Below are 57,671 nucleotides of genomic sequence, written 5' to 3'. Positions count from 1 at the left end.
CGCGGCGATAGCTCTCGCCGTAGCAGTAAAAATCGGCGCCGTAAGGTTCTCCACCGGTGTAACCTGAGCCCGAAGCGTTGCCGCCACTGAAGTTTAAGGATGCGTTAACTATCATGTCGCCGCCATAAGTAACGAAATACGAATAACCCCAACCGCCGCCGTCGCCGCCTGTCGCGCCGCCGGCATTGCCGCCCTTAGCCTCAATAGTGCCGCTGACAATAACACTGCCGCCGTTAATGGGATCGACGCTAGAGTTTTCGTTATATCCGCCATAAAGATAGATATAATCATAATTTTGATCCTGGCCACCACCGGCACCGTTGCCGCCATTACCGTTATTGGCCCTTATGGTACCCTTGGAGTAAACGCTGCCCGTGTAGGCATAGATATAGATACCGTAGCTCTGGTAGCCGCTACCTGTCGCGTTGTCGCCTCCACTGGCATCAATAGTCCCGCTGTTGTAGAAATGTCTGCCTGCGTCGAACTCTACCCAGCCATAATTTTCACCGGATGTGGTGACGGTACCCGTCACGACGATATTGTTCGAATATGAGTTAGCATTATATAAATAGATGTAATTGTAACCCGCGCCTGTCTTGAGCGTGCCATCAATAACTATATCATTGTCAAATTCAAGGTATGCGCCGAGGTCACTCCCGCCATAATAATTATTATCCGCATTGATCGTCAGCGTTGCTCCCAACGGCACACTGAGACCTGAAACGGTGTAAGCCGCAGTTGGATTACCTGCACTTCCTGTGCCGTCGGCCTTGTAGAGGCTCCAGTCGCCGGAAATCATATAGAGGCCCGCGTAATTTGCCGGCACATCGGTAGCAAGAAGGATCTCCTCTGCTCCCGAGACCGTATATCCGTAGTCACCGAAATTGTAACTGCTCTCCGCTGGCATGGTGAAACTGGCGTCGGCGGAGCCGGATTTCAAAACCTTGATTGCGCCATCGGATTCAACGTAGAAAGAGCCGCCAGTACCGCCACTGCCGTTTGAACCAGTGCCGCCAATTGCGGTAACTCCCAAGTTAGTTCCGCCGCCGTTGTCATCGCTGCTGCTGCAAGCGCAAAGCATTGCAATACAGATCGTGATAATGATAAGTTTTATTGTCTTCATATTATTTCACCCCCCGTTTTACTGAGCGCTGAGCTTTCCTCTCCATAAGAGCCTGATGTCTCTTCTCCATCATCTGCGCCCGAATTGCACTACGTTCCTCGGGTGATTTCGCTATCTTCTCCTGTTGATGCAAGGCTTTTAGTTCTGTCCGCAACGTTCTGTCTGCTGCCTTACTGGCCCTCTCGGCCGGCGCCGCCATCGCGCCCTGAACTAGAAATAAACCTAGTGCGCAGGCTGCCATAATCCGGCACGTCACCCTGATTTTTCCGTCCATAGTTTCTTTTCCTCCTCATAATATTATTTTTATAACGATCTCTATAATTAGAATTTAAATTCCAACTTTATTAGTGACATGGTTGATTACTAGGCTTTACTCTGGCAATCGCCGCAGCGATTACATTGCTTATCCGTTCTTATGGAACAGAAATGTATGTAAAAATTCATTGCGCTTGCCAGGAAGGATCTTCCTTATTATGATGACAATGACCACTTTTTTTATCAAAAAAAATAAACATGCCTATGTGATAGCAAGAAGTTTGCCAATAGCCGAGGTAGAGTCAGAATATTGTATTAATCCATTAATAACGTGATGTTAAATTAAAAGTAAACAGCGTCAACATGGTTTGGAATGATTCGCTTTGCCTCAGTATTTGGTGGAGCCTCAATATTTTGAGGGATACGTTGAGGGGATGTGGTTAGTTCAGCCGGATGTTTGTCATCTGGCGTGAATTCTGTTTATAACGGATTGCAATGTTGTATATTCATTAAGATTGACGATTTATTTCTTTCAGGAAGTAAGCAATAAAAATCAGATTTCCGAATCGTAAGAATTATTTCTTATCTACTACTGTTCAGTAGTTGGCAGTTGTCAGAATTGAGAATTACCATTTGTAATCAGTTTTAGAGTTCAATTTACAACAATCGTATTTCTCATTCTTTGATAAAAAATTGGACTTCCTTAATAAAAGAATATGATGATGTATTTCCATCTTTTGTGCGAATCTTTACGATGTCAGCACTCATAAAGAGTATTTGTCCTTCAATAGCAGTCCCGTCATACAAAACAATTCCCTTTATTCCTTTATATTGCTGGTCTGCGACAATGGCAGGTTCTTGAGATGCCGCTGTGGGTTTCGGAGTGGTTTTCTCCTCTATTCCTTTATAGCGTTGGTCCGCGACAATGGCAGGTTCTTGAGATGCCGCTGTGGGTTTGGTCGTGGCTTCCTCTTCGCTTTTTCCCTTTTGAATAAGATAAAGAGGAATTTTGATTATCTGGTCGGGGTAGATCCAGTGAGGATTCTTTATCCAGGGGTTTTCTTTCCAGACCTTGGGCCATAGGAATGGATCATTCAATTCAGTCTGGGTGATATCCCAAAGGGTGTCCCCCTTGACAACTTTATGTCCCTTCATTTCCTGTGTCTCTGCAAAAATGATCGAAGGTAAAAGCAGAAATACTATGAGTGCATATATTATTATTTTGGTTTTCTGCATGATTGTTCTCCTTCATTATTTTTTACCATAATTCTAAAATAGCCGAGATGATTAAAACTGTCAAGATTATTGATAATTGGGTGTAGTGACAATGATTATCATTTGGTGCAAATTGTGTTTGTTACGGATTGAAAGGTTGTATGAATTGAGAAAATATCAAAAACAAGATTTCAGGAAGAAAGAAATAACTTTAGTTCAAATCCAGTATGGGGTGCTTAAAGTCGGAAGGTTAAAGTAAGTTATTCGATAAAAACAGGAATTTGCAAATATATTGGCGGAAGTGCATGGGAATCGAAAACTTGCAATCCGCTCTAAGTATTTGAATTAACATTATGCCTTTTTGTCTATCGGCACGCTATCGGCACGGAATGAATTATTATTTTTAAAGTTTTCATAAATAGCATTTTCGTTTTCATCGAAATCGTCGAACTTTTCCAGAATGTGGGCAACGTAACTATCAGTTGTGAGATGATGTACTTGAATTTCACCTCCAATATAGATCCGTTCTTCTTTAGGCTTGAGAGATTGGCTTCTTCTTTGATCATTCATCATTGTTTTAAAATCCTTGGGCAGTTCGTAAGGTTTTGGAATGTTGCATTCAGGTTTTACGATGAGTGCAAGAGAAGAGAGGGTTTCTGATTCAAAGTCATTTGTTGATCGATAAGCATATACATGTACTTCTTTAGTTTCCTCGGAGAATCCTAAATGGTAAATCGTAGATGTAACTGTATCAGGGATTGAAAATTCTTCTTTGTGCTCTTGCCAAATGAGCGAAAGGTTACTGGGTGTGTGATAATTTAAGTGATCAATTCCTCTTACAATCATCCTGTCGTTTATTTTAATGAACCATTTTCCGAGAAATCCAGCTACACCAGTGCCAGCGATGATTAGCCTAAGATGCGGCACAAAAAAAGCTTTGGTAGTAAACATGAAAGGTTCACCATCAGGTGAAGTGGCAAGCGTGTCTGTGGCAACCATAATTTGTGATTTATCAGTATAGAAGATAAGTGATGACATCCTAAATATCCTTACACAACATTATTTTAAACGACTAAATATTTATGTCTTGTTAATTATATTAGATTGAAGTGGCACTACATTATCCCGGTTCACAACTTCCCGTAAGTCAGTCATAGCATTATGAACATATTTTTCAGATGTTCTTATATCTCCATGCCGTGCTAAGTCCTTAACCTGAAATGCTGAAGCATTCTTTGACCAATCAGTAATAGTGCTATGCCGCGTTGCTTCGTATAACTTAAGTCCTTTTATGCCATACGAGGCCCACAAATCCCTTAGGTAGGATGGTTTATATCCCTTGCCTGTAGATAGATTAATAAAGAGGAAATCTGCACCGAAGCGCCCGGTAACATGTCTTTGTGCTATTTCAAAAGCACGTCTTGACAAAGGAATCCATTTCTTGTGTTTGCCTTTCGTTTTTTCAACAAGGCGATAGCCGGAATAGGTTCTTTGAATCAATGCTCGGGCACCAGGCAAATCAATGTCGCGGACCTGAAGAGCGCACCCCTCAGAAACTCTCAATCCTGTTTCACGAATAAAGAACATAATATCTTGATGCTCCGCCGGAAAGCGTTCAATAGTTGCAATTTGCTCTTCGTAGGAAATTGCTTTTTGTGTCTCGCCGGTCGTGATTTCAATATCCGGGAAAATAGGCAACCTTACCCGTTCCCATTTATTCAACCATTTAAAAAACGTTTTCAGACAGTCGACAAGGTTTTTGACGTACTTCTCAGATAATCCCGTAAAGCCGTTTACAAGCTCCTGCAAATGGGAAAGCTCAACTTCACGCACATCAAGCTCATAAAGCGGACCATAGTGATTTTTCTTATAGGATTGATACAGCTTCAGGGTCTCAAATGAAAAACGGCCAGCTTCGGCTTCGATGGTTTTCTGCTTTATCCAGACATCATATTTATTCTTGAATTTATTTTCAATGATAGCAGGTTGAAGCCAATCATTGATATTAAAAGAACGGTCTTTTATTTCTTTGTTGATTTGAGTTAATGCCTGAAAAGCCATTGAGAAGGAAAGGGCAATCCCGTTTTTATCATGGTAGATTCTAAGGCGTTTTCCTTTAACCGATATGCGAATAACACAGGCATCATAACCACATTTCGGGCAAACTCTTTCCCGCCTTGTCGTTCCGCAACGCTGACAGCTAATTGATCCCCGCGCAATAAGTTCAGCCATGATCTCACTTCCAAGACCTTTTTGAGATTGGCTTTGATTACTATATGATGAGCTAACTGTCAATGGATCAATCCTTTTTCAACGCTTCTTCGCTGGATACAGTTATGACTTAATCCTCTCTTGGTTTTCTCATTAATAAACGGGTCAAATCGCTTGTTTCGCCATTGGCTAAGTCGTTAAATCCTTTCATTGTGATTAATGCCTGTCCTGTGGGTAATCCTGTTAAATACCCGGCGCTTTCAAACGAATACCTCAGCCATTTATCAAACTCCCCATCATCAGTAGGTAGTTTGACTGTTTCGCCTATGGCTTTTCCGGCTACTTTGCCAAAACGCGCCGCGGGTGAAAACTGATAATCGTACTCACCAAAAACCGATGATGTTATGTCTCTGATTACGGGATAGCCGCCCATCCGGTATTGAAATGATTCCTTTGCAATCTTAATTGGTGTGGGCGCTTTGCGCTCTGTCATCATGTACTGAAGAATGGCCGGAGCGACCACGATCCACCACCAACTTTTCAATAGCTGGATTATGTTTTTATCCCCGTACTTAAATCTTGTCTGAGCTTCTGAAACCTGATTGTGCATTGACGAGAAGAAGGTATAGAACATTGTAACCATTTTCTTGAGTTCTCCGCCTCTCTGGATTGCCGCCATGTCTTTAGGCAGCGCATTGCCTTGACTCTCCCGTACCTTCATATCGGCATAGTTAATTGCTTGCGTCTCATCACCTTTGAATTTTTCAATTCCCTGAGTATAAGCGGCTTGCCATGTCGGATAAGCAACCGCCATATCCATGAGCGTGATTAACGAGAAATAAGCGTCCTTGAGTAATTGAGATCCTTTAAACTTCTCAAGGCCGAGCTTCCCGTAAGCGTCCCGTAATTCACGATCCCAGGACTGAGAACGGTTAGCCAATTCCGGAGATTTTGATTTGATTGTTTCAACCATGTCCTGACGGTGAGTATAAAAATCAACAAAACCTTTGACAAACTGATTATGCCCCACGGCTTCAATGGATTGCGTTGTACCGAGCCATTGAAACGCGGCAACGGAGAATTTCAGCGCCAGGGCAACCGAGGTTGTATTTTTGCGAATAGTCTTTAACGCTGATTCGGTCAGTGATAGCGGGTCGGTCTTAGGCTTTGCGATTTCCTGCAGCCATGGCATTAACTGTTTGTATGCGTCCGCCCCGCCTATGCCCTCCGGTGCACTTTCGATTGCCGCCCTGATGCGCGGATCACTGATTAATTTTTGAATGTCCCGAACGGCCTCTACATGACTGACATAATGATTTACGTCCGCAAGGTGTTTAAAAATAGCATCGAATGCAAGTTTAGGCGCGAGCCTTCCGCCTTTACGTTCAACAGTGAATCCACTTTCAGGCTTTGGTTTTGTATAAATTGTCTGGAAAAAGTCTCTATTATCAGCCTCAGCCGCGTTTTTATCGGCTATCCATGAAAGAGTGCGATCAAAAACCAAAGGATGATAACGGCCTTCAACCTTCTGCAGCTTGGCGCCGGTCATTTTCAGGTAAACATCGGACAGAGAAGGAAACATTTCGTCGTAAAGATTCCATACGTCTTTAACTAATTTCCATTCTTCCTCTGTCAATTTACTGATTACTGCTTTTATCTGGTCATCATTCCACTGTAAACCTTCACGCAAAGCGTTCAAATTTCCTTCATTGCCTGTATTCAGGGCAACAAGTATCATCTTTTCTTTGGTCAGTATTTGGGGAACGCCCTCTATTTTATATTTCTCGCGTGCCCACTTTCCCCCGCCCTTCTTTGTGAATGGTTCGAAGATAACTTGAAGCTTATTTGTTATATCTGTTAATCCAATAGCCTCTTTATTGTAAGCGTCCTGCAGTGGCTTGTATAGTGAAGTCCAGACCGGACCTAATTCTTCCCATTTATCCAAACGCCTGAAAATATATTCTGGCTTCACCAGTTCATTGAAATAAGCATTTTTCTTTTCCTTGAATTCTTGCCACGTTGATTTTTCCAAAAGCATTGTTTCTGTTTGCTCAGGAGAAATATTGACGCTGGGCCAGTTCTTTTGTATGGAATCAAGAATTGTCGAAACGGTGTTATTGTAGTCTCTGCCTTTTTGAGCCGCGATTAACTCATTTTTAAGTTTGCCCAAATGAGCCATCATCTTGACCTGATCGTAAATGTCTTTTAGTTGATCAAGATTTAACTCTTTCCAGTGCATGCGGCCGTAACGCTCAATCTTGCTCAACAGAGACTTGGGAATGCTTACATCCTCGCCCTCCTCCTCCATTCTATCCATAAACTCTCTTGTGGATTCGATTCGCTTGCGTGTTCTATCGCTCCGGGGATAAAGGTCGTAATCAGAAAGAAAGTCTTCAATGCGTTCTTTGTAGTCAACAGGAAGATTATCATCTTTCATTATTGATAATATGTCATCGTGAATATCTTTGGCCTCCTGCTTTGCCTGAAGCCGCGCTTTCTTCCTTTCCGCAATTTCCTTTTGCCTGATTTTTTCTTCAAGAGCGCCTTCAATATTCCCTTCTCTGAAGGCCTTGCGTGATGCCCGTTCAGCTTTTTTCATGGCTGCAGTAAGCGCGTCATATTCGGAAATCATTAATTCATCTACGCGGACCTGACCGGTTTCCTGACGGATAAATTTCTTCAATCCCTTTGCTGGTTTCGGAGCATTGCCTTTCAGCAATCGGGAAAGTATTTTTTCTTCTTCTTCCAATAACTTGATATGAAAATCTTCCAATTCGGCTTTAGAAATCAAATCACTGTAATACTTATCGAAAGATTCAGCCTGCTTTACGCCTTCGGCTTTTATGCCCTCCCAATCGAGAATAGAGTTTACAAGGTCATCATCGGTTTCAAATCCAAACTGATCCGCTACAACGTCCATTTCCAACGTGCCTTCATTGGCAATAAGGCCGGGACGTTTACGCATTAATTCTTTTACCGTGTCTTTATCGTAATAATTGGAAATTGCTTTTTTGCTGATCCCGCCCTTTTCTAGAATGTAATCCAATGCTTGACCAACAGGCGTAAGTCTTGCGGCTTCCTCACCTTGACGTTTTAAAGCGGCTTGTGCTTTTCGCTTCTGAAAATCTATTTTCTTTGAGATTATTTCAAAGGCTAGCTGTGCGGCTTTTTGACGGATAGCATCATAAGAGGGATTTTCCGTTAAATCACCGGCGGCTTTGTCCTGAACCGCCGCCATATTCAAAAGAGCGTTTATATTGTCCGCTTCTTCATTCTTGACAAATTCATTTTCCAGTGCTATATTATTCTTAACCCCTGCACCCTCATCGGGACGAGTACGCATAGGCTCGGTGAGCGTAGATTCGGAAGAGCCGTTAACCTCTCCGGATTCAACAGGGGGTTCGTTTTTCCAGCCCGTCAGCAACCACGTTTCTTTGTTTTCACGTTTATCAAGGTCATATGTTCTAACTAATCTCAACATGGAATTAGCGGCTTTTTCGCTTATTCCATTGTCAACCATATATTTAAAGACATCCTTCCCTGATTCCTTGGCTCTTTGTTTAAAAACTTCAAAGTCTTTTGCTAGACGATTATGAACCTCTAATATTTCACCTTCAAGAAGCCTTCTGGATACCTCCCCAGATTCATCTAATGTCTGCCTTGCAAAAAAATCAATATCCCTCACAATATCATTTATGCTTCTTTCTTGACCTTCAATCAATCCGGCAACGGGTTTTTTCGCTTGTGGTTTTTCGGCAGGAGTTTTTACCGTTTCCTCAAATGGAGAAATTTTAAAATAAGACTTTAATTTTTGCACCCAAGGCTTATCTCTATGAGTGACAATCTTTTCGGTAGGTATCTCAATGTCAATGCCGTTTTTAAGAGCCTCAACATAATCCTCGCGCGTCAAATTGGTATCTTTCAGAAGGTCAGATACTTCCGGGGAAATAACGTCTTCCCGCCCCAATCCGTGAAACTCCCTTATTTTCTCCGGGGAAATATAAACCTTGCTGGGCAGATTGTAAGCTTCCGTTACGTCCCGCATGAACTTGTTGACGAATTTACCGGATAAATCTTTAGCTCCTGCAGTTAAAACACCAGCACCGACAGCTTGCCAGGCCATATCAGAGAGCCAAAGAATATCTTTGACGCCCTCACTTGTATTTTCCGGCACAAGATCAGGCATTCCCTTGCCCGCTCCAAATTCGTAAGATTCGCCTTTTGCTTTAGACACGGCAAAGTTTTCTATTTCTGATAATCCGGCAAAAGTACCGAGGCCAAACAAAGTAGATAATGGTGAGGTCATTAATCCGACAGTCACCGGAGCAAGGGCAAGTTTTGTAAAGAAGTCTTTATTTTCCGGTTGAGTATATACGCCTTGTTTTTCTGCGTATTGGCGCATGACATTTTTATCAACTTTATTAATGGGGATTTTTAAATCACGCGCCACTTGATAAGCGTTCATTGCCTGAGCATTGGAAACATAAGGAGATTCTTCAAAGAGAAAACTTTTTACATCATCAAAAAATGATTTGCTGCTGTCAGCAGTTTTAATAACCGTCTCATTATCGGGCTGTTTTCTGTCCTTCAGGAGAAAAGAACTTCCGTCAGAGAAGAACATGCCTTCTTTTGTGGTGTAGGTTTTATCATCAATCTTGTTTTGGATTTGCGCCATTTCTTCAGGAGATAATTTAATATCGAAAGAAGGCATATTGCTTTGAGGCGCAAGAGATTGATTGATGCCCAGCGGGTCGTATTGCGGTTTTTCTTGATTTATTCCTAACGGATCGTACATTACATGGCCCTCATTTCTTCACGTAATATTTATAAAGATTCCCGGCACCGGCCAAAAGTGTAGTTCCGGCGCCTATCGCTCCGGCAGTCTTTATATTTTTCCCTTCCATTTTATAAAGATTTGCCGCACTTCTTTGTTTTGCAGCCTCAACATCTCCGCCGTAGCGAATAGCCAGAGCGTCCATAGCGCCTTGTTTTACGGTATCGTTCATCACCAGAAGCGGAGAACCTTCTTCAGAAGAAACACCTGATTTGCCGTATAGAGACCGTTGCGTTGCCAGCATCTTTCTGACTTCCTGATTGTGCATTTTGGCATCATAAGCGGCCTTGTCTTCAATCGCTTCAGCGTTTTGATTCGCAACCGCAGCATTGTAATTTGACATATCGCTTTGCTGCGAGGCAGTGATAAGAGTCCCGGCAACCGAGGCCACAATACCGGCTACTGCCAAGCCTGTTTCGAGTCCCATTTTTAAAACTCCTTTACATAGCTGATTGTTTTAGGTCTAAATCCTTCAAAAACAAGCATGTCATTCAAATAAGAATATGTTGGAGTATTGACATAAAGAGATATTTTCTGTTTTTGACATGTGGCAATCATAATATCCAAAAGGCGTTTCATTAAGCTTGCCCGGTCAAATCTACTTAGTTTATCGCTGGCATACCAAATAAACTCTGCTGCTTGCATGACATTAGGGTTATATAAGTGAGGTACGCATATAAAGCCGGAGATGCCCAGCACATCACCAGCTTTGTTCTTGGCTAGCAGTATCGGCAGCTTTCCATCTGCGTACTTCGTTAAAAGATTTCTTATGTGTTTTTTGTCGTATGGTTCGTTTGTTTCCAGGGCAAATTCGCAAATAAGCTTTGTAGCTTTTTCAATATCTGCCGCCTTCAAAGGTACAAAAGGTTCAATAAATTTTTCTCGCTTTTTTTTGCCTTGGTCTTTTTTCATGTTTTCTCCTTTCTCTTTTGTTTTTGTCTATGTTCCTCAAATATAAGGAAATATTTGTCCAGTTCAAATATAAAGGCAAAAGGCCTTCCACTCGTCCACCGTCTAACAACTAATGAATGATGCTTTTCCCATCGCTTTACCGTGCTTACAGAAACTCCGAGATACTGGGCAATTGCCCTCCATCCTTTAAGAGTACTTTGATCAAAAAGACTTTTCATTTAATGAACCCTTTTGAACTGTTTTGAACCGATTCCCCTACTAAATTATAAAAGCGTGTAAGTTCTGCATTGAATTTCATTTTAAAGGCGCCTGTGGGTCCGTTACGTTGTTTGGCAATGATGATTTCAGCAAATCCACGTTCTGGATTGTCTTTTGATTTGTTATAAACCTCATCACGATAGAGAAAGGCTATAACATCAGCATCTTGCTCGATCGCGCCGGATTCTCTTAAATCTGCAAGGCTGGGCCGCTTTTCTGTGCGGTTCTCAACGGCTCTATTTAACTGTGACAGGGCGACAACGGGAATCTGTAACTCTTTGGCCAGTGCCTTTAATGAACGGCTGATTTCGGCAATTTCTCTTTCTCTTGATTCGGCTTTGCCGGTGCCTGTCATCAACTGCAAATAATCAATCACGATCAGGCCAATGCCCTTTTCAATTTTCAAACGGCGGGCTTTTGCTTTTAATTGCATCGGGGTTAATGTTGACGAATCGTCTATAAATAGGGGCGCCGCGCCTATATGGTTGACAGCCTCTACAAGACGCGGCCAGTCTTTATCAAAGACAACGCCGCACCTTAGCCTCCTTGAATCAATCCCCGTCTTTGATGAAAAAATGCGCGTCATAAGTGATTCGCCGGACATTTCAAGGGAAAAGATAACTGCCGGGACGCCGGACAAAACAACATTCTCAATAATATTTACGCCAAGTGCTGTTTTTCCCATGCCCGGCCTTCCGGCGATAATGATAAGCTCTGAGTTATGAAAACCAGATGTCCAGTTATTCAGATCATTAAAGCCGGTGGATAAACCGGATATGATGTTTTTATTTTTGTGGTTTTCTTCGATTGCCTTAAAGGTTGCTTGGCATAGCGTCTTTGAATCCCGGACATCATTGCGCTTACTGTCAACGGTAATTCCCATTAATGCCCGTTGCGCTTCATCAAGAACAGATGCCGGTCCTTCACCATTTTCCGAATAGGCATTAATAGTCATCTCATCGGCTGCTGCGATAATAGCCCGTAAAACGGCCTTGTTTTTGACAATACGGGCATAATGCGCAATGTGCACACTTGTTGCTGTGCTGTCTAATAGTTCCGCGATATAGAGCTGGCCGCCAATCTTATCTAATTTGCCACGCATTCTCAGAAAATCTGACAAGATAATTGCGTCTACAGGTTTTCCCGAATTAGATAATTCACACAATGCGCTAAAGATGATTTTGTTTCGTTCACTATAGAAATCATCTGGGCCTATTATCGAAAGACAATTGTTTAAAGATTTGTTCTCAAAAAGTACCGCACCTAGGACAGCCTCTTCAGCTTCTGCATTATTCGGAGGTACTTTGTTTACAATCTCTTTCATGCTCGCGCCTCTTTACTTTCACAAAAGATGCACCCAGCTACTGTCCTGTCCTGCGGTGGTACCTGAGCGCCGCACCGCGTACACTTGAAGGATTCTGTTGTCTCTGGTTTTCCGTCTTGATTTATTGCGCCGGTGCTTTGCATTTTGGCTTTAAGCTGATCGTATTGTTTCCGAAGCTTGCCCGTGGAAAGAATGTTACTTTGCCAAAATTTATCCTGCTGGCTCCATTCAATAACTTTGCTGATATCTGAAGGGTCTCTTTTATCAATGCGAATCATGAAATCAATGTGCCTAGCCCAGCTTTGAATATTTGGTTTTTTATACCCCGGAAGACGGGAAAGAATGTTCTTAAGCAAAAGCTCTGCAAGTCTGATTTCGATAGAATCAGACAAGAAGATTCTTTTATTCTTATCATTCTTACATTCTTGTCTGTGTTCCTTGCCTGTCACTTGCCTGTCACTTTCGCTGTCACTATTTGCTGTCGTAGCTTGGTAAATTATCCAATTTACTATATGAATTATTGAATAATGGCTGTTACTTCTGATGTTCAAAAAATCGAGTTTTTCTAATTTCAATATTCGCTTCCATACTGTTGAAGGGGACATATCGAGTTTTTTTGCTGCTGATTCACGGCCAAAAATGAAAGTCCCTGGTAATAGTTTGACTTCAGAAAATCCCCGCCCTGTTTTAACTTGAACAAATTGTTCTTTGTGGTTCGCACGTATAAGGCACCAAACAAAAACTTTCAAAAGCCCTTCATTTTGGAATACTGCTGAATCCTCAATTTTACGCCAAAGCTTTACGTATCCCCGGTTCATAAGCTGTACCTCCGGGGATCATCAAACCTTGTAACCATTAAGCGTTGAATTTCCTCTTCGGGAAAAGGTGTTACAAGTTTGACTTCCCCGTTTTCATCGGCCAGCTCTGCAAGCATAAGAAAAACGTTTGCCGCTGCCGGGTCCTTACGGTAAAGTCGGTCATAATTGCGCTTAAATTTTCGGTTCGGTTTGAACATATACTTTCATCCCTTTTTGAAAAGACGCTTGATCCAGCGGCAATGATCGGGCTTAAACAACCTATCTAAAGCGCGTTCCAGCGTAGCTTGATCTTTTTCACGTTCGGCATTTAAAAGGATTGCTTTCAAGTATCCGGTTTCCGTAAATTCAAACTGTGCGCTTAATTTGGATTCGTTCATTACGCGGCCTCTTGTGATCTTGATTGCAACCAGGCCACTAAATTTTTAACAGGGTAACAAACCTTCCGACCGACACGAAAGCGACCTTCCGGGCCCTTCCCCGCGCTATCTAGGTTAGCAATATATTTTTCTTTGATCAGTCCGTTGCTAAATTTCTCAACTTCTGTACGTGCAACAAATGGCGCTGGCCATTTTTCCGCGAGTTCTAAAAAGATTGTGCCCATAAAAAAACCTCCAAAAAGATTTTATTTCCTTTTGGAGGCTATTTTAATAAATAGGAATGTATATGTAACTGACCTTTAACAGTTAAAGGTCAACTTTTCTTATTATTCTTATATTTTTCATCAAAATAATTTTGAAATTTTCGCAAACCCACTGGTTTAATTTTCCCGTTCGGCATAATGCAAAACGCCTTTAAGTCGCCATTCTCTGTTATTTCTTTATATACCTTAGCCCCGTCAATTTCGGCCGCATCTTTTCTATCGGGGAAACTGTCTAATAATTGAAATGCTGACGTGTATGGCAGTTTCCTATCTTTCTTTAATTTGCGGCAGTGTTTTAAAATGTATTTATTTCTTTTATCTTTAGATGCATGTAGCTGATTTAATCGCTTTTCCCCTTCAGCATAGACAGGCTCCTTTTTTTTGAGTAATGAAGAGTAATGTTCCCTAAGTTCTTTTTCCTCGCGCGTTTCCAAAATAGCACTATCATTTATAAATCCTAATTCTCTAAACTCATTGATAACCCTCTTGCGCAAATCTTCTGGCAATATGCTTAATGGTGGCAGCGGTTTGGTTAAATCTTTATTTGTGTATAAAGCCCATAGGTGGGACTGAAGTGTTATTTTAAGCGGTATTTGTCCGATTATTTGAAATGACTTTTTGTTTTTTTCAGCTTCTTCTTTTAATATTCTTTTTACAATTTTCCATTTTTTTGCATTTTCAGATAAATATTCTTTTTTTCTTTTCTCCGCTTCTTCCTTTGTCGGAATCCTAGGCATTGCTTCCCTCTCACAGCGCCCCCTATAATTAAACCGGGAAAACAGAAAAGGGGTTCTCTCTGCTTATCGGCTGGCCTGCCTATTCCCGGCTGATAATCTCAAAATACGTAATTACTTATTTTCAGAAATCCTCTGTATTAATTCCCTTATATCCTGTACATTCCATACCGTTGTGTTTGGGCCAAGCTTTACCGATTTTGGATATTTCCCGGTTTTCACTCCGTCCCACCAGGACGATTTTGATACGGGGATGATCGGCGGAATCTCCGTGCGCTCCGGCAGCGGCGGCTTTCCTTCTCGCGGGGTTTCTTTTCTTTCTTTCCTACCAACAATCTGATTTAATCTTAAGAAACCGTCTATCGGTATTTTTTCTAATTCATCCATTATATATTTATTTTATTGGTGCGTTGTGATGTGTATTCCTTATCAGATATTTGTTCATAATACGACCGTTTAATGAACAGCCGCGCAAAGTAAATGCTTGTTATAGCTGGCCTTAATAGTTCTAAGGTTTGTATTGATCGCCTTATGAACATACCCAAGAGAAAGCCCTGTACTCTTTGAAATATCTCTATAAGGTTTACCGGTAGAGCGCAAGCGTTTTGCTTTTTTTATGGCCTTCATAGCTGTTTCATCTTCTATCAATCGATTACCTTCTATCCTATATCCAAAGGGTACACGTCCGCACCATTCACCGGCTTTCTTTTTATGCGCCAGCGCATCAATCGTCCTTTCTGAAATCAAATCCCTCTCCATTTGTGCAAGTGCGGAAAGTATTGTTAAAAGGAATTTCCCGGCTGCTGTCTTTGTGTCTATTTTGTCGGTTATGCTATGAAAGGCTATGTTTTTCTTTTCCCATGCGTCCAGGGTACTCAATATATCAATGGTCTTACGTGACAGCCTGTCCAGTTTATAAACGATTACAGCGTCAATTTCTCCGGTCTCAATCATAGCGTTAATTCGATTCATGCCCGGTCTGTCCATCGTCTTACCGGAAACGCCCTCATCTTTTATCACATCCACAAGTTCAAAGCCGTTAAGGTCTGCATAAGCCTTGATCTTACTTTCCTGATTGTCTAAAGAAATGCCCTCCCGTGCCTGATCCTCGGTGCTGACCCTGATATAACCGATTGCTTTCATGATCCCGCCTCCTGATTTTGTTTTTATTCCCATGTTTTTGTTATGCCGTGCCCTCCTGTGCTGAAGAATTTTTAAAAATAAATACTTCTCTAATTTCGTCCAACTTCTTTTGAGCATCATTAATCAATACTTGAACGCTTTCAGCATCAATCGATTCAAAATCTCCAGTAATGCCAGCAAATATAAGTTCAAGAACGCCTTTAACGGAAAGAATATTATTATTCATTCTGTCTTCCAATTTCACTGATATTCCGTTTCTTCTCATTTTCAATCCTCCAAATGAAACAAAAACCCCTCAAAGACTTCTCACGGCCATAGGGACCGCCCACAACGTCACCGCTGCAGGAATCTTCAAGGGGTTATTGATTATGTTTATTTGTTCTTTCATTGCCCTATGTTTTGAGAGATTTAATTTATATAATATATATCCCCTATATAAGGGATTGTCAATATATTTTTTGTTGAAAATAAATAAAATGAGCTGTATATATCCGACATGCCAACCGAAAAGCCCAAAATATTAATAACCTTTGATGCTGATCTGTTGCGGCGGATTGATGATCATCGTTTCGAGAATCGAATTAATTCGCGCTCTGAAGCTATTCGGCGCTTGATTGAAACCGGTCTAACAGCAGAACCATCAAAACTAAAAACAAAGAAGAAATAGAATATTTATGGAACTCGATTCCCAAACATTAGGATTGGCGCGTCAGCGAATTAAATTGGAAATATCTAATCGTAGAGATGCGTTTCAAAAAGAAATTAGCAGAACATTAGAAAGTATGAATGCACGTGGAATATTACATTCAAGTATTGCAATTAATGCGCTTGCTAAGGTTCGAGCAGATGAAATAAAAGAAAGAGTGACTTTAGCATGGACAATATTACATAGATTTATTACAAATACAGGAGTTAGTTATTCTGAGAACCTTGCAAATAAGTTAAAAGAAATAATAAAAGAATGTATACCAGAAGACTTAGAAGATATTAAAGAATCAAGGCAAAGATTAGGATTAACACCAACGCTAAGCGAGATTCATCGAAAATCTGAAGTTCAGTTGCATTCACAGCGCCTTAATTCTTTATCTATCATATGCAATGAAATAGATTTATTTGTGCAATCGCTAAAAGCGAAAGAACAAGATACTATGTCTGGAATCAAGCAAGTAAATATAACAAATTATTCCCCTGTAGGTGCAATTCAAACTGGCGAAAATTCATTAGCAAACGTCATACAAAATATAAACCCAGAAAATAGAGAGATTGTAAAAGTACTGGAAGAAATAAAAAATAAAATAATAACACAAAGTCTCTTGACGCAAACACAAAGAGAAGAAATCATTGAGATACTAAGCGATAGCCAAAAAGAAATACAGAAACAAAAACCAAATACATCTAAGTTTAAGAGTTATATGACAACAACAGGTGAAACAATCCGGACTGTAGCAAGTCTGAAACATCTTTATGATATGCTTAAAACTACATTGATTCCTTTTGAAATAAACCTTCCCTAGCAGAGGTAAAATGACTTTTACTAGTTCAAATCCAGAAATTCTCTATCATTATACAACCCAAAAAGGACTTCTTGGAATTTTAGAAAGTAAAGTATTGTGGCTTACTGATCTTCATTATTTAAATGATCAATCTGAGTTTGTTTATCCAATTTATTTGGCAGAGAAAATTATAGAAGATCGAACTGAAAATATACAAAAAAAATATGACAAAAATGTTATATCACGTAGTCTTTCGGAAAAAGAATTTTCTGAAGTAATGAATTTAGAGAAATGTATGAGGCTTCTTATAACTCGAAAAGACATACCAATTTACATATGTTCTTTTTCTGAAGCAGGAGATCAACTTGGACAATGGCGTGGTTACTGTAATAATGAAAGCGGTTATAGTATCGGGTTCGATTATGAAAAACTTAATAAACTTGCTACTGAGCAAAATATAGATTTAAAACCATGCATATATAATAAGCAAAAACATTTAAAGGAAATGGAAACGGTCGTAGAAGAATTAATTAAAACGGATACATTACCGGAAGGTATTGAAAAAGAAACACAACGTATTGAAGCCTTGAAGTCATTATGGTCTATGGCGCCTACTATCAAACACATTTCTTTCAAAGAAGAAATGGAATGGCGTTTGATTTCCAAAACATTTGGTATAGATGAAGTATTAACGTTTTTCAGACCAGGAAAATCTTCGATTATTCCGTACATTCATTTTTTACTGGGAGTTGATTTGCCAATAAGAGAAATTGTTATAGGACCTACTCCAAATGTAGAAATAGCAGCCAATGCAATTAGTCAAGTTATGCTTAAAAATAAACTAAAAAGAGTAAAAATAAAACGTTCCAAAGTGCCATATAGAACCTGGTAGAAATTAAATAAACGTTCCGACGCTATTAAGCTTTTCTTCTTACAAGTTTTAATAAAATACGAAATAAAATTACAAAACTGAGTCATATTTTAAAGCCACGAGATAAAAAATAATGGAGAATACCTATGAGAAGATTATTTTTATTCTGTCTATGTTTTCTTACCTTCGGTTGCGTTGCTTTGTGGGGTAATTCATATAATATTGCCTTATCAAACAGCCGTTCAGTTGTAATTGAATATGATCCAGCTGTTATAAATCTGCCCGAAATGCTCGGTGCCGCACAGGCTGCATGCGATAAATATGGGAAAGACGCTGTTTTAAAGGACACAAGCCGCGGTAATCTAGGTATTCTGGTTAATACTTATAGATGCGAAACCAGAAAGGCAGATAAAGTTATTGATGTACAGAATTAGTTAGTAGTGGAAGCAGTAGAAAATAAATGGGCAGATCAACTAAAGCTGGAAAAGAAGTCTAAACGATAAAGCGGTTCTTATTTTAAAGAGTATTTTATATAAGAATTTCTCTTCTTCAATATTAATATTTTTTTCTATAAAATTTCCATGCCATTTAAAAATAAACCTTTTTGTAATTGAATTAGAATTTTCTCCAGTTGCTTGAATGGTAAGTCTGTATTCGCCAGGTGGATAATAGAAAACTATTCCGCGTGCACCACCTTCGGTATAGAAAGAAAACTTTGAATTATCATTATATTCAGAACAAACTAAATCAATTCTGCGTCTATAATTTCCAGGAATTTCTAAGCCATTAAATCCCTTTTCTTGGTTTTCATTTGACCATTTTAGAAGCAAATGGACTTTGATAGGTATCTCTACGAATTTGTTATTTTTCTTTTCTTCAAGCTTTAAGAGAAATACTCTACAACCAATTGCCATTGTTTTTTTAACATTCCTAATAACAAGATGCATGAAAAGATAATCAATGCCATTTTCATTAGGTAATTTTGTGTAAGTCTCTGACTTTTTGAAATACATTTTTAACCGTGGCTTGGTAATCCAAGTTAATATTTTTATTAACGCAGCCGCGGAAAGACCGGCTATAAGTCCAGCAATAACTTGTTCTATTACTGTTGAAGAAAATAATATGTTTAATAGTTTGTCTATGATCGAATCATTTTGTCTTGTGGCAGAGAAAAAGAGCTGAATGCAGTCTAAATTATCATAGATTAAATACATGTTGTTAAAAGAATCCATAAGGCATGTTCGAACGGATAGTATAATATTTCTATGTTATCTCTAAGTATTTTGCAGTCGTCAGTTGTCTAAGTGCTGCAAGATCGTCATCGGCAATTCCAGCGCAGCAATACAGAAAAATAGCGAGAAACATATTAAAAACTTCATCGGATAAACATAAGTCAGTTGTTTCTATGGCAGCTCTTTCTTTTTTATCCCTTATAACCTGAATTCTATCAAATCGTGCAACAGAATCTTTTGTAATAATCTTGTATGCCGGAATCGGAAAGAATTGGCTATAAATTAGGCACCTTATTCTCTCCGCCATTTCAGGTGGAAAACCTGATGGGTCATCACGTGTTTCTATTCCATAACAGGGAATAACAAACAAAGCATCATCTTGGAGATGTTCTTTGCCTCCATGTAAAAGAGTTGCTATTTCTGGATACAAATTAATAATTGATGGCATTATTATGCCAGGCCGCTTTTTTGCTCTATGTACAAGTAATTCTTCATTTGTCCTTAAATTAATTTTACTTAAAGGAAGAGTTCTATCGGCAGCAACAAAATCACCAGTTGGTCTTGCGTTTCTGAGTACGAACTTTATATTGTCATGTTCTTCAGGATTTCTTCTTTCTACGTCTAAAATTTGTGGAATTTTTGTTAGATGAGGAACTACTGTATAGCATATTTGTCCAGGCGCATATGCCTTAGGATCGATTGTTTTATAAAATTCTTCTTTTGGGTATACTTGCAGAATTCCCATTATGCCTCAATTTTTATTATACCTTTTATTTCTGTTGGCAATGGTTCTTCTTCAAAATAATCTAACGCCTTAAAATACTTATCGTCTTTATATTTATCAAACGATCTTTCCTTTAAAGCGCTTTCTTTTTTCGCTGTATTAAACTTATTGCTTAATCTTCCAACGTGATATTTAATTTTTTTTATGTCATCGTTTGACAATTTTGGCGTTTTTATAGTTACATCCAAACGCGGTTTTTGAGCTTTAGAAAAATCAAGCAGGTCACCTTTATCAACATTTTTCATTGGTTCAGTTTCAAAATATACATAATCCAATAATTGAGGCGTATCGTAAGCGAATTTTTTTATTTTTTCTTTTAATTCGCTAATTACTTCCAAAGGAAAAAATTTCCTGAGCTCTTCGTATTTATCGTCTTTGCAACTAAAGATATTATAATCTTTGTCACTGAATTTGCTTTCATATGTCATACGAGATATTAAACCAGTCGATACAGCCGTATCAATACTTTGCATAACCTCGGAGCAATATGGACCATAATAAATAAATCTCCAAGGATAATGGGTGATAGTTTCACCATTATGATAACGGGCATAATAAAGATCAGCTAGATAGATATATTTAACAAGCTGAACAGTTGTCAACTTAATATCATTATATGAAGCATGGCAGGTTATGTATTTTATTAAATTTAGGATTTTTTTATTATCAGTCATTTTGACGATTTTGGTTTCAGAATTTACCAGCAATATATACTAAGAAAGTTTGTCAAAGTTTTGTATTCTATAACCTTAAATAATTATTCTGTCAATCTTAAGAAATGTAGTTTATCGGCACGCTGTCGGCACGCTTTTAAAAAGTAAATAACTTGATATTATTGGATTTCATGGCGGAAGTGCATGGGAATCGAACCCACCCGGGACGGTTTTAGCGCCCCACACCGGATTTGAAGTCCGAGAGGCCCACCAGTGACCTTGGCACTTCCATTTGAGAATTTATCTGTAAAATAACAAAGTGTCAACATGCAAAAAATATCAGTGATATTTTTATACCTTGAACGAAATAAGTTAAAATTGGAGAGAATCGGACTGAAATAAAGAATTATCCAGTAACTGAACAGTCACTTCGGTACCCTTTTTAATCCTGGTTTCGCTTTCTCCAATAACAATCAGGCCGTTGGCTGTGACCATTGATTTTAGAATACCGGAGCCTTGACCTCCAGTTGTAATGACAACATATTTATTTTTTCCCCTTTTAACTATAGCGCGGATAAAATGTTTGAAGCCCGCCTGTTTCTGAAAGTCCTCTGCGCAGACTGCTTTTATAGTCTGGCGGAAAATATTTTTGTGTCCCTGCATCTTTAAAAGGGAAGGGCGCACGAACTGTTCGAAGGAAACCATCGCGGATACAGGATTACCTGGCAGGCCAAACAGGGGAACGCCTTCGATAGCGCCGAAAGCCAACGGTTTTCCCGGCCTCATGGCTACCTGCCAAAAATGCATGGCGTTGCCTAGTTCTCCCATGACGTTTTTCACAAAATCAAAATCGCCGACGGAAACTCCGCCGGAGGAAATAATCAAATCGGCGTGCATAGCGGTTTTAAATGTTTCCTCCAAGTCCGATTTTTTATCTTTGGAAATGCCCAACATGATAGGTATCGCGCCGCATTCCAACACCTGCGCTGCCAGTGAATAGCTGTTGCTGTTGACGATTTTACCAGGCGGCGGATCAATTTCGATATCGACAAGTTCATCGCCGGTGGACATAATCGCTACGCGCGGTTTCTGATAAACGCTGACAAAAGCTTTACCTAAAGCGGCGAGCATTCCGATATCCGCCGGCCGGAGAGCGCTTCCTTTTTTCATAACCAGTTCACTTTTGCGCACATCTTCACCGGCAAAACGAATATTGTCTGCTTTCTTAGCTGAAGTGTAAATGATGACGGTTTTGCCGTTTTTGAGGGTATCTTCCTGACGGACAATCGCGTCCGCGCCTTCGGGGATTACCGCGCCGGTCATGATGCGGGCCGCCTCACCCTTATTTATTTTTTTTAGGGCGACTTTTCCTGCCGGTATATCTTCTATAATTTTCAGTTTCAGAGGTTTGTCTTTGGTTGCGCCTTTAGTGTCGATGTGGCGCACGGCATAGCCGTCCATAGCCGAATTGTTGGCAGAGGGAATGTTGCGCGGGGCAAGAATGTCTTCGCCGATCACCCGTCCGCGCCCATCCAGAATATTTATTTTTTCCAGACCCAGCGGCCGGAAGTTAATAAGAATTGTCTTTAGGGCCTCTTCTACCGAAATCATGTCTAGTCTCCATTGAATTAATGGGCGACAGTTTATCAAAGACAGGACGGTTGTCAACAGATATTGGGGAGAGCATTGATTTTAATGAGACTCAGTTTTTGGAAGCCCACTGGCGAACTGAAAACTGCAAGTCGAATTATCCCGATAGCGAAGCATATCGGGATTGTGTGCATTGTCCCACTGCTTACGGCGCGGTTTTTATTTGCAATTCCAGAAAAAAGAAATTTTTAATTGAATTATCCGGGAAAGAAGATTAGAAAAATACTTGAACTTACCCATTCTGGATTGAAGATGTATTTTGATTCAGAATGGGTTTTGGTGTTGCTTGATCATAATTTAAACGAAGTTGGGCTCTAATCAGTGCGGAAAATTATTACAAAGAAAAATAAAGAAGATATCAAACCGTTATATAATCTGACCAGACAGATTGAAGAGGGGATAAAACAGGTTAATGTAAGCGGACTAAAAGGTGCCGCTCGGTCCTTTTTGATATCTCTTCTTTTTGAGCGTTTGGAAAAACCTTTGCTTGTTATCTGTCCGGAAGAAAAAGAAGCGGCGGTAGTCGCGCGTAATTTAGCATTGTTTCTGGGAGAAGGGGTTGTATTTTATTATCCGTCGCTTGATTTTCTGACAATTGACATGTTTGCTCTCCAGAGAGAGGAAGAATTAGCCCGTCTGGAAGCGCTGACCAGCCTGCAAGTAAACACGGGAATCATTGTTGTTACGTCCGTGATTGCTTTGATGCAAAAAGTTATGCCCGTTGCCCAGTTTAATCAATATCTACAAATAATTTCTACGGGCGATACAATAAATAGAGATGATTTCTGCTCGCGTCTGATGTCCGGAGGTTACAAAAGAGTCGGCTTGGTGGAAGAAAAAGGTGAATTCAGTATTCGGGGAAACCTTATTGACATATTTCCTCCGGCTGAAAATAATCCTCTGCGCTTGGAAATGGTTGGCGACGAAATCGAGTCTATCAGAACTTTCGACGCTTCTTCTCAACGGTCGATAGGGCAGGCGTCCGCCTTTGTTGTGCCGCCGTCAAGCGAGGTTATGATCAATCCGCAATCACTCGAGTTGGCTGTCCGTAATATTCGACGGCGTGCCGCTGATCTCGCTCTGTCCCGCGAAACTCGCGATAGCCTTGTAGATTCTCTGGGGAATGGATTGTCTACTTCCATCAACCCTATATTTCTGCCGCTGTTTTACGAAACATACGACGATACCGGGTTCTCGTATAATAAACTGTCCAGTCTTTTTAATTATTTACCGACGAATACTCTGATGGTTTTAGATAATCCGCTGGCCATAAATCAGTCGATGCAGAACGCGGAACTAAGCATAGATAAGTTATTATTCAAAACTAAGAATAGTGGCAAATTTTATCTTGAAAAAGAAAACGCTTATATTGATCCGGCCAGTATCTTAACCAACATTGACAGATTCGGGCAGATTTCTCTGGAAGGGCTTAATCTGGATCAGGGAACGGAATCTGCTGCTGCGGTTGCTTTTGAAACCTGCCAATACGTGTGTGCGGGTGATTTGCTTGCCGGTGAAATCAAGGAAGATGCTTTTTTGCGCAAGACGGTGGAAAAGATTAATTCATGGCTGGCCGATGGGATGATGATTTTGTTCTTCTGTCCGGATCAGGAAGCTCTGCATCGGATGAAACATCTGCTTTTATCCTATGATTTGCCGGTTCAGACGTTATCTGAAAACAAACCAACTCTGGAAATTATTTCTCAATGGGAAGGAAAATCTCAGTTGCTTTTATTGGAAGGCGAGATTTCCACAAGTTTTATTATCCCGGTGATGAAGCTGGCTTGTTTGAGCGAGGAAGAAATATTTGTCAAAAAAGCACCCCGCCGACGCACGCGTCCGACACGTGAAGGTTATTTTTTAAAATCCTTCGGGGATTTGAAAGAGGGCGACTTTGTCGTTCATACTGATTTCGGCATTGGTGTTTATCGCGGATTGAAAAAAATTACGGTGAGAAAAATCGAAAACGATTTTCTGGTTATTGAATATGCGGACAGCGATAAACTATACATTCCTGTTAATTCTCTGGACAGGATTCAACGCTATCTTGGCCCGGAGGGGTATGTACCGAAGATAGACCGGATGGGTGGCTCTTCCTGGGAAGCGGTCAAAGAAAAGGTAAAAAAATCAGTGCGGGAATATGCCGAGGAGCTGGTCTCCATTTATGCCGCCCGCGAGGCGTTGGAGAGAAAATCATTTACTCCGCCGGACAGGATTTACGAGGAATTCTGCTCTACCTTTGAATTTGAAGAAACTCCGGATCAAGTCAAAGCAATTGAAGATATTCATCTCGATATGGATGACGGTAAACCCATGGACCGTCTTATTTGCGGTGATGCAGGCTTTGGTAAAACGGAAGTGGCGATTCGTTCGGCTTTTCGTGCTGTCATGGACGGCAAGCAGGTTGCCGTTTTAGTGCCCACGACCATTTTAGCGGAGCAGCATTATCAGACTTTTTCCCGCCGTTTCAATGATTTTCCCGTTCATGTGGAGGTATTGAATCGTTTTAAAAGCGTCACCGAACAAAAAAAGATTATACAAGAGTTAAAAAGTCAGAAGGTGGATATTGTCGTGGGGACACATCGCCTGCTTCAAAAGGACGTTGAGTTTAAAGATTTAGGATTGGTGATAATCGATGAGGAACAACGCTTTGGTGTGTCGCATAAGGAAAAATTAAAGAAGATGCGCACACTGGTCGATGTGCTGACGCTCTCGGCGACGCCGATTCCGCGCACGCTTCATTTATCACTGATCGGCATCAGGGATTTGTCCATTATCAACACGCCACCGGAAGATCGTGTCTCCATAAAAACATATGTTCTGGAATTCGATGAGGATGCGATCAAGACAGCGATAGAGAAAGAATTGTCGCGGCAGGGGCAGGTATTTTTTGTCCATGACCGGGTGCGCTCAATTTATTCTATCGCTCGTCTTATTCAAAGTCTGGTGCCGCAGGCGAGAATCGAGGTTGTTCATGGCCAGATGAAGCCAGCAGAAATTGAAAAGGCAATGGCTAAATTTGTCCGACAGGAATGTGATGTTCTTGTTTGCACTACTATTATCGGTTCCGGTCTGGATATCCCCACGGCTAATACTATAATTATCAACCGTGCCGAAAAATTCGGATTGGCGCAGCTCTATCAAATTCGCGGCAGAGTAGGACGATCCAATCAGGAAGCATTTGCTTATCTTTTATTGCCTCGCGGAGCAATGCTTTCCCGTGAAGCGATGAAAAGACTGCAGGTAATCAAGGAATTTTCCGAGCCGGGATCAGGATTCAGAATAGCTTATAATGATCTGGAAATTCGCGGCGGAGGAAACCTGCTGGGCATTTCCCAATCCGGCCATATTTCCGCTGTTGGTTATGAACTTTATACCGAGTTGATGGAAAAAACTGTTCGGGAAATCAAGGGAGAAAAGAGTACTGAAGAAGAATTGATGCCGGAGATTCAATTGGGAATCTCCGCATTTATTCCGGAAGAGTATGTACAGGATGTTCACCATCGGCTGGTTTTATATAAAAGAATATCTTTAGCCGAAAACGAAGAAGACATTGATCAGATCAGGAGCGAATTACAGGATTGCTACGGTAAGCCACCGCAATCAGTGGACAATTTGCTTCAGGTAATCAACATAAGAAATTATCTTAAACCGCTGAAGGGGAAGAAAATGGGCTATGACGGCAAATATCTGTATATTTTCTTCCTAGATACTTCTCCGGTCGATCCGGCAAAAATTATTTCTCTTTACCGTAAGAAAATTAAAGACTTACGCTTTACGCCGGATTGTAAATTGTTTGTGCCGGCCCCAAGACTCACTGAAACCCAGATATTAGAACAGGCTGATTTATTGTTAAAGATGCTTGCCCAATAGCGTCAATCAAGATATAAAGAAATATTATGGTTAACTCAAAACCGTATTCCGATGTTTCTTTCTCCATTAATAAATTCAAAGCGATTTTATCGCTTTGTTGTGTCGTCTTTTGCTTAATGCTATTCAGTGCTACTATTGCGTGCGATAAGATTAATACCTTTTTTAAACCTTATGTCGCCATGGTTAATGGTTCCAAAATATATCTGGAAGATTATAAATCGCAACTTGACCGCGAAATGCACATTGTGCCCAGAGATTTTTTAGATCAACCCGATTACAGGAAACGGTTTGAAGAAGAAGTTCTGGATGCTATGATTACGGAAAAAATAATGTTCCTGCGTGCGCAGCAACTCAATATTTCTATAACCGACGCCGAACTGGAGGGGAAAATTAAAGAATTTAAGCAGGATTTTGGAAAAGATTTTTCCAATTTGCTGACACAGGAAAATGTAAAATATGAACAGTGGAAAGAAGATTTTAAAAAAGAGATGCTTTTGCAGAAACTTGTTGCAATAGATGTCAATGCAAACATTAAAATAACGGATAATGAAGCCGAAAAATATTTTAATGAACACCGCAACAATTACAAAACGGAATCTCGGGTGAGAGTTGCGCAGATAGTTGTTCGAGATTTAGCTTTGGCTAAAAAGGTGTCAGCAAGATTAAAAGCCGGTGAAGATTTTGCTTCTGTTGCTGCTGAGGTATCTGTCGGTCCGGAAGCTAACCGGGGCGGAGATCTGGGATTTATCACCAGACAAACCATGCCGGAACCTTTGGATAAAACTATTTTCAGTCTGCCGGTCAAAAAGATAAGTCCGGTTGTTCAAAGTTCTTATGGATTTCATATTTTTAAAGTGCTGGAAGTTCAATCGGCAAGAATTGGAAAATTTAAGGATATCAAGGAAGAAGTGATCACCGATATTCGGTCGCAAAAAGAAGATGCAGCTTTTATAAACTGGCTTGAGGCATTGAAAATGAAAGCGGTGATTAAAAAAGAAAAAAATATCTTGGGTAAAGAATAAGTAATATAAAGAAATGGAGGAAATACTGTGAAGTTTTATAAAAAATTATTCTTGATTTTATGGGGTGTAATACTTTTGTGCGTGCCGGTTGGTGCCGAGGTTGTAGATAGAATTATTGCCGTAGTAAATGATGATATAATAACACTTTACGAATTTAATGCCGCTTTTGAGCCTTATTTGAAAAACATCGATAATACTTATAAAGGCAATAATAAAGAAACAGTTATTAAACAGACAAGATCTGCTTTCTTGCAGCGGCTCATTGATAATATTCTGATTGAACAAGAAGGGAAAAAATCAGGTACAGGTATTATCGTTAAAGACGAAGAAGTTATGGACGTGATTCGGGATATAATGTCCAAACAAAAAATGAGCATGCAGGATTTTCTGAAAAATCTTGCAAAAGAAGGTAATTCACTTGACTCTGTTAAAAAAGAGATAAGGACGCAGATGATGCGCGCTCGTCTGTTGCGGCGGGAAATCAAATCCAAAGTTATTGTCACTGATGAGGAAATAGGCGAGTATTACAACAAAAACCGCCAGGACTATGAAGGTGAGGAAACTGTTAGAATTAAACAGCTTTTATTATTGAAACCTCCTAAAGCGGATAGCAATGCGATAACACAAGTGAGAACCGGGGCTATGCAGTTGCATAAGCGTGTTATAGCTGGAGAATCTTTTGATTTGTTAATTGTAAAATATTCACAGGGACCGGCGGCGGCACAGGGCGGCGATGTTGGTTTTATCGGAAGAGGTACGATTATTCCGGAAGTAGAGAAGGTGGCGTTTAGCCTTCCCGTGGGGCAAATAAGCGAAGTAATCGAATCCAGCGTAGGATTTCACATAATTCAGGTGGTGGATAAAAAAGGGGCCGGGTTGAAACCAATCACTGCGGTACGGGAAGAAATAAAGACTAAAATTGAAGATGAGAAATTAGATAAAAAATTTGAGGAATGGATTGCCTCCATCCGGGCAAAATCGCACATTGAAGTAAAATTATAAAAGAATGACAAAGTAATAATATGGGTGCAATAAGAATCAAAGGTGCTTCCCAGCATAATTTAAAAAATATAAGTTTAGACATTCCTCGCGATGAGTTTGTCATTATTACCGGTGTAAGCGGTTCGGGTAAATCATCGCTTGCTTTCGACACAATCTATGCCGAAGGTCAAAGGCGATATGTGGAATCGCTTTCCACTTACGCGCGTCAGTTTATCGGGCAAATGGATAAGCCGGATGTCGAATCCATTGAGGGTTTATCGCCAGCTATAGCTATCGAGCAGCGCACAGCCAGCCATAATCCGCGTTCGACGGTAGGCACCGTCACCGAAATCTATGATTATTTCCGTTTACTTTACGCCGGCATAGGTGTTTGTCATTGTTACCGGTGCGGACGAGAGATTAAATCACAGACAATTGACAGTATTCTGGAGAGTGTTCTTTCACTTCCGGTTAATACAAACTTCAGCATTATGGCGCCGCTTGTCCGCGGGAAAAAAGGCGAGTTCCAGAAAGAACTAAAAAAGCTCCAGAAAGAAGGATTCGCGCGCGTCCGCATCGATGGAGAGGTTCGGGATCTGGCGGAAGAAATTGTTCTGGAAAAGAATAAGCGTCACGATATCGATCTCATTGTTGACCGACTGGTTTTGAAAGAAGGCCTGAGGAAAAGATTGCGTGATTCTCTTGAGATTGCAGCCAGCCGAGCGGATGGCCTTGTGCGTATAGTTACCTCCGGTGGACAAGAAACACTTTTCAGCGAAAAATATGCTTGTCCCGATTGCGGAATAAGCATGCCTGCGCTTACTCCCCGCATGTTTTCTTTCAATAGTCCTTATGGTGCATGTCCTGATTGCAATGGCCTTGGCTCCCGTATGCACTTTTCGGTGTATCTGGTTGTGCCTGATACCGGATTGTCTTTGAGGGAAGGAGCAATTGCGCCCTGGGCCGGCCGAAGTTCTCTCTACTATTATAGTATTTTGGATGCGTTGAGCGCTCACTACGGTTTTGATGTTGATACGCCTTTTAATAAATTGCCGGAAAAAATTCAGAACATTCTTCTTTACGGATCGGGTAAAGAAAATATTAAATTTTATCATGATCGTCCGAATAAAAGATACTTTTCTCACCGGCCTTTTGAGGGAGCGATTAATCAATTGGAACGACGCTGGAAAGAAACGGCTTCGACCGCGGTGCGCAATGATTTGATTCGCTACATTGATTCGAGCGCATGCGATGCCTGTCATGGTGCGCGTTTAAAAAAAGAAGTACTTGCCGTTACAGTTGGTGGGAAAAATATTTATGAGCTTTGCCAAATGTCCATCCGCGAGTGTTTCAATTTTTTCGAACAGCTGGTACTGTCTCCTCAGGAAAGGAATATTACCGAAAGAATAATAAAAGAAATTAAAAATCGACTTCAGTTTTTGCTCAATGTCGGCATGGATTATTTAAGCCTGGAGAGATCGACTTTGTCTTTATCGGGAGGGGAAAGTCAACGCATCCGGCTGGCTACACAAATCGGTTCCGGCTTGATGGGAGTTTTGTATGTGCTTGATGAGCCAACCGTCGGACTGCACCAGAGAGATAATTTGCGCCTGATTGATACTTTGAAAAAACTGCGCGATATGGGCAATACCGTACTGGTTGTGGAACATGACGCCGATATGATCCTTTCCTGCGATCACATTGTGGATATGGGCCCTGGTGCCGGAACACAGGGAGGAGAAATTGTTTTTCAAGGAACTCCCGGGGAAATTTTGCTAAGCAATGAATCGCTCACCGGTAGATATTTATCGGGTAAAGAATCCATCGCGCTGCCGCCAACAAGACGTCCACTTACCGGAAGATATATAATTTTAGAAGGAGCAACTGAAAACAACCTCAAGAATATTGATATTAAAATACCTGTAGGACTATTTACAGCGGTAACAGGGGTATCAGGTTCCGGCAAAAGCACAATGATCATTGAAACTCTTTATAAGGTGATGGCGCGTCGTTTGAATCAACATAATGGATCAATGGGGAAAATTAAAAAAGTTGTCGACTTAGGTGATATTGAACGGGTCATCATGATTAATCAACAGCCCATCGGACGCACTCCTCGATCTAATCCGGTAACTTATACGGGAATCTTTTCTTTTATCCGCGATCTTTTTGCCAATCTTCCCGAAGCTCGGATGCGCGGCTATAAACCTGGTCGATTCAGTTTTAACGTGAAAGGCGGCCGCTGCGAAGCCTGTGAAGGTAACGGCATGATCAAGATAGAAATGCATTTTCTACCGGACGTTTATGTAACTTGCGACGTTTGCCGCGGTAAACGATTCAATTCCGATACGCTGGATATTAAATACAAAGATAAAAATATTGCCGATATTTTGGATATGACGGTCAATCAGGCGTTGCAGTTTTTTTCCAATATCCCGTCGATTAAATCACATCTGCAAATGCTCTATGAGGTTGGTTTAGGCTATGTTCACTTGGGACAGTCGGCGACCACTCTTTCCGGCGGAGAAGCGCAGAGAATAAAACTGGCAAGGGAATTGGGCAAGAAAGTCAACAGTAATACTCTTTATATTCTGGATGAACCTACCATTGGATTGCATTTTGCGGATATTCAGAAGTTGCTGGATGTTTTAATCCGCCTTGTGGATATGGGCAATACGATGGTCGTAATTGAACATAATTTAGATATAATTAAGTGTGCAGATTACGTTATTGATCTCGGACCGGAAGGTGGTTCCGGTGGCGGTAGAATTATCGCCTCTGGTACAGTCGAAAAAGTGGCACAGGAAGGAAAATCTGCAACAGGTCAATTTTTGCAAAAAATTATTTCTGCCTGATAAAATTTTGTATATTTCTTCATTCTACATCTACAAGTGAATATTACCTGAACTATAAATCTATGATCCCTCAATGAATAAGGTCTTGACATAATCATAAAAATGATATTAAATTCATATTAATCACAGCTATAGTTGTTAATGAATAATGAATATGGTAAAAATAATATTCTAAAAATATTGTACAGGATTGTGTGATAGAAAGGATTCAGAACTGCCAAAAACTTTGAAACATAAACATCCAATATTAGTAGTCGACGATGAAGATGCTATCCTTAATGCTTTCCATCGTATTTTAGCCGATGAAGATTATGAAGTTCATACAGCGAGCAACGGATCAGAAGCGCTGAATAAATTGCGAACAGCTCAAAACCCTTATTCCCTTATTATATCCGATCAAAGAATGCCGCTGATGAGCGGTGTGCAGTTTTTTGCCCAGGCCAAAAATATTTTTCCGGACGCCGTTCGTATACTCTTGACCGGTTATGCCGATACCGGCACTGTGATTGATGCCATTAATAAAGGAGAGGTTAGTCTTTATTTTACAAAACCATGGCATGAAGAAGAATTGTTGTTTCATATCAGACAGTCGATTTCCAAAGTGGAAATATTGGCCGAGAATAGACGTCTGATCGAATTGATCAAACATAAAAATACCGAATTGCTGGAGTTAAACAAAACTCTTGAAGATAGAGCCAGAAGGAAAACATCTGATTTGTTTGCTCAAGCTGAAAAGCTTAAGGACAGTTACAAGAAATCGCAGATAATTTTAGAAGGCATAGTTAAAACATTATCTAAAATAGTTGAAACAAGAGATCCATATACTTCGGGACATGAGGATCAAGTCGCTAAAATTGCCTGTGAGATTGCAAAAGAAATGCAATTGCCTGAAGAACAAATTACAGCTATCAATATTGCCGCCACTCTCCATGATATCGGCAAAATATCAGTGCCTACAGAAATATTAACAAAACCCGGACTTTTAAGTGATCTGGAAAGAGAAATTATCAAGACGCATTGTAAAGTTGCCAGAGATATCCTTGTAAATATTGAGTTTCCTTATCCGGTGGGAGAAATTATTTTTCAACACCACGAAAGGATAGACGGCTCAGGTTACCCAAGGGGTTTAGTGGGAGATGCGATTGTACTTGAAGCACGCATTATAGGAGTTGCGGATGTTATTGATGCTATGGCTTCCTATCGTCCTTACCGGCCGGCGCTGGGTGTTGATGCCGCTATTGCAGAAATCGTCAGATTTAAAGGAGTGGCATATGATGCAGCAGTCGTGGATGCCTATTTAAAAGTTCATAAAAAATATTTTAAAGATAGACTTAATCAAGCAAGTTACCATTAACTGCTGAAAAATAGCGATCATTAGTTATCCTCGTTTCCCGAAAATTGCCCTGCCGATGCGGACAATTGTTGCACCTTCTTCAATAGCTACTTCAAAGTCATCAGTCATACCCATGGAAAGTTCTTCCATATGAATACCCGTAATTCCTTCACGAATTATATTGTCGCGAAGATTTCTCAGAGCACTAAAATATGGACGGGCATCCTCCGGATTGGCTAAAAAGGGCGCCATTGTCATTAGTCCCCGCACAGAAAGATTCTCTGACGGGGAGATATTCTTAATCAAGTTAATAGCTTCATCGGCCGGAATGCCATCTTTTGTTTTTTCACCACTTACATTGACTTCAATCAGAATATTTATCTTACGGCCGATCAAGCCGGCTTTTTTATCCAGTTCCCGGGCCAGATCAATGCGGTCAACGGAATGAATATAGTCGAAGAGTTTGACGGCATATTTCGCTTTGTTGGTTTGGAGATGTCCAATCATGTGCCACTGAACACCCTTTTCTATAGCGGCGATTTTTTCTTTTGCTTCCTGGACGTAATTTTCTCCGAACATAGAAATGCCCGCGTCAATCGCTTTACCGATGTATAGGGGAGAAACAGTTTTAGTTACTGCTAAAAGTTTAATGGAATCAGGCGCGCGTTGAGATCTTGCTGCAGCGGCAGCTATCCTTTGCCTGATCGTGCTTATATTGGCGGCAATGTCCATTTCCATAAAATTTATCTCGCTAGAAAGCTCCCTTTGAGTCCTGCCTTTAGAAGGTCAAAGACCTTCTAAAGGGGTTTAACGGAAATTGAGTGCTTTGAGATTTTTAAATGCTTCCAAAACTTCGCAAAGCGGCAGCCCGATCACGTTTGTGTAAGAACCGCGAATTGATTGTATGAAGTAGGCGCCTTTTCCCTGTACTGCATATCCGCCGGCCTTGTCGTATGGTTCATCACAAGAAACATACCATTTCATCTCTTTGGGGCTGATTTTCTTAAATAGCACGGTGGATTGAATAACTTTTGTTTGGTAAATTCTGGAGGCTGCGTGAGCAATAGTGAAACCTGTAAAAACTTTATGTTCGCGTCCGCTTAGTTTTCTGAGCATTCCTAGCGCCTGTTTTTTGTTCTTTGGTTTTCCTAAAATAAGGCCGTCAATAACCACAATTGTATCGGCTCCCAGCACCCATGTCTCGGGATATTTATTAGCGATAACAGTAGCTTTATCACTAGAGAGTCTTTTTACATGCTGTCGCGGACTTTCTCCTGCAAGGTAATTTTCGTTGATCCGGGGATGGATTATTTTAAACTTCAATCCCATAGACTGCAGTAGTTCCTTACGTCGCGGCGAAGCCGAAGCTAGAATAAGAGGTGCGCTTGAAATAATGGGCATAGTTATTTACTGTTTACTTTGAAATAATTTTTTCTTTCTATCACAAATTTATTTTTGTCTGTCAAATGTAAATTCTATTTGATTATGGGAGTTGTTTGGAGTTATTATAAAAAAATAGAAACAAGCATGGGGTGAAAAATGAAAAGAATATTAGGTGTATTTTTAACATGCATTTTATTAGTGTGTTTTGGTAGTGTTGCTCTGGCTAAGGAAAGAGTTGTGCAATTAAACATACCCGGGTGCTCCGCTTGAAACACCAAAGCCAGGATGAGTTCCATCCTGAAACAAATTGATGGCGTGAAAAAACACGAAAACAAGGAAAATGATCTATTGATCATTACCTTTGATGATGAAAAAACTACCCTGAACATGATTATCGATGAGCTCAAAAAAGGAAAATTTTTTGTCACGGGGGGGCCGGTATACTTGAAATGATACCATACCAATTCGCTTTCTTTGGCTAACTTTGTTGGTCCCGATTTATCGGGATCAGCTGCCTCAGCGTATTAGTAATACGCCTGCGGATCCTCCTCCTTGCCGCCGCGTTATCCTTTGAAATCGAAATGGTATCAATTGGTATTATAAGTATTTTTTTAACTTTTTTTCTTCCAGTGCGTCGACTACTTTTTTCACATTTTGCGAGCAACCTTTTTTACAAATAAGTAAAGCGTCTTTTGTTTCAACTATTATTAAATCTTTTATTCCAACGAGGGCGACAAGCTTTTGCGGACTGTAAACAAGAGAGCCTTCAGTATCTTCATAGATAACATTGCCTTTGCCGGCCAAAACATTTCCTTTAGGGTCTTTTACCGATATTTCCCAAAGTGCGTCCCAGCTTCCTACATCACTCCAGCCGAAATCTCCTCGCAGCACGAAAACGTTATCGGCTTTTTCCATGACACCGTAGTCAATCGAAATGGATTTAAGCTTCTTGTAAACACGAGGCACGATTAACGCTTCGTCAGGCAAGCCGAGCGCTTCATCAATCTTCATCAGTCCTGCGTATAAATCGGGTAGCCAGCGTCTGATTTCTTTTAATATGGTCGAAGCCTTCCAGATAAACATACCGCTGTTCCAGTAAAAATTCCCGTTTTGAATATATGTTTGCGCCTGCTGGAAATCAGGTTTTTCGCGAATGGATTTCACACGAAAAACTTCTTTACCATCTATCGTCTGAAATGAATCCGCTTGTTCAATATAGCCGAATCCTGTTTGAACGCTGGAAGGTTTGATGCCTATTGTTACCAGTCCTTCTTCCCGCGCGGCAACTTTTGCTGCTGCGCCGATGACGGCGTTAAATTCCTGCTCATCGGCGATGGCGTGATCGGAAGGCAGGACTACCATAATTTCATCGGGTATTCTTTTTTGAATATGCAAGGCAGCGAGTCCAATACAGGCGGCTGTGTTTTTCCCTTCCGGTTCGATTATTATATTTTTAAGGGGGATTTCTGGAAGCTGTTTAATCAGAGCGCGGGCGTGTTTTTTTCCAGTTACTACCAAAATATTGTCAGGAGTGATTAGCGGTTTGATCCGGTCCATGGTTTCCTGAATAATAGTTTTTTCGCTTATTATATCCAATAAATGTTTAGGCTTTTTCTCTCTGCTGCGGGGCCAGAATCTTGTACCCCGTCCACCGGCCATTATTACTGCGTACATTTTTTACACTCCTTTAACTTTTTGGTATTCGAATGCTCACGGCGAGTGTTTTATAATATAAAGTGTCTTGCAATTTCAAGCGGGAAAAGATATTTAGACACCATGTCAACGATAATGTATCCGGAAATAATTCTGAAAAAGGGGCGGGAAGTGTCTTTGCTGCGCGGTCATCCCTGGATATTTTCCGGCGCGATTGCCGCGATTAATGGAAACCCGGCCGCGGGCGATATTGTCTTGGCTAAAGATTCAGCGGGTAACCATCTGGCGCTGGGATTTTATAATCCATTGACCGATATTGCCTTTCGTTTATTAACCAATAAATGTGAAGAAAATATTTCTCAATATTTCTGGCAGTCACGTCTCCATGCCGCATACAAATTAAGGCAAAAAATTATTGGCGAGCATACAAACGCTTATCGTCTGATTAATGCCGAAGGTGATGGATTCCCCGGACTAATTGTCGATGTTTATAATTCAACATTGGTTCTTTCTATCGCTACAGCCGGAATGGAAAAACAGAAAAATCACGTTTTGAACGCTCTTCTTTCCCAGTTAAAACCAATACGGATTTATGAACAAAGCGACAGCCGGTCCCGCGTGTTGGAAGGGCTGGAAAGCAGGAATGGTGTTATATTCGGAGAAAATAAAAACGATTCTGTGGAGATAATGGAAAACGGCCTGAAGTTTGAAGTTGATGTTGTTTCCGGCCAAAAAACAGGATTTTTCCTTGACCAGCGAGTCAACAGAGAAAAGTTGGGAGCTTTGAGTCTCGAAATGAATGTGTTGAATTGTTTTTGTTACACGGCGGCTTTTTCTGTTTATTGCGCTGAAGGCGGAGCAAAACGGGTCGTTTCTCTTGATATATCCAAACCGGCCTGTATCGCCGCCAGAAAGAATTTACATCTCAACTGGTTTTCCCCTGAAAACCATCCGGTAATAGAGGCTGATGTTTTTATTTATTTGCGCAATACGCAGGAAAACTTCAATATGATTATTCTTGATCCTCCGGCATTTGCCAAAAATAAAAGAGATGTAGCTAAAGCCACGCGAGGCTATAAAGAAATTAACATGCAGGCGATCAAGCATCTTACAACGGGCGGTATTTTAGCTACTTTTTCTTGCTCCAATTTTATTGAAGAAGATCTTTTTTATAAGATTGTTCTGGGAGCGGCGCGGGATGCCGGAACGGATCTGCAACTATTGGCCAGATTGGAAGCGGGACCGGATCACCCGGTTTTGTTGGGACATCCGGAAGGCCGCTATCTTAAAGGTTTGCTGCTGGTTAAAAAATAATTAAGCGCTTATTTTATATTTCTTTACAATTACTTTCTTTTACAAAGAAAAGCATAAAACAGGCCGCGAGAGCCAAAGTAAGAGATAAGTAAAAAGGTGCCTGCATATTAATCTTCTCCCAGAGAAAACCGGCAATCAATGACGCCGGCAGAGCGCAAATGCCAATCGCCATTTGAAATACTCCCAAACCGGTTGCCCGGAAACAATCGGGACAAAGTTCCGAGGTATAAGTTTTTTGCACGGTTTCCAGCGCCGCCTTATGCAAACCGTAAAGCACAAAAACGGCGACAACAACGATAGCGTTGGTCGATAAAATAAAACCACTGCAAATTGCCGCCCACAAAATAAAAGCTAAATACATCAGTTTTTTTCTTCCTATTTTGTCCGATAGTTTCCCCATAGGCAGAGAAAAAATCGCCGCCGTTACGGTAATTATAAGATAGAAGACGGGCAGATAAGTTGCTTTAAAGCCACTTTTACCGGCAAAAATAAGCAGAAAAGAGTAGCTAAATGCTCCCAATGTAAAAATGGAGTTCAGAACAAGAAATAGTTTAAAGTTGAAATCCAAATCTTTCAGAGTAAAGGCTGCAAATAGTTTTTTATCTGAAGTTTTGACTTCTTTTATGTATTTGTAGATAAGAAACGCGCTGATAAGAGAGGGCAGGGCTGCAATGAGAAAGAGATTGGTAAAACCGATATGTTCAAAAAGCAGAAGGCAGACAACAATACCGCAAACCGCTCCTAAATTATCCATGGCTTTCATTAAGCCGAAATTGCCGCCGCGGTTTTGATCATTGGAAATATCTGCAACTAGCGCGTCACGAGGAGCGGAACGTATTTTCCCGGAACGATCTAATATTTTCAGGGGAATCAGCCATTGCCACACGGGAGCGAGCGCGTAACCAAACCTCGATACTGAGCCCAAAATATAACCGGACCAGATAAAAAATTTTCTTTTTCTGATTCTGTCGGAAATATATCCGGATATAGCTTTGGAGATGGAAACAAAAGCTTCGCCCAAACCGTCAATTAATCCCAGCATGGCCATGTTTGCGCCCATAACAGAAGTTACAAACAAAGGCCAAACAGGATAAATCATATCCGAGCCCAAATCATTTAAAAAAGAAGCCCACGCAAATACGCGAATAGATCCTTTGCTTTCGTCTCTGGGGTTTTCTGTCATGAATTTATAGATTAGTGTTCCGCTATGTTGCCGATTATCTTGTCATGGATAAGGCGGGAAGCCATGTTATTGCCGACCATTCCCACAAATACGGAGACAGAGGTCAAGTTTCTTTCCAGATATTCTACTTTTATGGTTATTTTTTCATCTTGGATTTTAGCTTTAATCATACCAGTGGAAATTTTACGTTCTTTTTGAATATTCACAGCCTTTAATTCAGTTACTGATTTTTCACAGGCCTTCCACACTAAATCAATATTAGCGTGGTAATTGCTGATAAGATTGCCGTTCTGGTATAGGAATCTTCCGGAATTAACACCGACAATCTTGCCGTTCATGTTTATAGCGGCATTACATCCGGCCAAAAGAAATAAGATTAAAAAGATTAAATAATGTATTTTATTTTTCATATGTTTATCCAATGCATATTTACAAAAGAAGAACCATTAATTATGTTGAAATATAAAACAATAAAGACAATCTGTCAATGATCGGTCAAGGGCAGTCATTAATCGTAACACGTCTGTTATTTTTACGGCCTTCTTCAGTATCATTATCTGCCACAGGTTTGGCGGAACCGACTCCCTGTGTTTTTAGACGTTGTTGGTCAATGTTAAAATTATCCACAAGATAATCCTTTACGCTTTCGGCGCGCTTTTTTGATAGAATAAGATTTTGCTGAGTTGTGCCGGTGTTGTCCGTATGACCAATTATTGTAAGTATGGCCTTTGGATTCTTAATTAGATATTCAACGATATCCTGCATTTCATCATTATAACTATCACCAACATCAGCCGAGTCGGAATTAAATTCGATGCTTATACTGAGACAATCGGCTGAAGGCTGTTTTTTAACAGCGGAAATTCTGGGAGGAGGAGGTGGCTTTACGGCGGAAATCTTCGCATCCTGCGTCTGCTTTACTTCTCTTACGGATTCAGCCAAGGCGATATCAGAGGGGGCGTCGCTGAAATATATTTCGCCGATTTCGCTTTCGGCCGGACTTTTTGTGTGCTGGGAGTTAATATGAATCTGCAGTCCGGTTGTTAATCCCTGTGGCTCGCCTCCTTTAATATCACCGAAGAGCTTTTTATAATCCTTATATAAATTGCGCCGTTCCGTGTACCACTGACCGGTTTGATCAGTTCTGTTTCTTAAAACAATATACCTTAATTTATCACCGCCAAACTGCGGGCTGCGACCGCTCCATCCTTTGGGAGCTTCGCAATCCCAGATATAGCCGATTACCGGCGTATGGGTCATTGCCGGGAATCCGGTTGCTTTAAATGCGACTAAAACTTGCACGGCCTGATCATCAGTGGATGCCTTGCGGACGTCTCCACTCCGGGGCAATTTGTGTACTTTCCAGCGCCAACACAATATTGGGAATTTTTTAACATCCACCTTGAATTCTTTGCGCACACCGAAAGATGAATCGCCGGAAGAAATCATATTAAGGTAAAACGCGTTATCCTCTTTTTTTATTCTCATAAGAGGTTTGCCTGTTTTTTTATCCAAACTCCATCCCGCAGGTAATACGCTGGATATATCCGACGAATTAAAATTAGTTACGGGAATAATTAAAAGATTGGCTCCGGAATCCCAGGCCGAAAAAAAAGACAGGCCTATGCACAGAAAAAAAATAAAAACTTTTTTCATTTAATATCCTTGACGTTGATATGCTTCGCGCGGAGGTTCATTACTTCGGTTCTACTCAGGACGGATTTTATATTATCAACGTGTTGAAGGATATTTTCTTTGCCTCCTTCTTGTCGGTCAATAAGCGTAATGACCATTTCGACTTTCAGGCCTTCTTTACGCGCCTGTTCTATAGCGGTAATGGTGGAGGCGCCAGTTGTAATTACATCATCTATTATGGCGACTTTTTCTCCTGAACATACGTTACCTTCAATGGCGCTTTTAGTTCCATGATCTTTAATGTCTTTGCGGACAATAAAGGATTTTATCGGTTTTCCTTTTTGATACGATATGACAGAAAGCGCGTTGGCTATCGGGTCGGCGCCCAGAGTCAGTCCGCCTGCAGCGGTAATATCGGTATCTTTGAGCATATCAAAAACAATAGCGCCGATAAGATTCATGCCTTCTGGATCAAGTGTGGTCGGTTTACAATTGAAGTAATAATTGCTTTTCTTCCCGGACGCGAGTGTGAAAGGCGGATCTTCGCTGTATTTAAAAGACCGCTCGATAATTATTTCGCCCAGTCTTTCTTTCATCTTGTCAATGGTCATTTTCCTCCCCTTGAACCAAATTTATGATTGGGAATTTTCACTATGCAGAATGAATTTTATGGGCAGATCAACCCAAACTGTAAGGGGACTGCCATATTTTTTTGCCGGTTCGAATTTCCATGGTCTTACCGCTTCGATTGCTGATTGATCCAGAATGGCGTATCCGGACGATTTCCTGATTTTCATACTCCCTACACGGCCGTCCGGCAAAACTTCCGCGGATACCAGAACAACGCCCTCATAACCGCGAACGCGCGCTATGGCCGGATAAACAGGCGGTGAGTTTTCTTTATATAAAGGATAGGCTATCGTCGTGTCTAAATTAGATTTTTTTACTACGGTTTTATTCACGCTATAATCGTCTTTATCATTGGTCTGTTCTCTGGTTGCAGTGAACGTGCCCGGTTTTGCCAACGCCGTAATATTCGCCCGTTCTCTCGCTGGCGTTGTTGTGGTTATTTGAGTTGTTTTTGTTTTGGTGAGAAGTGTTTCATTGTTTATCTCTTCTTCAGCTATTTTTTCTGTGGCAGTAGATGATTGTACGGCACGATCACTTTGAAGCTCAAATCTGTTGAGTTTGTTTGCATTATCCAGAGAAACCCAGACCAGATTTAATCCTTTTAATTTTTGCACAGGCACGTTGTTTGATAAACCGAGAAACAGAAAAGCTGCGGCGGCAAAATGAATCAGCAGAGAGAAACACAGAGCAGGTGAGATTTTATATATTTTATTTGTCTGTTTAATAATTTTCATCTGATAAAAAAATTTATTTTTTAATCAATTTACCCGCTACTTTAACGGCTTCCACACCGTCTTTAGCGAAATGGGCTCCAATTGATTTCGCATAACTTTCGGTAAGCACAGCTCCGCCCACCATAAAAGGCTTCTGGATCCCCTGCGCTCGCGCCAGCGTTATCACGTCTTTCATATTTACCATTGTTGTGGTCATTAACGCGGAGAGGCCGATAATATCAGGTTTTTCTTTTTGGGTAGTTTCTATAATATCTTCCACGGAAACGTCTTTACCCAAATCAATAACATAGTAGCCATAATTTCTCAAAAGAAGAGCGACTATATTTTTACCTATATCATGAATATCGCCCTTAACGGTTGCCAGTAATATTTTTCCTTTGTGTTCGGTGGAATCTTTCTTCAATTGTGGCTCGAGATAACCAAGCGCCTTTTTCATTGTTTCTGCAGCGGCCATCAACTGTGGCAAAAAGAAAAGTTTTCTTTCGTATAAATCGCCCACCTGAACAATGGAAGGAATCATAATATTATCCACTAGGTCCTGAGCCAAACTGCCGGCGGAAAGCGCTGTCTCTATTAAAGACAGAATATTATCTCTGTCGCCGTTAATTATCGCGTTAGCGATCTTTTCCTGCGGCGTAAGAACTTTTCCCGCGGCAGTTGCGGCACTAACATTGGCTTGTGCGGAAAAATGTTCAATAAAACGTAAAGCGTCTTTATCTCTGGCGAGGAGAACATCTCCTGCTTTTTTAACATTCATAATTTCAGAACTGGCTGGATTGGCAATAGCCATAGTTAAGCCGTTAAATTGTGCCATTGCCAGAAAAGTGGCGTTTAGCCACGGGCGTCCAGGCATACCGAAGGAAACATTGGAAAGACCTAAATTGGTTTTACTTTTAAAAGTATGTGTACACCAATGCAGAGTTTTGAGTGTTTCGTTCGCGGCATCAGGATTGGAGGCAACAGCCATGACCAGACAATCAACAATGAAATCATCTTTGGTAAAGCCGAAATTTTTCGCCTTTTGAAAAATATTTTTTATAATTGTCTGCCGTTTTTGCGCCGTTTGCGGTACTTCGCCGCCGGTCAGTGGCAACAAAATGAACATAGCTCCGTATTTAGCCGCTAAAGGCAGAAGCTTGGTTATTTTTTCTTTTTCGCCGGAAATGGAATTAATCAGTATTCGACCCGGATAAATCCGCAACGCTGCTTCAATTGTTTTTACATTGGAAGAATCAATAACCAGCGGCAGTCTGGTGGTTGTGGACAAAAGAGAAATTACTTCTTTGATTGTTTTTACTTCATCAATACCGGGCTGGCCGACATTAACATCCAGCAAATTTGCGCCCTGATTTTCCTGATCCAACGCCATCTGGCGGATAATGGACATTTTCCCTTCGATAAGTTCCTGCTGAAGGGCTTTCTTGCCGGTGGGATTTATTCTTTCACCTGCTATAAAGAGAGGCTGATTTTCAGCCAAATGTACAAAACCACGTGCTGAACTCAAAGCGCTGATTGATTTTCTTCGTGGTCGGCATGGCTTGATTTTCGCGGTTGCTTTGGCCAGTTCCCGGATATGTTCCGGTGTCGTACCGCAGCAGCCGCCCAGCATATTGGCTCCCGCTTTGGCAAGATCGCGCCCGAAAGACGCGAACGTTTTCGCATCCATTTCAAAAATAGTTTTTCCGCTTTCGAGGCGCGGCATTCCGGCATTTGGTTTTGCTAAAAGCGGCACGGTAGCGTATGGTTTCATAGCTGCAATAAATTCCACCATTTTTTCAGGGCCGGTGGAGCAATTGCAGCCCACGGCATCAGCACCAAGGCTCTGTAAGGTGATAAGTGCTGTTACGGGATCGGTACCGCCCAGTGTATGACCGTCTTTTTCATAGGTCATGGAAACTATTGTAAAAATATTTTTAATTTCTTTGACGGCAAGTAATGCAGCGCGCGCTTCCTGAATATCGATCATGGTTTCAATGACAATTAAATCGCAACCGCCATCGATCAGACCCCTTGCCTGCTCTTTAAAGGTATCTACTGCTTCTTCAAAAGCAAGCGGACCGAAAGGTTCTATAAATAAACCTGTAGGACCGATGTCGCCGGCAACCAGAGTTTTCTTATCGCAGGCCTGTTTTGCCAATCGCGCCAGTTCATAGTTTATCTGGTAAGAGTTTTCTTTAATGCCGTATTGTTTCAGCTTGAAACGATTGGCGCCGAAAGTGCAGGTATAGACTACTTGCGAGCCCGCCTTTTGATAAGCGAGGTATAAATCCCCCATAATTTGAGGATTTTTCAGGCACCAGTATTCCGGACAAACACCACCGGGCATTCCTTTTTTTTGCAGCTCGGTGCCCATGGCACCATCCAGAATGACAGTCTTTTTTGTTAAAAGATTTTTAATTTTGACAGCTTCAGCCACAAGATTCTCCCTGAAATCTATAATTATTAGAACACCGCGCTCTTATATCATTTTTGTGGCAATAAGTGTGATTTTTTTTGGAATAAACAGCCAGAATAAAGATTTATACGATTTTGTGTATTTTCTATTTACTAAGTCTTTTTAGTTCATGAAAACCGGTATTTATTTTCACTAAAGAGCCTCAGACAGGCATCGGCTACATCAATATCATAGAGGGTTCCTTTATTTTTCTCAATTTCTTTAAGAGCAGCTTCAATTCCCAATGATGCGCGATATGGACGGTGTGATGCCATGGCTTCCACAACATCCGCAACAGCCAGAATGCGGGCTTCTATGAGAATTTCATCACCTTTCAGATTTCTGGGGTAACCGGTGCCATCCATTCGCTCGTGATGTTGGTAGACTATTTCCGCTAGCGGCCAAGGAGATTCCACGTCCTTCAACATTTCATAGCCACTATGAGAGTGTTCTTTAATCAAGGAAAACTCTAATTCTGTCAGTTTGGTCGGCTTGGACAATATCTCTGCCGGTATGGATAATTTCCCGATGTCATGGATAGTGCCGACTATTCGAATTCCATCAATTTGCTCCTGAGATAATCCCATTTCTGTTGCAATAGCCCTGGCAATATCTGCTGTCTTTAACTGATGACCGGCCGTATATGGATCTCTCATCTCTACTGCGGACACCATAACCTTCATCGTGACACCAAAAGCTTTTCTGAGACTATCAAGGGTGCGCCGCAGTTCCGCATCCATGTGTTTGTGTTCGGTTATATCCTGCAGAATGAAAATAAGACATTCCTCGCCGGCAATGTTTATAGGACGGGCTGAATATATACCTGTTCCTGCAGAACCATCTCTTCGCCTGAATTCAAATTCACGATGCAGAATATTTCTTCCGCCTTTAATTTCTGCCACCATAAACTCCCGCTCCGATGCATCAACCCAGAGATTATGAGGCGGGTCTGTGGCCTTTAATCCGATTACGCTTTCACGTTTCCATCCCAATATGTCTTCAAATCCCTTGTTTACGTCAATAATAAGACCATCTTTCAGACGGGAGATGGTTATGCAGTCCGGAGCTGTCATAAATATTTTATAAAATTTTTCTTCAGAGAGGCGTGATTTTTCTTCTGCCAGTTTGCGTTCCTTAATGTTTAATATAATTCCGTTAAAAACCAGTTGATCTTCGTGACGCGTCGGAGTGGCCAGTCCCTGAAACCAGATCGTTTCACCCGTTCGTATGGTAACCCGGCCTTCGAAATTCCAGGGGGCGGCTTTCTCTACTGCATTTTTAATGGAATCAAGAAATCTTTCTTTGTCATCTTCGTGGATTTGGGAAATGAAATAAGGAAATAAATCGTCTATGTTTTCCATTGTATCAAGAAACGCTGTCTGCCGTTCACTGACGTAGTTCATTCCATACTCGCCATTGTCTTTTGCATAAAATTGAAAAATTATTCCCGGCAGATTTCCGGTTATGGCTCGCAAACGTTCTTCATTCTCCAACAGTTTTTTTTCCGTCAGCTTGCGTTCAGTGATATCTCTGCACAAATTCACGATTCCAAAAGGTGTCCCGTCTTTATTGCGCAAGATATCTCCATTGACTTCGAAGGGCAATTTCCTTCCGTCTTTTGCTATCAGATGATATTCCCTGAATCCCTGTCTGCCATCAAACAAGAATAATAGATTTTTCATTACATACTCATGGTCTTCCGGAGCAATGAATAAAAACAAATTATGGCCTTCTAATTCTTCTCTACTGTAACCGCTGATCTGGAGGGCGTAATCGTTTATAAAGACAATATTGCCTTTCAGATCGGTTTGAACAATAATATCGGGGATGGCATTTACCAATTTTGTATATAATTCTTCACTTTTCCGCAGTGCCTCAAGAGCGGCTTCTCTTTGGATCTCGACCTTCTTGCGTTTGGTTACATCTCTGGATACACCATGAATTTTGTCTAAAACGCCTTGGTCATTGCGAAGTCCGTTCATGATTGTTTCAATCCAGCGAGTCGATCCGTCCTTATGATAATATTCTAATTCAAGAGTTACAATTCCTTCATCGTCTCGTTGTCCACGTTCTTCAAGGGCTAGTTCTTTAGCCATGGTTTCCAATGCAATAGACAGTGAATCCGGCGTAAGTTGTTGCTCAACGGTTTGACTCATTCGTTCTTCTTGTGTAAAGCCAAGCACTTTTTGTACGGAGGGCGTGACGTAGATTGTCCGCAAATTCATGTCCAAAATCCACACAATGTCAGTCATTTTTTCAGTAATAAGCCTGTATTTTTTTTCGCTCTCCTTTAACTTTTCCTCCGCCCGTTTTTGCTTGTTTCTAACTTTTACTTCTTCTAATTCTCTGGCTATGGCTGGGCAAAGACGGGATAGGTCCCCCTTCATTATATAATCCTGTGCACCTAATCGCATGCACTCTACAGCTGTTTCTTCGCCGATAGTTCCGGATATAATGATAAGAGGAATGTCTATATTTGTTTTCTTTAAAAGGGCAATGGCTGACGGAGCATCGAATTTAGGCATTTTATAATCACAAAGGATGATGTCCCATTGCTTCTCTTGGAGGGAGTTTTTCATTGCAGTGACGGTTTCCACCCTTTCATAAAAAGGATTGTATCCGCCTTTCTTGAGCTCACTAATTATAAGCAATACATCATTTTCCGAATCATCAACCATTAACGCCCTGAGTGATTGAGGATTGCCGATTTTTAGTGAAGATTTTTCCCCCATAAGTTTGGCCTTTGAAAAAACCTGGAAGAAATATTTGAAATATCAAATTTCTGCCATTTATTTTTTTATCTTTCTGACTGTACTGTTTTGATAAGGGGTGATTTACTTATGATTTAAATATAAATATTTCGGCTCTGGATGTCAAAAGAAATATTAACCTTTGAGAGCTTTTTTATAAGTAAAATATATAACTATTCGTGTGTCAAAATAATGGCAAAAGATTTATTTGTTCCTGAGAATTCTGTATATTTACTCAGTACGGCACGTTTTTAAAAAGAATTAATCTGTTCGCCTGTATTTGCAATGCTGATCTTTACAAAACAAGCAGGGGGATTTCGTTGTTACTCTCTTTGCTCCAATCATTACGGCAGATATCGATTTTTCGGGAATTATCACTCCCGAAGGCATGCTTTTTACACCTATCGTTTCTGGTTGCAGGAATTGAAAAATAGCGATTTGACCGGCAGCAAGTTCCCAGTCGCAGTATCCCGGACTAAACCGATGCGAACACTCATAATTTTTTACACTTAAATGTTTGGAGATAGATATTTCCATCTGATCAGCTGCCTGCTCGGCTATCAGGGAACCTAAAGCATCCAGCACGTATGCATCAAATAATGAATCTTTTTTCTTTTCTTCAATAAGTCTATCTAACGATTCACCCAAGGTAAGGACAAAGCAACATAATAGTTCTGGCGAGTTCATGTGATTGAGGAGCGCTGACCATTTGCTGCTGTCAATTCGAATTCCTTTTCCGGTTATGCCACCTGTTCCCCCATTGGTAATTTTGGCTATTCGTTCAACAAAATCAACATGGATTATTCCCCATCCCGTTGCGATTAATTTGTTAATTCTTTTGCGTATCGATTCGGACATCGTTTCTGGCGAATACCCGATTCGATTAAGTATCTGCGGCAATAAAATTTCCGGGTTACTTTTAATTTCCAGATTAACAACTTTGATGTTTTCATATTCCATAAAGACACTATTGCCTATGTATTTTCATGACAGAAAAACTCAGTTGATATTATTTAATCAACTTTTTATCTGAAGAAAAAGTAATTAAAAGTTTCTTAGTTTCATCAGGCACAGTGATCGCGTTTTCCGCATAACCATCAGCTCCCATCCTACGGGCAAGATCGGCATCAAACGGAGCCCCACCTACAATAATTGCCGTGCGAGGAAACATTGTTCTTGCCATTTCAATGAGCACCCTCATATTGGCAAGTGGTGTTGACATCATAGCTGATAATGCTAAAATATCAGCGTTTGTTGTTCTTATTGCTTCCAGAAAGGCAGCATTAGGAACGTTACGGCCTAAATCATATACTTGATAACCACAGGCTTCTAAAACTGCGGCAACAATATTTTTCCCCATATCATGGACGTCACCTTCTACTACACCGATAACAACCCGGGGTTTCTCATCTTCTGTTTTCTGGCTCATGAATTTGGGCGAAATTTCTTTTAGATAGCTGATGCCCTGACGATAAGCATCAATGGCAACGAGCAAATCAGGAATCGAAAAGATTCCATTTTTAAAATACTCGCGAGATTTTTCAATTCCTCTCGAAAGAGCATTTACAATATCAGTCGGTGAACAGCTTTGCATATCAATCAGACTGACTGCTTTGCTGACACTTTCTATATCCTTTGAGGAAACGCTTTCCTCTAGTTTTTGTAAAATATTGTTTTCGCTAATCATGCTATCCTCCCATATTATTGCATTTATTAGTATTATTTACTTTTTGCCATATTTTTCAGCCGCATTTACCAGCGCAATTGCATTGGTCAAGGGGATGTTTGGAGGGTACTCGCACCCAGGTGCAAGGATATATCCTCCGCCAGGTGCCAGGTCATCAATCTGACGCCAGCATTCCTCCATTACTTGTTTTGGCGTACCATGCACAAGAAGCGGGGTAGGTACATATCCTACAAGGGTTATCTGACCGCCATAGCGATGTTTCATTTCCTTTTGAGTACGGCAATCATCCGGAAGATGAGCAAAACTAATAAATTCCGGTTCCATAAATTTAATTTGAGCGTCAAAATAAATGTCGTGACCACAGTTGTGAATCCCGACAAGCAATCCGTGCTCTTTGACTTTTCGGGAGATTTCACGACTAAATGGACCTTCAATTTCTTCCCATAATTTTTTCGACAATCCATTTCTTGAAGCAAAGAGCGTATCAATGGCGACTGCCGACACACCAGTTTTGCACTGAGCATCTGCAAAATCAATTAGTACTTCTGTAATGGTCTCACAGGCTTTTTTGACCTGATTTGGATACAGTACACAATCTTTAAACATATTTTCGGCTCCGCGCATCATGGCCAAAACACCCAACGGTCCGTAAATAAAACCCGAGACAATGCTTCGAAAACCGACTCTTTCCACTACCTTCTGACACAAGCTAACGTATTCACTCATGCGAGGAGCATCTTTTATTTTTACGGTTTTAATACGTTCATAATCAGATACATCTTTAATAATGTGATTATTGAAATCCGGTCGTGGTGTTGAATTTTCCGGATATTCCAGCTTCTGTCCGAGATCCGATGCTTCCACCGAAAGATCCAGTAAAAGAACCACCACATCCCCCCCTGCGAAATCAAGGCCATCCAAAAATGATTGCGCTGCTTTTTCGGCAATTAAAGCATATTCCGGAAAGGAGATACCAGATACTTGTCTACCACCGGCGCATACCAGTGTGGCGACAGGAACCCGGTCAGGTTCTTTGTGGCGCATTGCCGTTAATACACGTTCTATGGACGTCAGTTTTTGAAAATGTCCACGGAATTTAGAAACATTGGCAGCAAAATCCAAAAGAGGTTCGGGGAATTCGCCCAGTGGTGGCAGGTATCCTTTTGTCAGCGGTTTAATTATTTTGGAAATGTTCAATTTGATATCTCCTTTCCATTATAAATTTTGAAACATAAATATTATTTAAAATAATGTTAAACAGTGCTTCGTTTTTTTCGAGTTTTTTTTTGCGGCTTAGTGCTACAATCAATGACGAATTTTTTAAGAAGTGCCAGTTGCTCTTCGAAATTCACCGGAGCAGGTGCCAGTGAAGTGTGATAATAAAGTCCCAAGAGATAAATTAGAATAAACTGTCCTATTTGGGGAGGAATCCCAAAGTTGGAACTGATGGTACTACTATAGAAGTTGGAAAACTGGATGAAAACGTCCTGGTTGGGTTCGCACTTGTTGCTCCTGAAGAAATCTATGGCAAGCATCTCGAGGTCCTGATAAGTTTTTTTATTTTGAACCCAGCGATTCATGTACATTTCGATAATTTTATTTTGGTCCGCGTTACCAATTTCTTGTGACAATTCTTCTATGTCGTTTACGCGTTTATACTTGAACAGAGATTCAAACAGAATTTTCTTTGAGGGGAAGTAATGATAGAGCATGCCTGTGGAAATATTTAATTCTTTAATGATTTCTTTTATCGTGACATTGTCGTATCCCTTTCGGCTAAAAAGCTCAAAGCACTTTGTCAGCAATTTTTCTCTGCATTTGTCATGATCAACTATTTTCGGCATATTTTACCATCTCCGGATAATTATTTTTGTTGTGCAACATTTTGTTGATGTGATCGATGCTCCACTTTTTTATTTAAAACGAATGTTCGTTCTATTAAAATAGATCGTTCATATTGTCAAGAAAAAAACAATTCAGCCAAGTTGGTTAAATGATATTCGAAAAAATGTGAAACTCTTAATCGGAATATTATAAAAATATCAACGTTTATAACTCTCTTTTTTGATAAGACATTGCTTATTAATACTTTAATTATAAAGATTTTGGTCTCGGATTTTAAAGAAATGTAGGTTTAAAAGAAGCGGTAACCCTTATTTTTATTTTATCCGAAAATACCGCTGATAGCGGTGACTGATTTTTCCGGAATAAGGATGAAATTGGGAGTAATTGTTACTCCGATTTTCCCCATTTGCAGTATTTCATAAATTGTTTTTTGATTTTTCAGATCAAAATCAGCGTAGCCTGCGGAAAAGCGTCGCGGCAAAAGACCTCTTCCTTCACGGCGAAGAATCCTATTGATATACTCCATAATCCAGTCCAGTGCGCAGTCCGTCATTTCACTGGCTGTGGCGTCATAAACGACTGCGGCGCCTAAATCGTCCTGACGAGTTTTTTCTTTGATTGCTTCCATGATGGTGCTTCCTGCCGTCGTGCCCATGAGAACGGCTTCCCGGCAATTACGCAGAAAAGCAGACAACTTTTGACTGGTAAAGACCAAATCTCCGGCCAAATTTATTCCCCTTCCGTTGTTATGATTAATGGTCAGACGCAGTAACGATCCCTTAAGTGAAATAAGGGAGGAAGCTTCATTGATAAAATAGTCGGTTTCTTTCTGCCGGGTTGTCGAAATCTGGGTGGTTTTCTTTTTGTAGCCCAGGCGTTGATATATTTTTTCGCGGGGAGGATCAATTGATATTTTTTCAAAAAAAATAACGGATTCCATATTTTTCATCCCCAGGGAAGATATTTACAATATAGGTGTTTCAGAAGGTGATTATTAATTTATAAGTTTGCACAATTTATTCGCTATAACATCGCCCATTTCTTCAGTGCCGACTAATTTTTTGTTCTTCTGATAAATATCCCGAGTCCGGAACCCTGCTTTTAATGTTTTTCCAACTGCTTCTTCGATCAAATCGGCTTCCCGCGGCAAAGACAGGGAATAGCGCAGCATCAATGCCACCGACAGAATTGTGGCCAGCGGATTGGCTATATTTTTTCCGGCTATATCAGGCGCTGAACCATGAATTGGTTCATACAAAGCGGTTTTATCACCCAGACTGGCTGAAGGCAGCATGCCTATGGAACCGGTCAGCATGGCGGCTTCATCGCTTAATATGTCTCCAAATAAGTTGGTCGTAACAATGACATCAAACTGAGCAGGATTACGGATAAGCTGCAAGGCGCAATTATCAACATACATATGTTTCAAAGTAATATCGGAATAACTTTGACCGACTTCAGTAACCACATCACGCCAGAGCTCGGTACTCTCGAGAATATTAGCCTTATCTACAGAAAGGAGATTCTTCTTGCGCGTTCGGGCAATTTCAAAGGCGCGCACCGCAATTCTGCGGATTTCATCTTCAGAGTAAGCCATCGTGTTGACGCCTCTGCGCTTTCCATCTTTTCCTTTTTTCACCCCGCGCGGCTTGCCGAAATAAACGTCACCGGTTAACTCGCGGATAATCATGATATCAATGCCCCGCACGATATTTTTCTTGAGTGGTGAAGCGTCCAGAAGTTCGTCAAAAACAACAACCGGTCGTAGATTAGCAAAAATATCCAATTCCCTGCGCAAACCCATAAGCGCTCTTTCCGGCCTCACGCTGTAATCAAGCGATTCCCATTGGGGGCCGCCCACCGCTCCCAGTAAAACCGCGTCACTTTTCCGGGCAAGCGCAAGACTCTCTTCCGGCAGGGGAACTCCAAAATGATCATAGGCGCATCCGCCGACAAGTCCTTCCTCTAGTTGCAGTTCAATTTTTTTCTTATCGAAGATAATCTTTAGAATCTTTAACGCCTCTTTCATTATTTCCGGTCCTATGCCGTCACCGGAAAATACGGCGATTTTATAATTATCTCTTTTCATTTTGGGCTCTTTTCTTGACGATATGTTTCATCAAGCCGCCATCGGCAATGAGTTCTTCCATAAAAGGCGGAATGGAATTGATCGAAAAAATTTTGTTTGAACTTGTGACTGTTATTGTCCCTCTGGCACTGTCCACAATTATTTCTTCTCCTTCGTTAATCGCTTCCACAAGTTCACTTGATTCGAAAATGGGTAGTCCCATATTAAAGGAGTTGCGGTAAAAAATGCGGGCGAAACTTTTAGCGACAACGCAGGAAATGCCGGCCTCTTTTATCGAAATAGGCGCGTGTTCGCGTGAAGAGCCGCAGCCAAAATTTTCTCCGCCCAGAATAATATCGCCTGTTTTCATCTTGGTGACAAAATTGGGATCGGCATCTTCCATACAGTGAGCCGCAAGTTCTTTAGGATCCGATGTCGTTAAATAACGTGCCGGAATAATAGCATCTGTATCGATATTATCTCCGAATTTCCAAACTCTTCCTTTGAATATCATATTAAGAATCCTCTAATGAGTCCCAAATTTCAGAAGCGTAGCGCACTGAAATTTGTCGGACGAATTATCCCACGAGCGAAGCTAAGTGGGGTTTGTACATTTTTTATAATTCTTCAGGGGAGGCAATTCTCCCTAAAACGGCAGATGCCGCCGCGACCGCGGGACTGGCCAGATAAACTTCGCTTTTTGTATGACCCATACGGCCGACAAAATTACGGTTTGTAGTAGCGACAGCTCGCTCTCCTTCTGCCAAAATTCCCAGATGACCACCAAGACAGGCTCCGCAGGAAGGAGGGCTGATTATGGCATTGGCTTTCATGAAGGTTTCAATCAAACCTTCCTTGATTGCCTGCCTGTAAATTTCCGGAGTTGCCGGAACGACAATCAATCTTACGTTCGATGACGCTCTTCTGTTTTTCAAAATCTTAGCGGCAATTCTCAAATCTTCTATCCTTCCGTTGGTGCAGGAGCCGATGAGCGATTGGTCAATTTTCACCCTGCCTGCTTTGCTTATCCCTTTTACGTTGGAAGGCAAATGAGGGAAAGCCACCTGCGGCTCAATTTTTGCCGCGTTTATTTCAATTGTATCGGAATAAACCGCATCGTTATCGGAATAATAAAATTTATAATCACGCTTTGTTCTTTTCTTTACATATCCCGAGGTGATTTTATCGGGAGCAAAAATTCCGTTTTTCGCGCCGGCTTCAATAGCCATGTTAGCCATGGAAAATCTGTCGGCCATCGGCAATTTGCCGATAGTTTCCCCGGTAAATTCCATTGCTTTATACAAAGCTCCGTCAACGCCGATTCTACCTATGATATGCAAAATCAAATCCTTGCCGGAGACCCATTTTTGCAGTTTTCCGTAAATGACGAATTTGATAGATTGTGGCACTTTAAACCACAATTCGCCGGTAAGCATTGCCGCCGCCAGATCGGTGCTGCCAACTCCGGTGGCAAAAGCTCCAAGAGCGCCATAGGTGCAGGTATGGCTGTCCGCGCCGACAACCAAATCTCCCGGCCCAACGATACCCTGTTCCGGCAATAAAGCGTGTTCAATTCCGACATTTCCGCCTTCGTAGAAATGAGTTATCTTCTGTTTGAGGGCAAATTCACGTACCGCCTTGCACTGCTGGGCGGAATTAATGTCTTTGTTCGGTGTGAAGTGATCCAGCACTAAAGCTATTTTGTTTTTATTAAATACTTTTTTGCCACCCGATTTTTTAAACTCATTTATTGCTATCGGAGCGGTAACATCGTTGCCCAAAGCAATGTCCACTTTGGCATTAATCAACTGGCCAGCTGATATTTTTTTCAGATTTGTATGAGCCATTAATATTTTTTCAGTAATAGTGTTGCCCACAATTTGTTCTCCTTGTGAAAAGTGAAAAGATCTTTAGCTTATTTCAATAGTTTATTCAACAACTTTAACCTTTTTACTGCTGCTCTTTAAAAAATCCAGACGGTTCAGAGCGTTGATATAGGCCTTGGCGGAAGCGACGATAACATCTGGATGCGCGCCTCGTCCAACAACGGAATGATCATTGTATTTGAGCTGAACGGTAACCTCGCCCTGCGCGTCCGATCCGCCGGTTATCGCGTTGACAATATATTTCATCAGTGGATAATTAGTTTTAGTGATGTTGCGTATTGCCGCGAATGTCGCGTCCACCGGACCATTGCCGAATCCCGCTTCCCTTACAACGTCATTGCCTACCTGCATTTCCATGGTCGCCGTAGGAATGGCCACATTGCCGCTGACCACATTGAGATAAACCAGATTGTATTTATCTTCTCCACGGTAAATTTCTTCGGAAAGGATAGCTTCCAGATCTTCATCATAAATATCTTTCTTGACATCAGCCAGGTCTTTTACTCTTGCCGCGACTTTATTAAGTTGCTCATCATTCAGTACGTAACCCATTTTTTTTAAATGGTGTGAGATGGCATTGCGCCCGGAATGTTTGCCCAAAACGATATGTGTCTCGCTGATGCCGACGGACTGCGGTGTCATAATCTCATAAGTGATCTTTTCCTTGATCAATCCGTCCTGATGGATGCCTGATTCATGCGCGAAGGCGTTTGCTCCTACTATGGCTTTATTGGGCTGTACCGATATGCCGGTAATCTGAGTCAGCAGGCGTGATGTCTTATAAATCTGGTCGGTATTGATTTTTGTGAAAAGTCCATAAAGATCTTTGCGCGTTTGCAGAGCCATGACAACTTCTTCCATGGCCGTGTTACCCGCCCGTTCGCCAATGCCATTGATTGTGCATTCCACCTGACGCGCTCCCTGTCTGATTCCCGCCAGTGAATTTGCTACAGCCAGACCTAAATCGTTATGACAATGAGTGGCGATGATCGTATCGCCCATATTTTTAACGTTAGCAAACAGATAGGCGATAAGATTACCGAATTCTTCCGGAATAGCGTAACCTACAGTATCAGGGATATTTACAGTGCCTGCCCCGGCGTCAATGACAGCGGAAACCATTTCGACGAGATAATCCTTATCCGAGCGAGTAGCATCCATTGGCGAGAATTCTACATTTTCAGTATAGGAGCGTGCAAGTTTGACAGCGGCTACAGCTTCTTTAAGCACCTGTTCACGGCTCTTTTTTAATTGATATTTTAAATGGATATCGGAAGATGAAATAAAAGTATGAATACGCGGATAAGCTGCGCCTTTTATTGCCTGCCAGGCGCGATCAATATCAATCTTGTTGGCGCGCGCAAGTCCGGCTACTTGGGATTTTTTTATCTCCTTAGCTATCTGTTTTACCGCGTCAAAATCTCCCTCGGAAGCAATAGGAAATCCAGCTTCGATTATGTCCACACCCAGCCTTTCGAGATGCCGGGCGAGAATCAATTTTTCTTCAGTGTTCATGCTGCATCCGGGTGATTGCTCGCCATCTCTTAATGTTGTATCGAAAATATAAACGCGATTTTTATCCTTTTTCATAGAAAACTCTCCAATTTAGGTAATTATTTGTAATAAAAAAGGCCGTGGGTATTTTTGCCCACGGCCTTTTAGGTAATCAGTTTTTTATAATACTAGTGATGACCTAAAAACGATGGGCAGGCGGCCTTAAGTAAAAGGCGCAACAGGGCGAGCCTCAGAAGCAGAGGCAGAATGCTGATAGCTAAATCCTGATTTCTTGCATTGTCCAACATCGTTCTTATAGCCTTCAATAAAAAATATTAATTACTTTAGTGCAAAAAATAATTATTGTCAAAATATTTTTTCGAGTAGAAAACATAAAAGAGCAGTTATGTCTGGTATAATTACAATTTACCGTCGAAAGTAAAGAGCAGTAGTGGTAGGTAATATTTGTTCCAGCAAGTATTTTTTAATGCAATTATTTGTTTGTCAGAAATTCGTATTTATTGGCTTGAATATGGAAGCTTACTAAGCTATGTTTGCAATTAAAAATTTGCCAAAGGAGATTTTATATTTAACTTATAAATTAAATATTGTTTTCCGTAAATTGGGGAGGAAATTTTATTAGATGTTTAAAAAAATTATATGCTCATTTATAGCGGTTTCCTTTATTTTTACCGGAGGGGTATCTTTTGCGAAAGAAAGAAATCCTGACAGGAAGAATTCTGAAAAGATTATTGCTGACATTGAGTTCTCTCCGTTGCTTTTTTTGGCAAGTCCAGACAGTAAGCGCATTGCGTATATAGCGGAGAAAGAAGGAAAGCGATTTGTAGTAGTTGATGGGAAAAAAGGAAAAGAATATGATGCTATCGCGAATGCTCTTGTTTTCAGTCCGGACAGCAAACGTGTTGCTTATGGAGCACAAAAGGACAATAAATTTTTTGTCGTTGCAGATGGTATAGATGGGAAAAAGTACGACTCTATTGGACCCACTCTAGTTTTCAGTCCGGACAGCCAACGTTTGTTTTACAGCGCTAGGACTGGTGGTAAGGGTTTTACAGTAATTGATGGAACAGAAGGTAAAAAGTATGATGGAATCGGGACATCTCTAGTTTTTAGTCCGGACGGTAAACGTACGGCTTATGGCGTTAAGTCCGAGAATAATTATTTTATCGTTGTGGACGGGGAAGAAGGGAAAAAGTATGATTCTATAGGATCCACTCTTGTTTTCAGTCCGGATAGCAAGCATGTGGCATATTGGGCGCAATTAGGGAACAAGCGTTTTCTGGTCGTTGACGGAAAAGAGGGGAAAAATTACGACGCTATCGGGACTGTTATTGTTTTCAGCCCGGACAGTAAAAGGATAGCTTTTATTGCTCAAAAAGGGAGCAAGCGTTTTCTGGTCGTCGATGGACAGGAAGGAAAATATTATGACGCTATTGGGAATACGGTTGTTTTTAGTCCGGACAGTAAACGAATAATGTTTGCCGCCGAATCAGAAAAAAAACGTTTCGTTGTTATTGACGGGAAAGAGGGGGAATATCGTGATGGTATCGGCTCAACCCTTGTTTTCAGTCCGAACAGCAAACGTTTGGCTTATGTAGCTCAAACGGGAAAAGAGTACTTTGTAGTCTTTGATGGGAAAGAAGGAAAAAAATTTGATGCCATTGGTAATGGATCTATAATTTTCAGCCCGGACAGTAATCATATTGCGTATGGTGCTCAATCTGAAAATAAACGTTTTGTAGTCAAAGATGGAAAAGAAGAAAAGCAATTTGATGATATAGGAAATAGGTCTCTTGTTTTCAGTCCGGATAGTAAATATTTGGCTTATGTGGCTCAATCAGATAATAAACAGTTTGTTGTCGTGGGTGAAAAAGCAGATAAAGTCTATGATAATATTATGATTCTTACGATGGGCAGGATTGTTTTTGACTCATCTGACAGATTCCATTACCTTGCCGTCAGGGATAAAAGTATCTATCTTGCTGATATTAATATAGGGGGTAATTAACGGAAGAGGAGATATAATTCTATTACTATATTCTTAAATGTATTAACAAAGTATTTACCCGTTGATTCTGCGCAGCAGAATTGTTATTGTAAAAACAACGTTGTATTGGTTAGTAATATTGGGGGAAAAAGTTTTTTATAATTGAAGATTAAAGAATGGAAAAAAATTTTCATCAGTGCAGTCAGTTAAGAATCAATGTTTATCTGTAATATTTTTAAAAAATTTACTTGACAAAAACATCTATAAAAATTAAATTCAGCGATTCGCTTAGGGGCGTAGTTGTGTTTTTTTGTGCTTACGTAGCATAAGCACTTGATATCAAAGGCAATTGCGACAAGGTTTGCTGGTGTAGCTCAATCGGTAGAGCAGCTGATTTGTAATCAGCAGGTTGCGGGTTCAAGTCCCATCACCAGCTCCAGTTTGATTATACATAAGCTGGTGGGGTTCCCGAGTGGCCAAAGGGAGCAGACTGTAAATCTGCCGGCGTAGCCTACGGAGGTTCAAATCCTCCCCCCACCACCAGGGATTATTTGAGGTTGAAACAGGCGGGAGTAGCTCAGTGGCTAGAGCGTCAGCCTTCCAAGCTGAGGGTCGCGGGTTCGAATCCCGTTTCCCGCTCCAATAAAAAAGGGGCAAAAATAATAATAAATTTTGCCCACGTAGCTCAGTTGGTAGAGCACATCCTTGGTAAGGATGAGGTCACCAGTTCAATCCTGGTCGTGGGCTCCAGTT

The 57,671-nt window shown here is 40.9% G+C and carries 49 protein-coding genes and 5 tRNA genes (1 of these 54 running past the window's edge); 14 read left to right on the top strand and 40 right to left on the bottom strand.

Annotated elements, in window-relative coordinates; genetic code table 11:
* The 16 genes from CVU62_08155 to CVU62_08080 all read right to left on the bottom strand — a co-directional run.
* Window positions 1-1,123: the 5' portion of a hypothetical protein gene (locus tag CVU62_08155; GenBank protein PKN37688.1), read on the bottom strand. Its footprint begins 734 nt before the window's first position; 1,123 of the gene's 1,857 nt are visible here — the first part of the coding sequence; its start codon is at window positions 1,121-1,123; the stop codon falls past the left edge of the window.
* A 1-nt stretch (window position 1,124) separates the two neighbouring features.
* Window positions 1,125-1,397, bottom strand: coding sequence for a hypothetical protein (locus CVU62_08150; GenBank protein ID PKN37687.1), 273 nt, complete (start codon window positions 1,395-1,397; stop codon window positions 1,125-1,127).
* Between the two features lie 656 nt (window positions 1,398-2,053).
* Window positions 2,054-2,614, bottom strand: a complete 561-nt coding sequence (locus tag CVU62_08145; GenBank protein PKN37686.1) for a hypothetical protein — start codon at window positions 2,612-2,614, stop codon at window positions 2,054-2,056.
* Between the two features lie 330 nt (window positions 2,615-2,944).
* The gene (locus CVU62_08140; GenBank protein ID PKN37685.1) at window positions 2,945-3,631 is read right to left on the bottom strand and encodes a hypothetical protein; all 687 of its coding nucleotides are present in this window, start codon (window positions 3,629-3,631) and stop codon (window positions 2,945-2,947) included.
* Between the two features lie 42 nt (window positions 3,632-3,673).
* Window positions 3,674-4,825 carry a hypothetical protein gene (locus CVU62_08135; GenBank protein PKN37684.1) on the bottom strand — a complete coding sequence of 384 codons (1,152 nt, stop codon included), beginning with the start codon at window positions 4,823-4,825 and terminating at the stop codon, window positions 3,674-3,676.
* A 109-nt stretch (window positions 4,826-4,934) separates the two neighbouring features.
* Window positions 4,935-9,599 carry a hypothetical protein gene (locus CVU62_08130; protein PKN37683.1) on the bottom strand — a complete coding sequence of 1,555 codons (4,665 nt, stop codon included), beginning with the start codon at window positions 9,597-9,599 and terminating at the stop codon, window positions 4,935-4,937.
* Window positions 9,600-9,609: 10 nt separating this feature from the next.
* Entirely contained in the window at window positions 9,610-10,065 is a 456-nt protein-coding gene (locus CVU62_08125; GenBank protein PKN37682.1) for a hypothetical protein, read from the bottom strand.
* Between the two features lie 2 nt (window positions 10,066-10,067).
* Window positions 10,068-10,550 carry a hypothetical protein gene (locus tag CVU62_08120; GenBank protein ID PKN37681.1) on the bottom strand — a complete coding sequence of 161 codons (483 nt, stop codon included), beginning with the start codon at window positions 10,548-10,550 and terminating at the stop codon, window positions 10,068-10,070.
* Window positions 10,547-10,768: a hypothetical protein gene (locus tag CVU62_08115; GenBank protein ID PKN37680.1), complete on the bottom strand. Its 222-nt coding sequence runs from the start codon at window positions 10,766-10,768 to the stop codon at window positions 10,547-10,549. The genes CVU62_08120 and CVU62_08115 overlap by 4 nt, the downstream gene beginning before the upstream one ends.
* Window positions 10,765-12,132, bottom strand: a complete 1,368-nt coding sequence (dnaB, locus tag CVU62_08110) for a replicative DNA helicase (GenBank protein PKN37679.1) — start codon at window positions 12,130-12,132, stop codon at window positions 10,765-10,767. Before dnaB ends, CVU62_08115 begins: the two co-directional genes overlap by 4 nt.
* Window positions 12,129-12,950: a hypothetical protein gene (locus tag CVU62_08105; GenBank protein PKN37678.1), complete on the bottom strand. Its 822-nt coding sequence runs from the start codon at window positions 12,948-12,950 to the stop codon at window positions 12,129-12,131. Before CVU62_08105 ends, dnaB begins: the two co-directional genes overlap by 4 nt.
* Window positions 12,947-13,147, bottom strand: a complete 201-nt coding sequence (locus tag CVU62_08100; GenBank protein PKN37677.1) for a hypothetical protein — start codon at window positions 13,145-13,147, stop codon at window positions 12,947-12,949. The genes CVU62_08105 and CVU62_08100 overlap by 4 nt, the downstream gene beginning before the upstream one ends.
* A 179-nt stretch (window positions 13,148-13,326) precedes the next feature.
* Window positions 13,327-13,551, bottom strand: coding sequence for a hypothetical protein (locus CVU62_08095; protein ID PKN37676.1), 225 nt, complete (start codon window positions 13,549-13,551; stop codon window positions 13,327-13,329).
* Between the two features lie 89 nt (window positions 13,552-13,640).
* Entirely contained in the window at window positions 13,641-14,327 is a 687-nt protein-coding gene (locus CVU62_08090; protein ID PKN37675.1) for a hypothetical protein, read from the bottom strand.
* A 111-nt stretch (window positions 14,328-14,438) separates the two neighbouring features.
* Window positions 14,439-14,711, bottom strand: a complete 273-nt coding sequence (locus CVU62_08085; protein ID PKN37674.1) for a transcriptional regulator — start codon at window positions 14,709-14,711, stop codon at window positions 14,439-14,441.
* Window positions 14,712-14,780: 69 nt separating this feature from the next.
* The gene (locus CVU62_08080) at window positions 14,781-15,587 is read right to left on the bottom strand and encodes a recombinase (protein PKN37673.1); all 807 of its coding nucleotides are present in this window, start codon (window positions 15,585-15,587) and stop codon (window positions 14,781-14,783) included.
* A gap of 554 nt (window positions 15,588-16,141) precedes the next feature.
* On the opposite strand from CVU62_08080, the gene CVU62_08075 reads away from it, so the two are divergent.
* The 3 genes from CVU62_08075 to CVU62_08065 all read left to right on the top strand — a co-directional run bounded on the left by CVU62_08075 (window position 16,142) and on the right by CVU62_08065 (window position 18,265).
* Window positions 16,142-16,981, top strand: a complete 840-nt coding sequence (locus tag CVU62_08075; GenBank protein ID PKN37672.1) for a hypothetical protein — start codon at window positions 16,142-16,144, stop codon at window positions 16,979-16,981.
* 10 nt (window positions 16,982-16,991) lie between these two features.
* Entirely contained in the window at window positions 16,992-17,852 is an 861-nt protein-coding gene (locus CVU62_08070; protein ID PKN37671.1) for a hypothetical protein, read from the top strand.
* 125 nt (window positions 17,853-17,977) lie between these two features.
* A complete protein-coding gene (locus CVU62_08065) occupies window positions 17,978-18,265 on the top strand; it encodes a hypothetical protein (GenBank protein PKN37670.1) in 288 nt (95 codons plus the stop codon).
* Between the two features lie 39 nt (window positions 18,266-18,304).
* Here the strand turns inward: CVU62_08065 and CVU62_08060 are convergent, their stop codons facing one another.
* The 5 genes from CVU62_08060 to CVU62_08040 all read right to left on the bottom strand — a co-directional run bounded on the left by CVU62_08060 (window position 18,305) and on the right by CVU62_08040 (window position 22,111).
* Entirely contained in the window at window positions 18,305-19,045 is a 741-nt protein-coding gene (locus CVU62_08060) for a hypothetical protein (protein PKN37669.1), read from the bottom strand.
* Between the two features lie 49 nt (window positions 19,046-19,094).
* Complete coding sequence (locus CVU62_08055; GenBank protein PKN37668.1) at window positions 19,095-19,808, bottom strand: hypothetical protein; 714 nt, start codon at window positions 19,806-19,808, stop codon at window positions 19,095-19,097.
* The gene (locus CVU62_08050) at window positions 19,808-20,554 is read right to left on the bottom strand and encodes a hypothetical protein (protein ID PKN37667.1); all 747 of its coding nucleotides are present in this window, start codon (window positions 20,552-20,554) and stop codon (window positions 19,808-19,810) included. Before CVU62_08050 ends, CVU62_08055 begins: the two co-directional genes overlap by 1 nt.
* A 138-nt stretch (window positions 20,555-20,692) precedes the next feature.
* A tRNA-Sec gene (locus CVU62_08045) sits at window positions 20,693-20,790 on the bottom strand.
* Window positions 20,791-20,872: 82 nt separating this feature from the next.
* Complete coding sequence (locus CVU62_08040; protein ID PKN37666.1) at window positions 20,873-22,111, bottom strand: hypothetical protein; 1,239 nt, start codon at window positions 22,109-22,111, stop codon at window positions 20,873-20,875.
* Window positions 22,112-22,471: 360 nt separating this feature from the next.
* Between CVU62_08040 and mfd the strand changes: the two genes are divergently transcribed.
* The 5 genes from mfd (at window position 22,472) to CVU62_08015 (ending at window position 32,235) form a co-directional block, all read left to right on the top strand.
* The gene (mfd, locus tag CVU62_08035; GenBank protein PKN37665.1) at window positions 22,472-26,023 is read left to right on the top strand and encodes a transcription-repair coupling factor; all 3,552 of its coding nucleotides are present in this window, start codon (window positions 22,472-22,474) and stop codon (window positions 26,021-26,023) included.
* A gap of 26 nt (window positions 26,024-26,049) precedes the next feature.
* Entirely contained in the window at window positions 26,050-27,045 is a 996-nt protein-coding gene (locus CVU62_08030; protein PKN37664.1) for a hypothetical protein, read from the top strand.
* Between the two features lie 27 nt (window positions 27,046-27,072).
* The gene (locus CVU62_08025) at window positions 27,073-28,047 is read left to right on the top strand and encodes a hypothetical protein (GenBank protein PKN37663.1); all 975 of its coding nucleotides are present in this window, start codon (window positions 27,073-27,075) and stop codon (window positions 28,045-28,047) included.
* A 20-nt stretch (window positions 28,048-28,067) separates the two neighbouring features.
* The gene (locus CVU62_08020; protein PKN37662.1) at window positions 28,068-30,881 is read left to right on the top strand and encodes an excinuclease ABC subunit UvrA; all 2,814 of its coding nucleotides are present in this window, start codon (window positions 28,068-28,070) and stop codon (window positions 30,879-30,881) included.
* A gap of 190 nt (window positions 30,882-31,071) precedes the next feature.
* Window positions 31,072-32,235 carry a hypothetical protein gene (locus tag CVU62_08015; GenBank protein ID PKN37661.1) on the top strand — a complete coding sequence of 388 codons (1,164 nt, stop codon included), beginning with the start codon at window positions 31,072-31,074 and terminating at the stop codon, window positions 32,233-32,235.
* A gap of 24 nt (window positions 32,236-32,259) precedes the next feature.
* On the opposite strand, the gene CVU62_08010 is transcribed toward CVU62_08015, so the two are convergent.
* The 3 genes from CVU62_08010 to CVU62_08000 all read right to left on the bottom strand — a co-directional run bounded on the left by CVU62_08010 (window position 32,260) and on the right by CVU62_08000 (window position 35,271).
* Window positions 32,260-32,946, bottom strand: coding sequence for a YggS family pyridoxal phosphate-dependent enzyme (locus CVU62_08010; protein PKN38053.1), 687 nt, complete (start codon window positions 32,944-32,946; stop codon window positions 32,260-32,262).
* 75 nt (window positions 32,947-33,021) lie between these two features.
* Window positions 33,022-33,615 (bottom strand): septum formation inhibitor Maf, encoded by a 594-nt coding sequence (locus CVU62_08005; GenBank protein ID PKN37660.1) that lies wholly within the window; start codon window positions 33,613-33,615, stop codon window positions 33,022-33,024.
* 579 nt (window positions 33,616-34,194) lie between these two features.
* On the bottom strand, window positions 34,195-35,271 hold the full coding sequence (locus CVU62_08000) for a mannose-1-phosphate guanylyltransferase (GenBank protein ID PKN37659.1): 1,077 nt from the start codon (window positions 35,269-35,271) through the stop codon (window positions 34,195-34,197).
* On the opposite strand from CVU62_08000, the gene CVU62_07995 reads away from it, so the two are divergent.
* Entirely contained in the window at window positions 35,197-36,564 is a 1,368-nt protein-coding gene (locus CVU62_07995; protein PKN37658.1) for a 23S rRNA (cytosine(1962)-C(5))-methyltransferase RlmI, read from the top strand. The genes CVU62_08000 and CVU62_07995 overlap by 75 nt on opposite strands.
* A gap of 13 nt (window positions 36,565-36,577) precedes the next feature.
* Here the strand turns inward: CVU62_07995 and CVU62_07990 are convergent, their stop codons facing one another.
* The 16 genes from CVU62_07990 to CVU62_07915 form a co-directional block, all read right to left on the bottom strand.
* Window positions 36,578-37,747, bottom strand: a complete 1,170-nt coding sequence (locus tag CVU62_07990; GenBank protein PKN37657.1) for an MFS transporter — start codon at window positions 37,745-37,747, stop codon at window positions 36,578-36,580.
* 11 nt (window positions 37,748-37,758) lie between these two features.
* Window positions 37,759-38,157 carry a hypothetical protein gene (locus CVU62_07985; GenBank protein ID PKN37656.1) on the bottom strand — a complete coding sequence of 133 codons (399 nt, stop codon included), beginning with the start codon at window positions 38,155-38,157 and terminating at the stop codon, window positions 37,759-37,761.
* 85 nt (window positions 38,158-38,242) lie between these two features.
* Window positions 38,243-39,403 carry a hypothetical protein gene (locus CVU62_07980; GenBank protein ID PKN37655.1) on the bottom strand — a complete coding sequence of 387 codons (1,161 nt, stop codon included), beginning with the start codon at window positions 39,401-39,403 and terminating at the stop codon, window positions 38,243-38,245.
* Window positions 39,400-39,978 carry an orotate phosphoribosyltransferase gene (pyrE, locus tag CVU62_07975; GenBank protein PKN38052.1) on the bottom strand — a complete coding sequence of 193 codons (579 nt, stop codon included), beginning with the start codon at window positions 39,976-39,978 and terminating at the stop codon, window positions 39,400-39,402. Before pyrE ends, CVU62_07980 begins: the two co-directional genes overlap by 4 nt.
* Before the next feature lie 36 nt (window positions 39,979-40,014).
* Entirely contained in the window at window positions 40,015-40,746 is a 732-nt protein-coding gene (locus CVU62_07970) for a hypothetical protein (protein PKN37654.1), read from the bottom strand.
* 13 nt (window positions 40,747-40,759) lie between these two features.
* Entirely contained in the window at window positions 40,760-43,162 is a 2,403-nt protein-coding gene (locus CVU62_07965) for a 5-methyltetrahydrofolate--homocysteine methyltransferase (protein ID PKN37653.1), read from the bottom strand.
* A gap of 146 nt (window positions 43,163-43,308) precedes the next feature.
* The gene (locus tag CVU62_07960) at window positions 43,309-45,912 is read right to left on the bottom strand and encodes a hypothetical protein (GenBank protein PKN37652.1); all 2,604 of its coding nucleotides are present in this window, start codon (window positions 45,910-45,912) and stop codon (window positions 43,309-43,311) included.
* A gap of 279 nt (window positions 45,913-46,191) precedes the next feature.
* The gene (locus CVU62_07955; GenBank protein PKN37651.1) at window positions 46,192-46,890 is read right to left on the bottom strand and encodes a hypothetical protein; all 699 of its coding nucleotides are present in this window, start codon (window positions 46,888-46,890) and stop codon (window positions 46,192-46,194) included.
* A gap of 49 nt (window positions 46,891-46,939) precedes the next feature.
* The gene (locus CVU62_07950; GenBank protein ID PKN37650.1) at window positions 46,940-47,617 is read right to left on the bottom strand and encodes a hypothetical protein; all 678 of its coding nucleotides are present in this window, start codon (window positions 47,615-47,617) and stop codon (window positions 46,940-46,942) included.
* A gap of 36 nt (window positions 47,618-47,653) precedes the next feature.
* On the bottom strand, window positions 47,654-48,814 hold the full coding sequence (locus CVU62_07945; GenBank protein ID PKN37649.1) for a uroporphyrinogen decarboxylase: 1,161 nt from the start codon (window positions 48,812-48,814) through the stop codon (window positions 47,654-47,656).
* Between the two features lie 56 nt (window positions 48,815-48,870).
* Entirely contained in the window at window positions 48,871-49,461 is a 591-nt protein-coding gene (locus CVU62_07940) for a hypothetical protein (protein PKN37648.1), read from the bottom strand.
* 320 nt (window positions 49,462-49,781) lie between these two features.
* On the bottom strand, window positions 49,782-50,402 hold the full coding sequence (locus tag CVU62_07935) for a methionine synthase (protein ID PKN37647.1): 621 nt from the start codon (window positions 50,400-50,402) through the stop codon (window positions 49,782-49,784).
* Window positions 50,403-50,456: 54 nt separating this feature from the next.
* Window positions 50,457-51,551: a 3-isopropylmalate dehydrogenase gene (gene leuB, locus CVU62_07930; GenBank protein PKN37646.1), complete on the bottom strand. Its 1,095-nt coding sequence runs from the start codon at window positions 51,549-51,551 to the stop codon at window positions 50,457-50,459.
* Window positions 51,538-52,044: a 3-isopropylmalate dehydratase small subunit gene (leuD, locus tag CVU62_07925; GenBank protein ID PKN37645.1), complete on the bottom strand. Its 507-nt coding sequence runs from the start codon at window positions 52,042-52,044 to the stop codon at window positions 51,538-51,540. The genes leuB and leuD overlap by 14 nt, the downstream gene beginning before the upstream one ends.
* A 103-nt stretch (window positions 52,045-52,147) precedes the next feature.
* Complete coding sequence (leuC, locus tag CVU62_07920; protein PKN37644.1) at window positions 52,148-53,407, bottom strand: 3-isopropylmalate dehydratase large subunit; 1,260 nt, start codon at window positions 53,405-53,407, stop codon at window positions 52,148-52,150.
* A 51-nt stretch (window positions 53,408-53,458) separates the two neighbouring features.
* Complete coding sequence (locus CVU62_07915; GenBank protein ID PKN37643.1) at window positions 53,459-55,006, bottom strand: 2-isopropylmalate synthase; 1,548 nt, start codon at window positions 55,004-55,006, stop codon at window positions 53,459-53,461.
* 547 nt (window positions 55,007-55,553) lie between these two features.
* Between CVU62_07915 and CVU62_07910 the strand changes: the two genes are divergently transcribed.
* From CVU62_07910 to CVU62_07890, 5 genes are all read left to right on the top strand, one after another.
* A complete protein-coding gene (locus CVU62_07910) occupies window positions 55,554-56,939 on the top strand; it encodes a hypothetical protein (protein PKN37642.1) in 1,386 nt (461 codons plus the stop codon).
* A 342-nt stretch (window positions 56,940-57,281) separates the two neighbouring features.
* Window positions 57,282-57,357: transfer RNA gene (locus tag CVU62_07905), tRNA-Thr, on the top strand.
* Between the two features lie 19 nt (window positions 57,358-57,376).
* A tRNA-Tyr gene (locus CVU62_07900) sits at window positions 57,377-57,461 on the top strand.
* Window positions 57,462-57,484: 23 nt separating this feature from the next.
* Window positions 57,485-57,560, top strand: a tRNA-Gly gene (locus CVU62_07895).
* Window positions 57,561-57,592: 32 nt separating this feature from the next.
* Window positions 57,593-57,668, top strand: a tRNA-Thr gene (locus CVU62_07890).
* The last annotated feature ends 3 nt before the right edge of the window (window positions 57,669-57,671 follow it).

The organism is Deltaproteobacteria bacterium HGW-Deltaproteobacteria-2 (assembly GCA_002840505.1).
Taxonomy (GTDB): domain Bacteria; phylum Desulfobacterota; class Syntrophia; order Syntrophales; family Smithellaceae; genus Smithella.
Note: the sequence above shows the minus strand (reverse complement) of the source record. Positions and strands in the feature narration are given on the sequence as shown.

Bases quoted from the DNA above. Each gene is read 5' to 3' on its own strand.
- CVU62_08055 (PKN37668.1), bottom strand. From the start codon at position 19,808: ATGGGAATTCTGCAAGTATACCCAAAAGAAGAATTTTATAAAACAATC.
- CVU62_07970 (PKN37654.1), bottom strand. From the start codon at position 40,746: ATGAAAATTATTAAACAGACAAATAAAATATATAAAATCTCACCTGCT.
- CVU62_08145 (PKN37686.1), bottom strand. From the start codon at position 2,614: ATGCAGAAAACCAAAATAATAATATATGCACTCATAGTATTTCTGCTT.
- CVU62_08150 (PKN37687.1), bottom strand. From the start codon at position 1,397: ATGGACGGAAAAATCAGGGTGACGTGCCGGATTATGGCAGCCTGCGCA.
- CVU62_08130 (PKN37683.1), bottom strand. From the start codon at position 9,599: ATGTACGATCCGTTAGGAATAAATCAAGAAAAACCGCAATACGACCCG.
- CVU62_07980 (PKN37655.1), bottom strand. From the start codon at position 39,403: ATGAAAAAAGTTTTTATTTTTTTTCTGTGCATAGGCCTGTCTTTTTTT.
- CVU62_07990 (PKN37657.1), bottom strand. From the start codon at position 37,747: ATGACAGAAAACCCCAGAGACGAAAGCAAAGGATCTATTCGCGTATTT.
- CVU62_08125 (PKN37682.1), bottom strand. From the start codon at position 10,065: ATGGGACTCGAAACAGGCTTGGCAGTAGCCGGTATTGTGGCCTCGGTT.
- CVU62_08100 (PKN37677.1), bottom strand. From the start codon at position 13,147: ATGTTCAAACCGAACCGAAAATTTAAGCGCAATTATGACCGACTTTAC.
- CVU62_08010 (PKN38053.1), bottom strand. From the start codon at position 32,946: ATGGACATTGCCGCCAATATAAGCACGATCAGGCAAAGGATAGCTGCC.
- CVU62_08020 (PKN37662.1), top strand. From the start codon at position 28,068: ATGGGTGCAATAAGAATCAAAGGTGCTTCCCAGCATAATTTAAAAAAT.
- dnaB (PKN37679.1), bottom strand. From the start codon at position 12,132: ATGAAAGAGATTGTAAACAAAGTACCTCCGAATAATGCAGAAGCTGAA.
- CVU62_08090 (PKN37675.1), bottom strand. From the start codon at position 14,327: ATGCCTAGGATTCCGACAAAGGAAGAAGCGGAGAAAAGAAAAAAAGAA.
- CVU62_08060 (PKN37669.1), bottom strand. From the start codon at position 19,045: ATGTATTTAATCTATGATAATTTAGACTGCATTCAGCTCTTTTTCTCT.
- CVU62_08080 (PKN37673.1), bottom strand. From the start codon at position 15,587: ATGATGCTCAAAAGAAGTTGGACGAAATTAGAGAAGTATTTATTTTTA.
- CVU62_08115 (PKN37680.1), bottom strand. From the start codon at position 10,768: ATGAAAAGTCTTTTTGATCAAAGTACTCTTAAAGGATGGAGGGCAATT.
- CVU62_08135 (PKN37684.1), bottom strand. From the start codon at position 4,825: ATGGCTGAACTTATTGCGCGGGGATCAATTAGCTGTCAGCGTTGCGGA.
- CVU62_08000 (PKN37659.1), bottom strand. From the start codon at position 35,271: ATGTACGCAGTAATAATGGCCGGTGGACGGGGTACAAGATTCTGGCCC.
- CVU62_08030 (PKN37664.1), top strand. From the start codon at position 26,050: ATGGTTAACTCAAAACCGTATTCCGATGTTTCTTTCTCCATTAATAAA.
- CVU62_08070 (PKN37671.1), top strand. From the start codon at position 16,992: ATGACTTTTACTAGTTCAAATCCAGAAATTCTCTATCATTATACAACC.
- CVU62_07910 (PKN37642.1), top strand. From the start codon at position 55,554: ATGTTTAAAAAAATTATATGCTCATTTATAGCGGTTTCCTTTATTTTT.
- CVU62_08140 (PKN37685.1), bottom strand. From the start codon at position 3,631: ATGTCATCACTTATCTTCTATACTGATAAATCACAAATTATGGTTGCC.
- CVU62_07935 (PKN37647.1), bottom strand. From the start codon at position 50,402: ATGGAATCCGTTATTTTTTTTGAAAAAATATCAATTGATCCTCCCCGC.
- CVU62_07985 (PKN37656.1), bottom strand. From the start codon at position 38,157: ATGAAAAATAAAATACATTATTTAATCTTTTTAATCTTATTTCTTTTG.
- CVU62_08040 (PKN37666.1), bottom strand. From the start codon at position 22,111: ATGATTTCGGTAGAAGAGGCCCTAAAGACAATTCTTATTAACTTCCGG.
- CVU62_07915 (PKN37643.1), bottom strand. From the start codon at position 55,006: ATGAAAAAGGATAAAAATCGCGTTTATATTTTCGATACAACATTAAGA.
- leuD (PKN37645.1), bottom strand. From the start codon at position 52,044: ATGATATTCAAAGGAAGAGTTTGGAAATTCGGAGATAATATCGATACA.
- CVU62_07995 (PKN37658.1), top strand. From the start codon at position 35,197: ATGTTTAGGCTTTTTCTCTCTGCTGCGGGGCCAGAATCTTGTACCCCG.
- CVU62_08085 (PKN37674.1), bottom strand. From the start codon at position 14,711: ATGGATGAATTAGAAAAAATACCGATAGACGGTTTCTTAAGATTAAAT.
- CVU62_07960 (PKN37652.1), bottom strand. From the start codon at position 45,912: ATGGGGGAAAAATCTTCACTAAAAATCGGCAATCCTCAATCACTCAGG.
- CVU62_07955 (PKN37651.1), bottom strand. From the start codon at position 46,890: ATGGAATATGAAAACATCAAAGTTGTTAATCTGGAAATTAAAAGTAAC.
- pyrE (PKN38052.1), bottom strand. From the start codon at position 39,978: ATGAAAGAAAGACTGGGCGAAATAATTATCGAGCGGTCTTTTAAATAC.
- CVU62_08095 (PKN37676.1), bottom strand. From the start codon at position 13,551: ATGGGCACAATCTTTTTAGAACTCGCGGAAAAATGGCCAGCGCCATTT.
- CVU62_08075 (PKN37672.1), top strand. From the start codon at position 16,142: ATGGAACTCGATTCCCAAACATTAGGATTGGCGCGTCAGCGAATTAAA.
- leuB (PKN37646.1), bottom strand. From the start codon at position 51,551: ATGAAAAGAGATAATTATAAAATCGCCGTATTTTCCGGTGACGGCATA.
- CVU62_08120 (PKN37681.1), bottom strand. From the start codon at position 10,550: ATGAAAAAAGACCAAGGCAAAAAAAAGCGAGAAAAATTTATTGAACCT.
- CVU62_08065 (PKN37670.1), top strand. From the start codon at position 17,978: ATGAGAAGATTATTTTTATTCTGTCTATGTTTTCTTACCTTCGGTTGC.
- CVU62_07950 (PKN37650.1), bottom strand. From the start codon at position 47,617: ATGATTAGCGAAAACAATATTTTACAAAAACTAGAGGAAAGCGTTTCC.
- CVU62_07940 (PKN37648.1), bottom strand. From the start codon at position 49,461: ATGCCGAAAATAGTTGATCATGACAAATGCAGAGAAAAATTGCTGACA.
- CVU62_08005 (PKN37660.1), bottom strand. From the start codon at position 33,615: ATGCCCATTATTTCAAGCGCACCTCTTATTCTAGCTTCGGCTTCGCCG.
- CVU62_08105 (PKN37678.1), bottom strand. From the start codon at position 12,950: ATGAACCGGGGATACGTAAAGCTTTGGCGTAAAATTGAGGATTCAGCA.